Source organism: Eubacterium sp. An11 (genome assembly GCF_002161065.1).
GTDB classification, from domain to species: Bacteria; Bacillota; Clostridia; order Lachnospirales; family Lachnospiraceae; genus Anaerobutyricum; species Anaerobutyricum faecale.
Genome location: NZ_NFLV01000015.1, coordinates 1 through 57,671, shown reverse-complemented (window position 1 = coordinate 57,671; position 57,671 = coordinate 1). Strand labels below are relative to the sequence as shown.

47 protein-coding genes (1 of these 47 running past the window's edge) are annotated in these 57,671 nt (G+C 48.6%); 17 read left to right on the top strand and 30 right to left on the bottom strand.

Annotation, left to right across the window (positions count from 1 at the left end):
- Positions 1-1,944, top strand: the 3' portion of a protein-coding gene (gene htpG, locus B5E53_RS11995) for a molecular chaperone HtpG (protein ID WP_087315352.1). Its footprint begins 75 nt before the window's first position; only the last 1,944 of its 2,019 coding nucleotides appear in the window; its start codon lies beyond the left edge, outside the window; it ends in the stop codon at positions 1,942-1,944.
- 197 nt (positions 1,945-2,141) lie between these two features.
- Here htpG and B5E53_RS11990 read toward each other — a convergent pair whose 3' ends face one another.
- On the bottom strand, positions 2,142-3,920 hold the full coding sequence (locus tag B5E53_RS11990; RefSeq protein ID WP_087315350.1) for a trypsin-like peptidase domain-containing protein: 1,779 nt from the start codon (positions 3,918-3,920) through the stop codon (positions 2,142-2,144).
- A 361-nt stretch (positions 3,921-4,281) separates the two neighbouring features.
- Here B5E53_RS11990 and B5E53_RS11985 point away from each other — a divergent pair, with 361 nt between their 5' ends.
- Together B5E53_RS11985 and B5E53_RS11980 are read left to right on the top strand one after the other, a co-directional pair.
- Entirely contained in the window at positions 4,282-5,709 is a 1,428-nt protein-coding gene (locus tag B5E53_RS11985) for an undecaprenyl-phosphate glucose phosphotransferase (protein ID WP_087315384.1), read from the top strand.
- A gap of 88 nt (positions 5,710-5,797) precedes the next feature.
- Entirely contained in the window at positions 5,798-7,117 is a 1,320-nt protein-coding gene (locus tag B5E53_RS11980; RefSeq protein ID WP_087315348.1) for an LCP family protein, read from the top strand.
- A 185-nt stretch (positions 7,118-7,302) separates the two neighbouring features.
- Here B5E53_RS11980 and B5E53_RS11975 read toward each other — a convergent pair whose 3' ends face one another.
- Entirely contained in the window at positions 7,303-11,238 is a 3,936-nt protein-coding gene (locus B5E53_RS11975) for a hypothetical protein (protein WP_140401490.1), read from the bottom strand.
- A gap of 285 nt (positions 11,239-11,523) precedes the next feature.
- Between B5E53_RS11975 and B5E53_RS11970 the strand changes: the two genes are divergently transcribed.
- Positions 11,524-12,417, top strand: a complete 894-nt coding sequence (locus tag B5E53_RS11970) for a PHP domain-containing protein (RefSeq protein ID WP_162611904.1) — start codon at positions 11,524-11,526, stop codon at positions 12,415-12,417.
- A 158-nt stretch (positions 12,418-12,575) separates the two neighbouring features.
- On the opposite strand, the gene mnmA is transcribed toward B5E53_RS11970, so the two are convergent.
- The 11 genes from mnmA to B5E53_RS11915 form a co-directional block, all read right to left on the bottom strand.
- Positions 12,576-13,640: a tRNA 2-thiouridine(34) synthase MnmA gene (gene mnmA / locus B5E53_RS11965; RefSeq protein WP_087315340.1), complete on the bottom strand. Its 1,065-nt coding sequence runs from the start codon at positions 13,638-13,640 to the stop codon at positions 12,576-12,578.
- Positions 13,640-14,422: a propanediol utilization microcompartment protein PduB gene (gene pduB / locus B5E53_RS11960; RefSeq protein WP_087315338.1), complete on the bottom strand. Its 783-nt coding sequence runs from the start codon at positions 14,420-14,422 to the stop codon at positions 13,640-13,642. Before pduB ends, mnmA begins: the two co-directional genes overlap by 1 nt.
- Positions 14,423-14,573: 151 nt before the next feature.
- Complete coding sequence (locus B5E53_RS11955) at positions 14,574-15,662, bottom strand: helix-turn-helix transcriptional regulator (protein ID WP_087315336.1); 1,089 nt, start codon at positions 15,660-15,662, stop codon at positions 14,574-14,576.
- A gap of 202 nt (positions 15,663-15,864) precedes the next feature.
- On the bottom strand, positions 15,865-18,135 hold the full coding sequence (locus B5E53_RS11950; protein ID WP_087315333.1) for an alpha-amylase family glycosyl hydrolase: 2,271 nt from the start codon (positions 18,133-18,135) through the stop codon (positions 15,865-15,867).
- Positions 18,132-20,054, bottom strand: a complete 1,923-nt coding sequence (locus B5E53_RS11945; protein ID WP_162611903.1) for a diguanylate cyclase — start codon at positions 20,052-20,054, stop codon at positions 18,132-18,134. Before B5E53_RS11945 ends, B5E53_RS11950 begins: the two co-directional genes overlap by 4 nt.
- Positions 20,055-20,389: 335 nt before the next feature.
- Positions 20,390-20,743: a 4Fe-4S dicluster domain-containing protein gene (locus B5E53_RS11940; RefSeq protein ID WP_204245523.1), complete on the bottom strand. Its 354-nt coding sequence runs from the start codon at positions 20,741-20,743 to the stop codon at positions 20,390-20,392.
- Positions 20,744-20,773: 30 nt separating this feature from the next.
- Positions 20,774-21,853: a nickel-dependent hydrogenase large subunit gene (locus tag B5E53_RS11935; protein WP_087315328.1), complete on the bottom strand. Its 1,080-nt coding sequence runs from the start codon at positions 21,851-21,853 to the stop codon at positions 20,774-20,776.
- A 6-nt stretch (positions 21,854-21,859) separates the two neighbouring features.
- Positions 21,860-22,207: an NADH-quinone oxidoreductase subunit C gene (locus tag B5E53_RS11930; RefSeq protein WP_087315326.1), complete on the bottom strand. Its 348-nt coding sequence runs from the start codon at positions 22,205-22,207 to the stop codon at positions 21,860-21,862.
- A gap of 5 nt (positions 22,208-22,212) precedes the next feature.
- Positions 22,213-22,659, bottom strand: coding sequence for an NADH-quinone oxidoreductase subunit NuoB (nuoB, locus tag B5E53_RS11925; protein WP_087315324.1), 447 nt, complete (start codon positions 22,657-22,659; stop codon positions 22,213-22,215).
- Between the two features lie 16 nt (positions 22,660-22,675).
- Positions 22,676-23,539, bottom strand: a complete 864-nt coding sequence (locus B5E53_RS11920) for a complex I subunit 1 family protein (RefSeq protein WP_087315322.1) — start codon at positions 23,537-23,539, stop codon at positions 22,676-22,678.
- Entirely contained in the window at positions 23,533-25,422 is a 1,890-nt protein-coding gene (locus tag B5E53_RS11915; RefSeq protein WP_242963688.1) for a proton-conducting transporter membrane subunit, read from the bottom strand. The genes B5E53_RS11920 and B5E53_RS11915 overlap by 7 nt, the downstream gene beginning before the upstream one ends.
- Positions 25,423-25,689: 267 nt before the next feature.
- On the opposite strand from B5E53_RS11915, the gene hypA reads away from it, so the two are divergent.
- The 6 genes from hypA (at position 25,690) to B5E53_RS11885 (ending at position 30,683) form a co-directional block, all read left to right on the top strand.
- Positions 25,690-26,112, top strand: coding sequence for a hydrogenase maturation nickel metallochaperone HypA (hypA, locus tag B5E53_RS11910; RefSeq protein ID WP_087315320.1), 423 nt, complete (start codon positions 25,690-25,692; stop codon positions 26,110-26,112).
- On the top strand, positions 26,072-26,764 hold the full coding sequence (hypB, locus tag B5E53_RS11905; protein ID WP_087315318.1) for a hydrogenase nickel incorporation protein HypB: 693 nt from the start codon (positions 26,072-26,074) through the stop codon (positions 26,762-26,764). The genes hypA and hypB overlap by 41 nt, the downstream gene beginning before the upstream one ends.
- On the top strand, positions 26,733-26,987 hold the full coding sequence (locus B5E53_RS11900; RefSeq protein ID WP_343215646.1) for a HypC/HybG/HupF family hydrogenase formation chaperone: 255 nt from the start codon (positions 26,733-26,735) through the stop codon (positions 26,985-26,987). Before hypB ends, B5E53_RS11900 begins: the two co-directional genes overlap by 32 nt.
- Complete coding sequence (gene hypD / locus B5E53_RS11895) at positions 26,977-28,068, top strand: hydrogenase formation protein HypD (protein ID WP_087315314.1); 1,092 nt, start codon at positions 26,977-26,979, stop codon at positions 28,066-28,068. Before B5E53_RS11900 ends, hypD begins: the two co-directional genes overlap by 11 nt.
- Positions 28,069-28,239: 171 nt before the next feature.
- On the top strand, positions 28,240-29,364 hold the full coding sequence (locus B5E53_RS11890) for a hydrogenase expression/formation protein HypE (RefSeq protein WP_242963662.1): 1,125 nt from the start codon (positions 28,240-28,242) through the stop codon (positions 29,362-29,364).
- Positions 29,365-29,519: 155 nt separating this feature from the next.
- On the top strand, positions 29,520-30,683 hold the full coding sequence (locus B5E53_RS11885; RefSeq protein WP_087315311.1) for a hypothetical protein: 1,164 nt from the start codon (positions 29,520-29,522) through the stop codon (positions 30,681-30,683).
- Positions 30,684-30,831: 148 nt separating this feature from the next.
- Here B5E53_RS11885 and B5E53_RS11880 read toward each other — a convergent pair whose 3' ends face one another.
- From B5E53_RS11880 to B5E53_RS11810, 15 genes are all read right to left on the bottom strand, one after another.
- Positions 30,832-31,671 (bottom strand): DUF134 domain-containing protein, encoded by an 840-nt coding sequence (locus B5E53_RS11880; RefSeq protein WP_087315309.1) that lies wholly within the window; start codon positions 31,669-31,671, stop codon positions 30,832-30,834.
- A gap of 149 nt (positions 31,672-31,820) precedes the next feature.
- Positions 31,821-32,504: an RloB family protein gene (locus tag B5E53_RS11875; RefSeq protein ID WP_087315307.1), complete on the bottom strand. Its 684-nt coding sequence runs from the start codon at positions 32,502-32,504 to the stop codon at positions 31,821-31,823.
- Positions 32,505-33,695: an ATP-binding protein gene (locus B5E53_RS11870; RefSeq protein WP_087315305.1), complete on the bottom strand. Its 1,191-nt coding sequence runs from the start codon at positions 33,693-33,695 to the stop codon at positions 32,505-32,507.
- A 103-nt stretch (positions 33,696-33,798) separates the two neighbouring features.
- On the bottom strand, positions 33,799-34,467 hold the full coding sequence (locus tag B5E53_RS11865) for a GDSL-type esterase/lipase family protein (protein ID WP_242963660.1): 669 nt from the start codon (positions 34,465-34,467) through the stop codon (positions 33,799-33,801).
- A gap of 125 nt (positions 34,468-34,592) precedes the next feature.
- A complete protein-coding gene (locus B5E53_RS11860) occupies positions 34,593-34,919 on the bottom strand; it encodes a branched-chain amino acid transporter permease (protein WP_087315303.1) in 327 nt (108 codons plus the stop codon).
- Entirely contained in the window at positions 34,916-35,653 is a 738-nt protein-coding gene (gene azlC, locus B5E53_RS11855) for an azaleucine resistance protein AzlC (RefSeq protein WP_087315301.1), read from the bottom strand. Before azlC ends, B5E53_RS11860 begins: the two co-directional genes overlap by 4 nt.
- 10 nt (positions 35,654-35,663) lie before the next feature.
- Positions 35,664-36,887, bottom strand: a complete 1,224-nt coding sequence (gene rlmD / locus B5E53_RS11850; RefSeq protein ID WP_343215647.1) for a 23S rRNA (uracil(1939)-C(5))-methyltransferase RlmD — start codon at positions 36,885-36,887, stop codon at positions 35,664-35,666.
- 90 nt (positions 36,888-36,977) lie between these two features.
- The gene (locus tag B5E53_RS11845; RefSeq protein WP_087315297.1) at positions 36,978-37,643 is read right to left on the bottom strand and encodes a YoaK family protein; all 666 of its coding nucleotides are present in this window, start codon (positions 37,641-37,643) and stop codon (positions 36,978-36,980) included.
- A 310-nt stretch (positions 37,644-37,953) separates the two neighbouring features.
- Positions 37,954-38,379: a Fe-S cluster assembly scaffold protein NifU gene (gene nifU / locus B5E53_RS11840; protein ID WP_087315295.1), complete on the bottom strand. Its 426-nt coding sequence runs from the start codon at positions 38,377-38,379 to the stop codon at positions 37,954-37,956.
- Complete coding sequence (gene nifS, locus B5E53_RS11835) at positions 38,369-39,556, bottom strand: cysteine desulfurase NifS (protein ID WP_087315293.1); 1,188 nt, start codon at positions 39,554-39,556, stop codon at positions 38,369-38,371. Before nifS ends, nifU begins: the two co-directional genes overlap by 11 nt.
- Positions 39,557-39,886: 330 nt before the next feature.
- Positions 39,887-40,297, bottom strand: a complete 411-nt coding sequence (locus tag B5E53_RS11830) for an Rrf2 family transcriptional regulator (protein WP_087315291.1) — start codon at positions 40,295-40,297, stop codon at positions 39,887-39,889.
- 219 nt (positions 40,298-40,516) lie between these two features.
- The gene (locus B5E53_RS11825; RefSeq protein WP_204245524.1) at positions 40,517-41,071 is read right to left on the bottom strand and encodes a phosphatase PAP2 family protein; all 555 of its coding nucleotides are present in this window, start codon (positions 41,069-41,071) and stop codon (positions 40,517-40,519) included.
- Positions 41,072-41,171: 100 nt separating this feature from the next.
- Complete coding sequence (gene carB / locus B5E53_RS11820; RefSeq protein WP_087315288.1) at positions 41,172-44,399, bottom strand: carbamoyl-phosphate synthase large subunit; 3,228 nt, start codon at positions 44,397-44,399, stop codon at positions 41,172-41,174.
- 197 nt (positions 44,400-44,596) lie between these two features.
- Positions 44,597-45,070, bottom strand: a complete 474-nt coding sequence (locus tag B5E53_RS11815; protein ID WP_087315286.1) for a YbaK/EbsC family protein — start codon at positions 45,068-45,070, stop codon at positions 44,597-44,599.
- Between the two features lie 26 nt (positions 45,071-45,096).
- Entirely contained in the window at positions 45,097-46,422 is a 1,326-nt protein-coding gene (locus tag B5E53_RS11810) for an O-antigen ligase family protein (protein ID WP_087315284.1), read from the bottom strand.
- 309 nt (positions 46,423-46,731) lie between these two features.
- Between B5E53_RS11810 and B5E53_RS11805 the strand changes: the two genes are divergently transcribed.
- A complete protein-coding gene (locus tag B5E53_RS11805) occupies positions 46,732-47,820 on the top strand; it encodes an acyltransferase (RefSeq protein WP_087315282.1) in 1,089 nt (362 codons plus the stop codon).
- 147 nt (positions 47,821-47,967) lie between these two features.
- Complete coding sequence (locus B5E53_RS11800) at positions 47,968-49,743, top strand: CDP-glycerol glycerophosphotransferase family protein (protein ID WP_087315280.1); 1,776 nt, start codon at positions 47,968-47,970, stop codon at positions 49,741-49,743.
- A 129-nt stretch (positions 49,744-49,872) separates the two neighbouring features.
- Here the strand turns inward: B5E53_RS11800 and B5E53_RS11795 are convergent, their stop codons facing one another.
- Entirely contained in the window at positions 49,873-50,910 is a 1,038-nt protein-coding gene (locus B5E53_RS11795) for a type II CAAX endopeptidase family protein (RefSeq protein WP_343215645.1), read from the bottom strand.
- Between the two features lie 208 nt (positions 50,911-51,118).
- Between B5E53_RS11795 and nadA the strand changes: the two genes are divergently transcribed.
- From nadA to B5E53_RS11775, 4 genes are read left to right on the top strand one after another with little or no spacing between them, the layout of a single operon-like run.
- On the top strand, positions 51,119-52,048 hold the full coding sequence (nadA, locus tag B5E53_RS11790; RefSeq protein WP_242963656.1) for a quinolinate synthase NadA: 930 nt from the start codon (positions 51,119-51,121) through the stop codon (positions 52,046-52,048).
- A 34-nt stretch (positions 52,049-52,082) separates the two neighbouring features.
- Positions 52,083-53,270: an L-aspartate oxidase gene (locus B5E53_RS11785; protein WP_087315275.1), complete on the top strand. Its 1,188-nt coding sequence runs from the start codon at positions 52,083-52,085 to the stop codon at positions 53,268-53,270.
- Positions 53,271-53,320: 50 nt separating this feature from the next.
- Positions 53,321-54,196, top strand: coding sequence for a carboxylating nicotinate-nucleotide diphosphorylase (nadC, locus tag B5E53_RS11780; protein WP_087315273.1), 876 nt, complete (start codon positions 53,321-53,323; stop codon positions 54,194-54,196).
- A 48-nt stretch (positions 54,197-54,244) separates the two neighbouring features.
- Complete coding sequence (locus B5E53_RS11775) at positions 54,245-54,784, top strand: transcription repressor NadR (RefSeq protein ID WP_087315271.1); 540 nt, start codon at positions 54,245-54,247, stop codon at positions 54,782-54,784.
- Positions 54,785-54,797: 13 nt separating this feature from the next.
- Here B5E53_RS11775 and B5E53_RS11770 read toward each other — a convergent pair whose 3' ends face one another.
- Positions 54,798-56,462: an alpha-glucosidase gene (locus B5E53_RS11770; RefSeq protein ID WP_087315270.1), complete on the bottom strand. Its 1,665-nt coding sequence runs from the start codon at positions 56,460-56,462 to the stop codon at positions 54,798-54,800.
- Between the two features lie 139 nt (positions 56,463-56,601).
- Between B5E53_RS11770 and B5E53_RS11765 the strand changes: the two genes are divergently transcribed.
- The gene (locus B5E53_RS11765; protein WP_087315268.1) at positions 56,602-57,504 is read left to right on the top strand and encodes an AraC family transcriptional regulator; all 903 of its coding nucleotides are present in this window, start codon (positions 56,602-56,604) and stop codon (positions 57,502-57,504) included.
- Positions 57,505-57,671: the final 167 nt, after the last annotated feature.

Here is a 57,671-nt window from a genome sequence, read left to right as displayed (position 1 = left end):
CATGATATTTTCATTCGTGAGCTGGTCAGCAATGGCTGTGATGCCGTAACCAAATTAAAAAAATTATCCGTCATCGGCGAATTTGAAGAACCGGAAGGCAACAAATACAGAGTGGATGTTCTTGTCAGCCCGGAAGATAAAACCATCAAGTTCATTGATAACGGTATCGGTATGACCGAAGATGAGGTGGACGAATACATCAATCAGATTGCCTTTTCCGGCGCAGAAGCCTTTCTTGCTCAATATAAAGATAAAACCAACGAAGAGCAGATTATCGGTCACTTCGGTTTAGGATTTTATTCCGCTTTCATGGTTGCAGATAAAGTTACCATCGACACGCTTTCCTATAAAGAAGGTGCAAAACCGGTACACTGGGAATGTGACGGCGGAACAGAATTTTCCATGGAAGACGGGGACCGGACCGAGCGCGGTACCGAGATCACCCTCTACCTCAATGAAGACAGCTATGAATTTTCCAATGAATACCGTGTTCGCGAAGTTCTTGAGAAATACTGCTCCTTCATGCCGGTGGAAATCTACTTCACCAACGAAGACGCTGAGGAGCCTGAGAAAGAGGAGACACCGGATGTGGTAGACGTTGACGCCAAGGATGAATCCACCGACACAAAGGATGACGCAGCTGAGGGCGAAAACGCAGAAGAAAAGAGTGAAGAGGCCTCCGGCAGCGATGACGAGAGCGGAGACCATGAAGTCACTCTGGACGATGAAGAGGAAGAGGAGGAAGACAAGGGTCCAAAACCAATCAACACGATCCATCCTCTCTGGACCAAACATCCGAATGAATGTACCGAGGAAGAATACAAAGAGTTCTACCGGGATACCTTCCATGACTACAGAGAGCCTCTGTTCTGGATTCACCTGAACATGGATTATCCGTTCAACTTAAAGGGTATTCTTTACTTCCCGAAAATCAACTCCCAGTACGAGAACATTGAGGGAACCATCAAATTGTACAACAATCAGGTATTTATTGCCGACAATATCAAAGAGGTAATTCCGGAATACCTGCTCTTGTTAAAAGGATGTATCGACTGTCCGGACCTGCCGCTGAACGTTTCCAGAAGCGCACTGCAGAATGACGGATTTGTCAAGAAGATTTCAGATTATATCACGAAAAAGGTTGCCGAGAAGCTGTCCGGTATGTGCAAGACCGACCGGGAAGCTTACGAAAAATACTGGGATGACATCAGTCCGTTCATCAAATACGGCTGCATCCGCGATGTCAAATTTAACGAGAAGATGCGGGATTACATCATCTTCAAGAATATGGAAGGTAAATATATTACCCTGCCGGAATATCTGGAAGCAGGCAAAGAATCTTACGAAAACAAAGTCTTCTATATCACCGATGACGTTGCCCAGTCCCAGTACATTAATATGTTCAAAGAAAACAACATGGATGCCGTTTATCTGACCCATCCGATCGACAATACTTTCATCACTCATCTGGAACAGGCCAACCCGGATGTACGTTTCCTGCGTATTGACTCTGACCTGACCGATAACTTCAAAGAAGAAGTATCCGAGGATGAACTGAAAGAGACCACGGAGAAGCTGGCTGAATTATTCAAGAAAGCCACCAGCCAGGAACATCTGATCGTCAAGGTGGAGAAATTGAAAAACCCTGATATCTCTTCCATGATCACTGTTTCTGAACAGACAAGACGTATGGCAGAGATGATGGAAATGTACGGTATGAGCAGAAGTGAAACCGGCCTGGGCGCCCAGGGCGAGACACTGATATTAAATGCCAACAACAATCTGGTTCAGTTCGTTTTAAATAATGAAGAAAACGAAAACACTGATCTGATCTGTCAGCAGATTTATGATCTGGCCCAGCTGGCAAATCATCCACTGGCACCGGAAGAGATGACCAAGTTTGTGGCACGCTCCAACAAGATCCTTGGAATTCTCGCGAAATAATCAAGGCATAAAAGACGTAATCAGACACAAACTTATTGAGGCATGACAAAACCGCCGCCTCACAGATTCGATATTCTGTGAGGCAGCGGTCTTTTTATTTATGGTATATACAAGAAGGATTTCGATTTACTGACGCTTCCGCTGCTGTCAATATGACGGTTCTGCTTTCCGCAGAATCCTCTCTCAATCCGATCACCTTAGTTAAAGAAGTAATCGTATGGATTGCTGTAGTAATCTCCGCCGCCGTTTCCGCCGCCATTGTAGTAATACTCATATGGATCTGTTCCGTACTGCTGAGATTCCTCTTCTGTGGTTGTGGATTCTTCGGTGGCTTCTTCGCTATTTTTCTCATAATCACTCTCTTTGCCAAGAGTTACCTTTACGGTCTGTTCCTCATAGGTACCATTCTGGTTTGCTCTTTGCAGAGTGATCTCTACTTCCGTACCAGCCTTCTGTGCTGAAATTCTGTCTTTCAGTCCATCCATGGTAGAAACGGTATTGCCCTCAAAACCGGTAATGATATCGCCGGCTGCAATACCTGCCTTCTCGGCCGGTGAACCTTCCACTACCTGAGATACATAGACACCGCTCGGCATTCCGAGAGCTTCTGAGTACTGGGAATCGATCGTTCTGCCGAGGATACCCAGATAAGCGGTCTCTCCTTCCGGAATACTTCCGGCATTCATCAGGTTCTCCAGTGTAGTCTGCGCAGTGGAGATCGGGATGGCATATCCCATACCCTCTACAGAAGTATCTTCCAGTTTCGCATTATTGATACCGACCACTTCTCCATTCATGTTGACAAGAACACCGCCGCTGTTACCAGGGTTGATGGCGGCATCTGTCTGCAGAAGAGTCATTGTTCCGTCTGTGAAGGAAACTTCTCTGTCCTTGGCACTGACAACACCAGTTGTTACGGACTGTCCATATCCCAGCGCATTACCGATGGCAATGACCGGTTCTCCCACCTTAAGATCATCGGAGCTTCCCAGTACCGCAATTTTGATCGTCGATAATGTATCATCAGAAAGATCCTTGGCATTGACAGAGATCACTGCCAGATCCGCATCGGAATCAGTTCCAACGATGGCGGCATCTGCTGTGGTTCCGTCAGAAAATCCTACCGTAAGAGCTGTGGCGCCTTCCACTACGTGATTATTTGTGGCAATCATCAGCGTATCGTCGGTCTTTGCCAGAATAAATCCGGAACCGGCGCCCTCGGACTCCTGTGTTCCGAAGAAATAATTGGAAACCTGTGTTTTGCTGGTGATGGAAACCACCGAAGGCATTACTGCATCCACAACATTGGACACATCTTCTGCCGCCGCATCGGAGCTACCTGAGGAACCGTTATCCTGTACAGTGGTCGTCTCCACTCTCTGTGTCGCCGCCGGAATCAGACGGTCTCTCGCGATAGACACTCCCGCAAAACCGACGCCGGCAACCACGCCGAACAGCAGGGCCGCTCCTGCAATCTTTGCGATCTTCTTTCCCACGGCACCTTTCTTTTTATCCGGTTCCTCGGGGATATTGCTGTAGTACTGCTGACCGCCGTCATCATAGGAGCTGCCGTACTGTGCATCCTGCGATCCATTTCCACTGTAGAACCCGCCGGATGTCTGCTGGCCGCCGTCTCCAAAAGAGGCGTTCTGCTGGCCACTCTGCTGACCGTGATACTGATATCTGGGATTCCGGCCATCCTGGCCGGCAGCATTGGTTTCTTCTTTATATGGATCTCCGGCATAATGATAAAGACCATTTTCCACCGGACTATCCTCTTTTGCGGTCTCCTGACCGGCTGCTCCATAAGAAGCGCCGCCGGTTCCCGCAGAAGCCTCCGTTCCGGTTCCGTTATCCGGATGATTTACAGATGCATCTTCATGGAAGCTGCCGCCTGCCTCGTCATTCTTCGGGTCATCCCCGATATTGTTAGTATTCAGACTGTCATTTGTATTGTTATAATCAAATTCGCTCATATCGCAAACCCCTTTCTTTCGATCTGATATGCATATCTTAGCAATGATATGTGAATAAATTGTGTCATTTTTATGTTGAAAGAATGGTCGTTCCCACGACTTTCCACCTTCTCTGCTTTTTTCAGTAAAAAATCACAAAATAAATATTGTGGAATAATTTATTCTATTGTATGATAGATTAGAACAATTTTCCTGTCCGTACAACAGTTTCGATTCTTTACGGAGCAGGTTTGCAATTCACTGTAAATTATCCCAGTGTAAATTGCTGTTAATTTCCCGCAAATTATTATATAATAAGGAAAGGAAACCAGTCACTTTTTGTTTTAAGCCGGCATATGTCCGGATCAGTAAGGGTAACATTATGATTAAAGAGAATCAAAAGTACTTTAACCGGCTTCACGTGGTCATTGATGCCGTAGTTATTTATTGTTCGTTCTGTTTCAGCTATTACATCCGCTTTAAGAATCCATTTACAAAATATTTGTTTGGATTGTTTCTGCCTCCGGTATCTTTTTACCGGCAGTTGTGGCAGTACCAGGGCATGCTTATTGTTCTCGTTCTGGCTTATCTTATTTTATATGCCAAATTTAATCTTTACAAGCCCAAACGCTACCAGAATCAGTCAGCGGAATACAAGAATCTGATCAAGGCCAATACCTGCGGCATCCTGTTTCTGTTCATTTACATTTTCTTTATGAAAATAGAACATGTGCCGAGAAGCCTGATCGCCACCTTCTATATTGTCAGCATGGCTGCCACTCTGCTGGAACGCTTCCTCATCAAAAGTTTCCTGCAGAGAGCCCGCCGGAGCGGTCACAATCTGAAACATATCATCATCATCGGTTTCAGCGCCGCGGCGGAGGCATATATCGACCGGATCAAGGCGAATCCGCAATGGGGCTACATGATACACGGCATTTTTGACGATAACCTCAATGAGAACTTTCAGTACAAAAACATCTTCTGCATCGGCAAGATCAGGGATCTGGAAAAGTACCTGCAGAATACGGCCATGGATGAAGTGGCTATCACACTGAGTCTGAAAGAATACTACAAGCTGGAAGACATTGTTAATATGTGTGAAAAATCCGGCGTTCATACCAAGTTTGTTCCGGATTACTATAAGTTCATCACCACCAATCCGGTCACCGAAGATCTGAACGGGCTTCCCGTCATCAACATAAGAAATGTGCCACTGACCAACACGGTCAACAAGTTTATCAAGAGAGCCATTGACATCGTCGGTTCCCTGGTATGTATCGTTATCTTCTCTCCGGTCATGCTGGTGGTCGCTATTCTGGTGAAGAAAAGCTCGCCGGGACCAATCATTTTCTGTCAGGAACGAGTGGGACTCCACAATAAACCTTTTAAAATGTACAAGTTCCGCTCCATGGGCGTACAGCCTCCTTCCAAAGAAAAGACGGCCTGGACTACCCACAATGATCCCCGGGTTACTCCGGTGGGACGGATCATCCGGAAGACCAGCATCGATGAACTTCCACAGCTTTTTAATGTCATCAAAGGCGATATGAGTCTCATCGGCCCGAGACCGGAGCGCCCGCTTTTTGTAGAAAAGTTCAAAGAAGAAATTCCGAGATACATGATCAAACATCAGGTTCGTCCGGGTATGACCGGCTGGGCGCAGGTCTGCGGTTTCCGCGGCGACACATCCATCGAAGGCCGGATTGAACATGATATTTTCTATATTGAGAACTGGACACTGTCCTTCGACATTAAGATTCTGTTTCTCACAGTATTTAAAGGATTTGTAAACAAAAACGCATATTAATATATCGGCACGCTCCCCATTCTGTTTAACCAGGAAAGGGGAACGTGCCAATATATTAGTCAGACATCACAGAAAAGAGAGGTGCATCATGCAATCATCCTCATCCAATAAACACAGCAAAAAACGTTCCAAAAGCTCACTGAGTTACCGTTCCGCTCAGAACGCCTCATACCGGCAGTTGGACGACGGACACAAAAAGAAAACACGGGCCGACTCTCGGGAAGAAACTTCCTCTCAGACAGGTACCGGCGCCCGGTCCCGGCGGCAGGAATCCGGCACACGGTCACAGGAAGCGTTCCGCAGCCAGCCGGAGAACCGTTCCGGCAGTTCCGGCACTGTTTCTTCCGGAAGCAGTACCAGCAGAAATGGCAGCCGTTCTTCCGGTCCCAAAAAGAAACGGGGGTGTCTCGGCAGGATACTTCTGCCGCTCATCCTTCTGATTCTGATCATTGTTGTCCTGTTCTTTTTATTTCTTCGCTCCTCCTTCGGGCGGATCCAGAAATATGACCTGAACATGGACGATATCGTTGTCAATGATAAGGACAGCAACATGGACGATTATCAGACCATCGCTCTGTTTGGCGTGGACAATCAGGATAACGAGATCAAGGACGTAGGTTCCCGGACAGACAGCATTATCATTGCCAGCATCAATAAATCTACCAAGGCTGTCAAACTGATGTCCATTTACCGAGACACTTACGTTAGCATTGACGGCGACTATGACAAGATTAATGCGGCCTACGCCTACGGCGGTCCGGAACAGGCCATCAACACCATCAACAGGAACCTGGATTTGAATATCACTGACTTCGCCACCGTGAATTTTAAAGCTCTGGCCGACGCTGTGGACATCGTAGGCGGCATTGAACTCACCATCAAGAGTGAGAAAGAGCTGGATAACCTCAACGATTATATCGGAAATATGAACAAGATCAACGGAGGCGATTCTCCGAAATTTGAAAAAACCGGTACTTATACTTTCGACGGCAATCAGGCCGTTGCCTATTCCCGTATCCGCTACATGGAAGGCGGAGATCATGAGAGAGCCAATCATCAGCGGCTTGTGGTGGAAGGCATCGTGAAAAAGGTAAAACAACAGCCATGGAAATTAAAAGCTCTGGCCGACACGGTGATCCCGCAGTGTAAGACCAGCCTGTCCACGGGAGATATGACTTCCCTTGCCATGGGCCTTCTCCGCTACAGCATCGTAGATTCCCAGGCCTATCCTTTTGATTCTGTGGATGAACGTTACGGCGGCATTTACTATGGATTCCCGCTGACAGTTTACTCCAACACAGTCAAAGCCCATGAATATCTCTATGGAACAAAAGACTACGAACCAACAGAGGAACTGGGACGCATCAGTGATAAGGTGGAAGCCGTCACTGACGATCTGGGATATTAGACGGGCATCTTTTTCTTGTCGGGCAGATAACGAACCCCATCAAAAAACTGCCGCAGGTATACCGGCTGTACTGAATATCATGTACTCTTTTTGTACAGCCCGCATATGCCTGCGGCAGTTTCTTATGTTATCATTTTTTCAATTCTGTCTTTGATGCACACATCCATTCAATTCTGTCTTTCTGTTTACTCTTCAAAATAATTGAATTTCGGTGTTCCCTGAATCTGACAGGACGCCCGCAGAGGACGGCGGTTTCTGTGAAGGAGGACATTGATCAACAATGTATCGCCCTCTTCTACCATTTCCTGGATATCCTCTTCCGTGATCTCCACGGAATCTTCTGTGATCATATCTGCATACTGCAGTTCCATATAGACATCACACATATTTCCCAGCAGCGCATGGAATTCACTCTCTTCACTGCTCATTTCCGTCTCGCTTTCCGCCTGGGCGTATCCATAAGACATGATGATCGGAATGCCCAGCTCACCGGCCAGTCTCCGGATACCTTCCATCAGAGGTTTGATATCCTCAGAATCTTCCACAGAAAGAATATTCTCAATATTATCAATGAATACCACCGGTTTATGGACGCCGTCTCTTACAATAGAACGAATCAGTTCAGCCAGGACATCCCCCGCGGAAGCTTCCTCCATGGACTCCGTATATTCTGATACCACTTCCTGATCCAGGATATACAGATGCTCGCTGATTCTTCCCCGGTACCAGTTAAGCTCATCTTTCAGTGATTCCAGATCTGCTCCGTTTTCTCCTGTCATGATGGACATAACAGAAACTGCCTTGTCCAGATCCCCCTGATGGATCTCATAACTCAGCCTTGAAATGGTATCCACCATCAGATCATACCGGGACAGTTCCGTGGAAATGTACAGAACATCCACGCCGCTTTCCGCCGCCCGGTCAGCCATCTGCTGCATAAAGCTGTTCTTTAAATACTGCGGGTCGGAATCAATAAAATATGTTCCCTTATGCAGACCGTACCGCAGCATGGCATCCAGCTTCTTAAAACCGGTACTTAACTTCCGGTTCTCCTGCGTATCTGCAATGTACCGCTCAAACTGATCCATGAAGCTGGCGGAATTCTTCAGGACAAAAGGATGACGGAGAGAGACCTGATATTCTTTCTCTTCCACCGGTCTGTCCTCCTGCATCCAGGTATCCGGTTTCTGATCGGTCTGTGTCTTTGTGCCGCCGTTTTTCTTTTCTCTTCTCTTCACAACTTTCTTTCTGGAAGAGGTTCCTGATTTCTTCACGGAAGCCTTCTTTCTGTCTGCTCCCGGGACCGGCACTGTATCTTCCACTTCCACTTCGGAAATGACATCTTCGTCCATGTCCTCCGGCGCACTCTGTGCTGCCTGATCTATCTGATCTGCGCCAAAAGCTCTGGATTCTGCCTGATCTGCTCCGGACACCGTATTTTCTTCTGTCTGGCCTGCTCCGGACACTGTATTTTCTTCTGTCTGGTCTGCTCCGGACGCCACATCTTCTTCTGCCTGATCTGCTTCTTCGGACGCCGCATTTTCTTCGTCCACAGAAACAGCATCCGATTCCGCATCTTCTTTATCAGGATCCGGAACCCCGGCCTCCTCTTCGGGAGCTTCATCAATGTCTCCCAGGAAATCTTCATCCATGGCAAGCTCCAGTTCTTTTTCCAGCAGATCCTCATCAAAGTCATCCAGATCCAGATTGTCATCGTCCCCGTCCAAGGCTGATACCGATGCTTTCTTTTTCTTTCCTGTTTCCTGTTCTTTCAGCCATGCGTCCAGCTCCGCTTCTGAACCGGCCAGTTCCAGAAGCAGCATCCGTTTAGCCCTCTCATAAACTTCGCCTTCCAGTCCGAGACTGTTCAGATTGGCGATAGCCTCATCAATCTCTGCCTGGGTATGCTCTCCGAGAACCAATTCGTCCGGATCCACATACTCAAACTCTTCCTCCGGCTCCTTCTGAGCTGCTCCGGCATCCGCCTTTTCCCCGGTCTCTGCGGATTCTTCAGCTACCGGCTCCTCCATACCGCTTTCTTCCGGGCCATCCTCTTTTGTCTCCGCCAACGGATTCTCTGCCTCAGACTCTTCCGGAACTTCTTCTCCTGCCTCAGATTTTTCTTCATCTGTTACAGATTTATCCTCGTCCGCTTCAGATTGCTTTTCGTCTGCCGGATGACTGCCTTTTTCGTCACTCTGCTCTGCCTCTTCACTCTGGCTGAGCATTTCCTGTGCAGGAACAGGCTCACTGACGGCTGGTTCCTCTTCAGGTACGCTGGCCTTTATAGATTCCCTTCTTTCCTGCTGTCCTGTCTGTGTATCGGCAGACTCTGCCGCTTCCGCTCTTGCTTTTGCTTCCCGGGCCTTCTCCTGTGCCTCTTTTGCCAGCTCCACTGCGGACACGCCTTCTTTGATTTCCTTTGGTTCCGGTTTTGCCGCTTTCTGTGCAGCCCTGGCCAGCTCTACCGCTGACAGTCCCCGTGGTTCCTCCGTCTCTGCATCGTGACCTTCGGCATGACTGGCGGAAGAGGCAGCATGTTCTTCGTCAGAAACAGCATGTTCTCCTCTGGCTGATGCGGCGGCCTGCTGCAGTAAATCTCCCACATCTTCCTGCGGAACAGCGGCTCCGCTGCCGCTCATCATCGCTCTGATATTATTCATGATAAGATCATTGAGACTTTCCATGTCTTCGTTTTCATTTTCTGACAAAATCATATCAGAATTCTCACGGATCACTTCCTGACTCAGCTGACGAAGCATCTCTTCCGTGAGAACCGGCGCTGCAGAAGAAGCTGCAGGTGCAGACTCTCTTTCGTCCGGTAATGCATCTTCTGAAGGAGCCGCCAAAGACTCTTCCTTTTTTGTCGCTGCGGACGCTGCCACGGCTTTTAATTCTTCCGGAATGAATTCCTCCGGCACCTGATCATCCACCTCGTCCGGATTTACACCGTCAGCCAGCTGTTTTTCAATGTAAATCTGACGCTCGATCTCATATTTTTCTTCCGGAGACAAGTCTTCATAATCCTCAAAAGAAACCAGCTCATCGCTGTTTTTCTCCAAATATCTGAGGATTTCCTGCTGATGGAGCGCAAACTTCATCGGGTCCTGTCCCCGTTTCTTTGCTTCTTCCATAAGCCTCTCCGCCTGCTTTTCAATCTCCAGCTTCTCCCGGTCCTCTTCCTGCGAACGGCGGATTGCCTCCGCCGCCAGCTGAGAGGCGGACTTTGTCGCCGGCGCATCGTCCAGCACCTGCGGAATGTACGGCTCTTTTTCATGGGCCTGCTCATCCCTGTCAATGGCATCCTGTGCCAGCTCCCATGCGGAACGCGGCCTGCTCTCCTCCCGGTCTGCCTGGGCCATGCTGCGGATCTGCTCATCCATGGCCTTCTGTTCCTCTTTCAGCCGCTGTTCTTCTTCCCTCTCTTCCTCCAGCATCTCTGTGACAGACTTCTCTCTGCCATACTGAATCTGAGAAGGATCAAAGGGATATTCCACCTGTGGATTCTGCATTCCCATCATTTCCATAAGATTCTTATAGATCAGATCATTGAGCTCCGCGGTCTGCTGCGCATCAAAGGACTGCTCCAACGGAGAGTTGACCTCTTCCTGCGCGCCGCTGTCAGCAGCTGATGGATATTCTTCTGCCGCCCCTGCCGATGTTTCCTGCGCCGGTCTGCTCTCTGTGTCCCGGTGTTCTTCCTCCGGTCCGTTCTCTGGGTTCCGGTTTTCCCCGCCGGTCTCACTCTGCCCGGCTTCCGCATCCGCTCTTGCAGCGTTCTCCTGTTCCATACCTGCACTCTGAGCTGAAGCTCTGTTTCTGCCGCCCATTCTTCCTCTTCTTAAACTTTCTTCTATCATACTTGCCGCAGAAGCTGCCCTCTCGGCATCATCCATTTCTTCAAAGGTTTTTGGCGGAAAGATATCCGGCGCCAGCGTCTCCACAAGCTTCTGTATGGAGTCCACCATCTCCGCCACTTCCTCGGATTCATCGGGACGGCCCAAAATATTCATGGCCATGTCCACAATATCATTCATATCAAAAGGTTCTTCCTCCGTTCCCTCTGTGGCAGAATGCTGTGCTCTGACTACATCCAACAATGCTTTTATAATGTCTTCCATTTCTGTAAAATCCTCCGTCAATCAGTCATTACGTTTCCTGTGTATTGTAACACTTTTGTACCATTATTACAAATGTCGATTCTATTCTTATGGTCATACTGATGAAGTTTCACAATATTTTTTCCCAACAACGGCACTGGTCCTCCTAAAATCGTTGCTTTTTCTCCTTTTTTCTGCCATAATAAAAGGCGGAATACAGCATAAAATATGCTGATACATACCGTTCACCGGCGGCCGGGATATTCCGGCCCGCATCGCTTACTATTCATTTGGAGGAAATATATTTTGAAAACGTACATTGATTTACACATTCATTCCACTGCCTCAGACGGCACTTTCACCCCGGCAGAGATTGTAACCTCCGCCATGGCCGCCGCCGGAAACAAAAAAGATCCGGTAGTTATCGCGCTGACCGATCATGATACTGTTGCCGGCGTCCCGGAATTTATAAAGGAAGCCAAAAAATATAAGGACCGCCTGACGGCCATTCCGGGCGTGGAGATTTCCACCGATTATCACGGCGTGGAGATTCATATTCTTGGATACAACATTGACATCAACAACGCAGCTCTGCTGGAGCGCCTGAAGGTATGCCGCGAGAGCCGCGACGGAAGAAATGAAAAGATCATCCAGAAACTGCAGGAGCAGGGCATTCAGATTACCATGGAAGATATCCGTCCGGCAGATCCCAACGAGACCATCGCCAGACCACATATCGCCAAACAGCTCCTCAAGAAGAAATACGTTTCTTCCGTCAAAGAGGCCTTTGACAAATATCTTGCCGAGGGACGGAGCTGCTACGTGGAGAGGATCATGCCGACTCCGCAGGAGGCCATCTCTCTCATCCAAAACAGCGGCGGTATCGCCGTGCTGGCTCATCTGATGTATTACAAAAAGCTCAACGCAGAGCAGAAGGCCGAACTGACCGCAGAATTAAAAGAAGCCGGACTGGCCGGCATCGAAACTTACTATAACACCTACACGCCTGTTGAAGAAGAATATGTCAAGAGTCTTGCCAAACAGCACGCTCTTCTTCTCACCGGCGGAACCGATTTCCACGGACAGAATAAACCGCACATTTCCCTTTTCAAGGGACAGGGCGAGATGGACATTCCGGAAGACATTTTACCGGAATTTATGGAAGCCATCGGAAAACTCAAGCAGCCGACCGGAAAATAGTCCTGTCTCCGCCTGCGGCGGGTCGCGAAAGCGACATCTTCCTATCCGCCGCAGTGCGATCCTCGCGGAGCGTTTTTTATTTCATAGGAATGCAATTTCCTATGAAATAAGAGAAATGGCAGACACCATTAGATGGTTCCACATGAAAGAGCGCCGCGTTATCCGATAATTCTTCCGCCGCCGGCCACGGCGTCTCCCCGGTAGAGAACTACGGCCTGGCCTTTTGTGATGGCCCTCTGCGGTTCAAGGAAATCGACTTCCACCCTGTTGTCTTCGAGAACCCGGACAGTGGCTTCTTTCTCCGTCTGATGATAACGGATTCTTGCCTTGATGATCTCATCCGGTCCCACCTGCTCGATCCAGTTAAAATGATCTGCCGTCAGATGGCTGTGGAACAGATCCTCGTTGCTCCCGAGAACCACTTCATTCTTCTCCGGCCGGATCTCCACCACATACAGAGACTGAGGCGCGGAAATGCCCAGTCCCCGGCGCTGGCCGATGGTGTAACAGTAATAACCTTTATGGATGCCCAGCACATTTCCTTCCTGATCTACAAAATTACCCGGCGTACTTTTCTGTCCGGTAGTCTCCTCAATAAATCTCCGGTAATCTCCGTCCGGAATAAAACAGATATCCTGACTGTCCTTTTTGCCGGCATTGAAAAACCCCTGCTCCTCTGCCATCCGGCGAATCTCCTCTTTCGTATATTCACCCAGAGGAAAGCAGGTGTGTGCCAGCTGCTCCTGGGTCAGGGAGTACAGTACATAACTCTGGTCTTTGGCCGCATCTTTGCCTTTCAGCAGATGGTATCCTTGTTCATCTTTTGTAATCCGGGCATAGTGACCGGTGACCACCACATCACACTGGAGCTCTCTGGCTTTCTGATGAAGCTGTGTAAACTTCAGATGCCGGTTGCATTCAATGCACGGATTCGGCGTCATGCCACAGCGATAGCTGTCAATGAACGGATCAATGACTTTCTCTTTAAAATCCGCCTTAAAATTAAACACATAATAAGGGATGCCCAGCTTAACCGCCACGCTGCGGGCATCCTCTATATCACTTAAAGAACAGCAGGTCTTCTCCTGATCCATTCCGATATCTTCATTATCGTAGAGCTTCATCGTCACGCCGATGCAGTCGTACCCGGCCTCTTTCATCAAAAAGGCCGCCACGGAAGAATCCACACCGCCGCTCATGGCAATCAAAGCTTTCTTTTTCATTATCGACTCTCCTTCTTCTCATCCTGGCACACCGCCGGAGACATATTTCGTTTCAGATAATCTTCCCCGCATTCTTCAGCAACATGATGGATGGAGATCGGCTCAATGCCCAAAGCCGTGAGCAGTTCACATCCCGTTGCCTTTCCCACGTCCATGGCCTTCTGCACAGCGGCAATATCCCCGGTCACGCCGGCCACAAATTCATTCATCATCAAAAGATTATGGCTGGGCGTTCCGTACCACACGATATCCACCGGCGCCGCCTTCACAGCCCTGTCCACCGCGGCAATTCCCACTCCTGCCGGAGCAGCTCCCACCACGCCGAAAGCTCTGCCCACCGGCGTGCCGAAAATCTCATGAAGAACTTCTCCCGCCCGGGGCGTCACATGGGACTCCATATGTCCAACTTCGTTAATATAAATGCACTGGGACCAGTAATCAATATTACGCAGCGACTCCTCCACCACTTTCCTGGCATCAGAAATGGTCTCCGCGCCGAGAATAAAAAGGCAGCCCTGTCCACACTGCCTTCCGGCGTCAATGGCCATCTCAAACCGAAGCAGTTTCGCATTGCACTCTTTCACCGCATCATCAATGGCAATGGCCTGGGCTACCGTGCCGGTGCGGGAAGAAAGAATTCCCAAAGCACGATATTTCCCGGGAATATCCAAAATCACCCGTATCAATTCATTAACGCTGCCAATCACCAGCCCGATAGTATGAGCGGCCGCTGTTCCTACAAACTGCTCCGCCTCCGGAATCCATTCATTAGTCATCTGCATATTTTGTCCCCCGCTGTCTGTCCTGAATTTGTCGTTTTCCTATTCATGCATATAATTATATTTGCAACATTTTCATTATACCCTACGAAAACAGATGCGTCAATTCATATTCTCTATATAGGAATTATAAACACCTGCGCATGCCTCCCATTTATTTTCTTTTTCTGATCATTGCTGCAGCTGCCAGTACTGCCGCGTAAAAGACGCCGGCAACCGGCCAGACAATCCAGGTTCTGTGCCACCATCCGGACAGAAAGCTGACAGCCAGATAGGCTGCGGTGATGGTACACCAGTACACCGTTGAAAGATGATCGTTGCGTTTACTCTCCATTTTATTCCGGCGGGCGTAATCCCCTTCCTCCAGCAATTTCTGATAGCTTCCGTAAATCATTCCACTCCATACAAACTGAAAAACGCCAATGGCCACCAGGGTCAAAAGTACTGCCACCGCAAACACATATACCACATCCGAAGCATCAAAGGTAACGCCGATGAAAATCGGGATAACACTCAAAATGCAGAGCACTACGCCGGAAGCCACCACTCCTCTGTAACGAGGTTCAAAACTTTCTTTTTTGTTCTCCACCAGTTGCCGAACACCTTTTTCCAGAGAAAGTAATTCCTTTTCCAGATATTCATAGCGGTCCAGTTTCATGCCCTGCAGTATGAAAATCGCCACAGCTCCTGCAATGATAAGAAGAAGAAAGATCGTTCCAATACCTCCTGCCATATCTTCATTCATAAAAATCATCTTCTGCTCTGCCAGTCCACTCAGAATTATCAGGATAACCGGAGAGAAGATGCATGCAGCGATCCCGAAAGCAATCTTTTTCGCCGTCATTTCCACGGTCTCCATATACTTCCCAGCTTCCTCCATGGCCACTTCTTTCACTTTCTCTGTCTCTGAAAAAATTTCCTGCTCTGGCTTTTGTATTTCAGGAAACTCTTCAGAAAGTTTCTCCAAGGCTCTGTTTTCCGCCACATCATTTCTGCTGTTTCTTTCATTTTGTAACGGCATCACGGATTCCGCAAAAGTTTCCTCTTCCGTCTCTTTCAAAAGATAATCCGTACTCACGTTAAAAATCTCACTGAGCTTCAAAATTTTATCCAGATCCGGAACCGATGCTCCGCTTTCCCATTTGGACACAGACTGACGTGAAATCGCCAACTGTGAAGCCAGCTCTTCCTGAGACCATCCTTTTTTCTTTCTCAGACTCATTATTTTTTCTGCCAAACTCATAATAATCCTCCCTGGCTTATTTATAAATCAATACCATACTCTGGTATCTGCGCCCATTGTAGCAGAAAAGCCGGTTGACAACTACCAAGTACCCTTGGAAATGTGTCAACCGGCGGTTGCATCGCGGCAATTTTCCCCACTCTGCGAATTTTGCGCATTGCCGCCTGCCGGCTGTCTGCCGGCCGCTGGCTGTTATCTGAATTTAGAACTCCCGCACTGTAAAAACAGCCACGGATCTTGGCCGCATGATAAAATGACTGTCTATTCTCGTCTCTTCCCCTTCTTTATAACAGTACCGGCCGGTGCCATCACCGTAAGTGTTGACGGACAGATACCAGGATCCTGTGGTCAGGGCCGGAAGAGCGATCTCCACGTCTTCCCAGAACGTATTCAGTACCATGTAGACAATATCGTCTTTTCCTTTCACCTTATCGTAGCCTGCAAAGCTGACCGCGATGGTTTTGGCATCTCCCGGGAGATTGATTTTATTTCCGTTCACGTCGTGGGCGCGCATGGAATCCATACCGCAGACCGCATCCGGAAGATTCCGGCTGATGACCGTATGTTCTTTTCGATAAGCGATCATATATTTAAAGAATTCGAACAGCTCCCTGTTTTTTTCCAGCATGCTCCAGTCCAGCCAGGAGATCTCATTGTCCTGACAATATCCGTTATTGTTGCCGTACTGGGTATTACCGAACTCATCGCCAGCCAGGAACATCGGCGTTCCGCGGCTGCACATCAGTACCGCGCAGGCGTTTCGGATCATCCGGTAGCGAAGCTTCAGCACTTCTTCATTGTCGGTCTCTCCTTCCACTCCGCAGTTCCAGCTTCTGTTATCATCGCTGCCATCGGTGTTATTCCATCCATTGCTCTCATTATGTTTTGTATTGTAGGAATACAGGTCGTACATCGTAAACCCGTCATGACAGGTAAGAAAATTCACGCAGGAATTATATCCGGCATAGTTGCCCTTATAATCTGAGAAAAATCCTCCATACATATCGCCGGAACCGACGATCCTCCACATGGCGTCATTGGCCAGCCAGGCGTCTCCCTTCAAGTAGCTGCGCATGGTATCCCTGTATTTTCCGTTCCACTCTGCCCAGCGCTGATGAGCCGGAAAGCTTCCCACCTGATACATACCGCCGGCGTCCCATGCCTCGGCGATCAGTTTTACATTGCTCAGCACCGGATCGAAGGCCAGACTGCTCAGAAGAGGCGGCATATTCATTGGAGTTCCGTCTTCATTTCTTCCCAGAATACTGGCCAGATCAAAGCGGAAACCGTCAATGCGGTAATTGACCGTCCAGTAACGAAGACATTCCAAGATCATCTGACGCACGATCGGATGATTGCAGTTCAGCGTATTGCCGCAGCCGCTGAAATTATAATAATTTCCATCCGGTGTCAGCATATAGTACACTTTATTGTCAAATCCCTTGAAACAGAAGACCGGTCCCTTCTCATTCCCTTCCGCCGTGTGATTGAACACCACATCCAGGATGACTTCAATGCCGTTTTCATGGAGATCTTTGATAAGTTCCTTCAGTTCCCAGCCCTCATGATTGAGATTATCCGTTGATGCGTAGCTGGTGTTCGGAGCGAAGAAACAGACGGAATTATATCCCCAGTAGTCCAGGAGCTTCTTTCCATCCACTTCCCGGGCATTGGCCAGCTCGTCAAACTCAAAAATCGGCATCAGCTCCACCGCATTGACTCCCAGCTCTTTTAAATAAGGAATCTTCTCCCGCAGTCCGGCAAAAGTTCCCGGATGCTTTACGCCGGAAGACTCATGCTGTGTGAATCCCCGCACATGAAGTTCATAGATGATCAGATCACACAATTCCTGCTTTGACTGCGGCATATCGCCCCAGTCGAAAATATCCTTGACAACCCGGGCGTGGTAAGCACCCACTTTTCCTTTACCCCAGCGTCTCTGACCGGCCACCGCTCTGGCGTACGGATCCAGAAGAATGTTCTTTTTATCAAAAATCATGCCTTTTTCCGGGTCATAAGGTCCGTCCACCCGGTAAGCATACTCAAACTCTTCAATGTCCAGATTAAATACGATCATGGAATATACATCACCAATCTTGTATTCTTCCGGGAACGGCAGTACAGCGAAGGGTTCTTCCTCTCCTTTCCGGAACAATAACAGTTCACAGGCGGTACCCCTGTTGGTGTGTACTGTAAAGTTCACGCCGTTTTGGAGAGGCATGGCGCCGTTGGTATCAAACAATCCCGGGCGTACCGGAAATCCTGCAATCTCGTCGATAGGTTTTACTGCTTCCTGTGATGTCGCAATATACGTATAATTATGTCCTTTCACGTTTTCCTCCTCTTCGTCTCTTATCTCCCTTGCATTTCTCTTTTGTTCACACTCTGTCTTTGTTCCTGTTCCCTGAGCCCCCTGCTTTTCTTCCGGCCGATGCCTGTGCGGAGCTGCCGCTGTTTCCTCACATCTTCTCATAATTCCTGTTTTTCCGCTTCCGAAGGATCATAGAGCTTCACCGATACCTCCGAATCCCTGGTAATCTGTTTTCTTGCTTCGTTGGCGGCGTCTATGGCAAAAGATGCGCTGGAGCAGCCCGGTTCAATGACATAAACACCGGTGCGCAGCCGGATCTTGGCTCCCGGAAACTTCTCTGACTGTATCTGTTCAAATTCTTTATTCATCTGATCAATGATCTCCAGAAAATCACTCCCCTTTTCATAAGGAAGAAGCATCAGAAATTGATCAGAAACCACCCGGGTAAAATATACGCCTTCTTCGTTTTCCATCTTTTCGATGAAATAATTGCTGAACTCCTTCAACAACTGGTCTCCCACACAGTAGCCAAACTTTTGATTAAAGTACTTAAACCCTATGAAATCACTGTAGAGCATCAGGTGCGAGCTGGCGTAATCGCCCACGATCAAATGTTCCGCCTCTATACGGAACCGGGAGAAAGACATCAGTCCCGTCAGGCTATCATACTCTGTCCAGTAGTTTTCCCGGTATGTCTCTCTTTTGCCTTCCAGATTTCTCGCCAGGTGCGCAGAGATAATCTTGGTAACTTCTCCGAGCTCTTTCCGGTTCTGTTTGGACCAGTACCGCTTTTCCCGGCAGACCACATAAGAGATGGCGCCGGTATATTTTCCTTCCAGATACATGGCAGCGTAGAGCACGGTCTTCGCCTCTCCCTGCATCAGAAGAGCTGCGCCCTCCGGCGAGTACATGCCCATATTATCATATTGAAGTACCGTAGTCTGATATTCATCATAGCTTTGAAACAATGTTAAGAAATCATCTTTTGTAAAACTTCCCGGTTCATCCAATACTTCCGGAGCAGAATCTGAAACCCACTGATACTGCTTTCCTGCGTTCTTTTCCTTGATATCCGTGCGGATCACTGTAATCCTGTCCAGCTGAAAACGGTAGCCGATCACTTCCATCAAAAGCTTCATAGCCGCCGAGAAACTGCTGGTTTTCTCAAAAATCTCAAAAGCTGTGGAAATGATATCATTGTGAAGATACCGGATATCGATATTCTGTTTCGTGGAATTATCTTTTTCCAGCAGCTCAAACCTCTGAAGATTATCGCAGAATACGTAACGGTTCCTTCCGTTTTCTTTGGCGCGGTATAATGCCCAGTCGGCGTTTTCAAAGAGCTGGTTATAAGTATAGCCCGACATATTTTCTTTCAGGAAACAGATGCCCACGCTGCAGGTAATCGCATAATCCTTTCCCTCAAAATGAAGATCTCTCACTGCTTTGACCAGCTGCATCCCTTTTTTCACCAGCGTCGCATGGCTGATGTCTTTCAGGAAAATTACAAATTCATCGCCGCCGGCGCGCATGATCACATCCTTTTCATCAAACATCTGGACCAGCAGATGTGCCAGCTCCACCAGCACCTGATCCCCAAAGAGATGCCCGTATATATCATTGGCGTGTTTGAAATAATCCACATCCAGCACCATCATGCCGCAGGTGGCATACGGATCCTTATTCTTCAAATATTCATTGATCAGTTCTTTTCCAAAAAAATGATTATAGAGCGAGGTCAGGGAATCCTTCATGGCCTGCTGTTCCAGCAGCGCCTCCCGGTCTTTCTCTCTGGTAATATCTTTTGCGAGAATGGGAAGACAGACCGACGGATCCGTTCCCTCCATGGGAAGAACCTGAAACAATAATTTCGTCATCTTTTTTCCCATCAGAATACGGACTATGGCCTCTCCTCGTATTTTCCCCTGATAAAAATCTTTTATTATCCATCGGTCTTCCGGATGAACGGAAGAATTATCCTGTAAATATTTCATGTAGTGTGGAATCTCTCTTTCCACTGTCAGCGTGTCATCATAAAATATAAGCCGGTCTTCTTTCATCATATACTCGCAGAATTTCATTCCGCAGCTTTTCAAAATTGCGCTTAAAACTTCTGCATTTCGTTCATATTTATTCCTTTGCATATATCTCACTTCCGATGCCTGGTGTCAATTTATTGCTGTTAATTTCTCATTATTTACATTTTATTAAAACGTATCTATTCTATCATATATGTTTTCTGTTTTCCATGAAAAATACAAGCATATTTCTACCATTTCCGATGGTATTTTTTGTTTTACCTGCCAAAAAAGGCTGCCGCAAAATGTATGATTCATACAAAACAGAATCTGTTTGCCGCGGAATATCCGTCATCCCGCGGCAGCTTTTGCAGCAGCCTCCTTGTTACTGTCTTCAATTATTCCTCTGGCTTCGTAAAGGTCTCGCTCCTTTTTATACTGTCCGGTTCTGTGTAGCCTTTTTCAATAAACAGACATTTCTTCGGGCAGGCTGACACACAGCTTCCGCACTGTACACAGTCAAACCGGTCAATGGTCCATGTTCCGGCCTTCCTGTCCACCGCGATAGCACCGGAAGGGCAGGAACGCATACAAAGGCCGCAGGAAATGCAGTCTTTAATCTCAATGCGCACATGCCCCCGCATCCGTTCCGGATAATCCGCCGGTTCAAAGGGATACTGTGTTGTGGCCGGTTTCCGGAACAGATTCTTTAACATTCTTCCCGCCAGGGTAAACGCTCTTGTTTTCTCCATATGCCTTCTCCTTTCCCGCAAGCAGTCTTTCTACCGCTCCGTACAGCTGATGCACGGATCAATGGTCAGAATCAGCACCGGCACATCCGCCAGCTGACATCCTTTTAATGTCTCCACCAGCGGCGGAATATTGCTGGTAGTCGGAGTCCGCAGACGGAAGCGGTCCAGAAACTTCGTTCCATTTCCCTTGACATAGTAGATAGCCTCCCCGCGGGGCTGTTCAATACGAAGGAAATATTCTCCCGAAGGATTGCCCTTTACCGGCACCCGGATATCTCCCTCCGGTATCTTTCCTATGGCCTCGCGGATCAGTGCAAAGGACTGGAACAGTTCCTTAAGCCGCACCTCGCAGCGTCCATAGCAGTCTCCGTCAGCGGATATGATCGGTTCCACTGACAGGTGTTTGTATGCGCCGTACCCCAGCACTCTGGCGTCATATTCCACGCCGCTGGCCCGGAGCATCGGTCCCACCGCGCCGAGAAGAATGGCGTCATCTTTTTTCAGGATTCCGGTTCCCTTCAGACGGCTCTGCACAGTGTAATCTTTCAGGAAAGTGTCCACCAGAGGTTTGAGATCTCTCTCTATATCCCTGATGGTTTCCAGCAGATGCTTTAGCATGGCGCTGTCCATATCTCTCTGAACGCCGCCCACCTGATTGACCGAATGAATAATTCTTCCTCCCGTCGTCTCATCAAACATATCAAGGATCTTCTCACGCACCCTCCAGCTCTCCATGAACAGGCTCTCAAATCCCAGGGCATCCGCCAGCAGTCCCAGCCACAGAAGATGGCTGTGGATCCGGCTCATCTCCACCCAGATCACCCGCAGATACTGCGCGCGCTCCGGCACCTCGATGCCCATGACATTTTCCACTGCCATGCAGTAACCCAGTCCATGTCCGCAGCTGCAGATGCCGCAGATTCTCTCTGCGATATATACATATTGTTTAAAATCTTTCTTTTTGACCAGCGTCTCCAGTCCCCGATGGACATATCCGATGCTCGGAACCGCGCCCACCACTGTCTCATCCTCCAGCACCAGATCCAGATGGATCGGTTCCGGCAGTACAGGATGCTGGGGACCAAAAGGTACTATGCTTCTCTTTGCCATCTTTCCCTACTCCTTTTCCTTAAACGGTGTCTCCTCCTCGATCCGGTACAGTTTGTCTTTGTAATCCGGCTTGATATGGGTAATATTTACTCCAAAAAGCTCCTTTGCCTCATTTTCCTGTAGAAATGCACAGGGATAAATCTGGGTGATGCTGGCCACCTCTTCATCTCCATAGGCTGTAAAACGATATGTCCGCATCTCATAATCTTTACAGAACGAGTAGCTCATCTCACAGCCTCCTTCCACCGATGTGGCGCAGATCTGCACCAGCCGCCATTTCTCCGTTCGCATCTTCACGATGGCCGGGAAGAACTGCCCTGCGGTAATCTCTCTGATGTCATTTTTTTCTTCCATCCCTGTCACCTCTCTTTCTCTTCCGGTGTTTTCATGGCCGCCTGCTTTTCATCCAGTATTTTCAGGGCCTTTACCACACCATCTATGATCGCTTCCGGGCGGGCGGCGCATCCCGGCACATACACATCCACCGGGATGACCGTGTCAATTCCTCCCCGGATATTATAACATTCCTTAAATACACCGCCGGTACAAGCGCAGATTCCCACCGCCACCACGACCTTCGGCTCCGGCATCTGGCTGTAAATCTGCTTTACCACACTCTCCGTCTGGCTGTTGACACCGCCGGTGATCAGCAGGATATCCGCCTGAAAGGGATCTCCCGTATTGATGATGCCAAACCGCTCAATATCATACCTGGGCGTCAGGCAGTCCAGCACCTCTATGTCACATCCGTTGCAGCTGCTGGCATCATAATGAAGCAGCCACGGTGATTTTGATACTTTACCCATGTTCTCTCCCTCCTGCTTACTTATCCAGCATCAGAATCAATATATTTACGCCTCCTGCCACCAGGGTGACCACCCAGCAGCTGTAAAGCAGTGTTTTCCATTTGACGCGGGCGCTGACATTATCCCACAGGGTCTCCAGAAAGAAGATCACCCCGCAGAGCACGACCGCCACGATCCAGCTCCACCAGGTACTGTTCACAAAGAACAGGCAGAAAATCCCAAGCAGCAGCACCATCTCATAATATTCCGCAATATTCATAATGGCCAGCGTGGTTCCGGACATCTCTGTGGTCAGTCCCTTTACCATTTCCTGATGGGCATGATGACTGGTGGACAAATCAAAGGGCGATTTACGAAACTTGATGGCAGTCGTAAACATAAAACCTGCCAGCAGTCCCGGCATCCACAGTACCGCACTCACATCCTCGTGAATGATGTCCGACACCAGAAAAGAATCTGTGGTCAGATAAAATCCCACCGCCACCAGAAGGGTCAGCGGCTCATAGGCCATCATCTGCAGCATTTCTCTGCTGGAACCCATGTTGGAATACGGAGAGGAATCGCTGGAAGCCGCCATGATCAGAAACATGTCCGCAGTACTTAAAATAAAGAGCACCATCAAAAGATCTGCTCCCGCAAAGAGCATACTTCCGGCAATCATGAGGATCACCAGATAACTCATATTCAGAAAAAGCTGTACGTCGTTCACACCGATCCTTTCCTTGGAAAAAAGTTTTCCCAGATCATAAAACGGCTGTAAAAGTTTCGGTCCTTTTCTCCGCTGCATTCTCGCACTGATGATACGATCAACGCCATCCAGAAGTGCGCCGAGAAAAGGCGCAAAGATCAGATACGCCAGAACAAAAATCACTTTTACCATGACACACCTCCAACGACAAGACAAAATCCGATGACCAGCACTGCCGCCGCAATGATGATCGACGGGATCCTCAGATGTCTCCGTCCAAACTCAAAACGCAGATACCAGTTGCTCAGATATAAATGTTCCTTTCCCCCATAGCTGTTGGTAAAAAACCGGTTGTCCCCCTCGTTGATACCGTTCATATAAATCGGCACCAGTTCTGTGTGCGACCGGCGGCTGATAAAGAACATGGCTGCCGGAACCACAAAGATGGAAACCAGCATGATTGCCATGGTGGTCAGTACGCTCATGGACAGCACGTCTGTGGCGTTGCCGAAAAGCTGCCGTACGATCGGATTGACCAGCCATCTGGCCACCAGAGGCAGCAGCAGACACAGGAGCAGCATGACACCGGCGTGAAACAGCATGGACAGGTATTCGTCTTTTCTTGTCACATCTTTGACCGTATCCCGCGGAATGTGCCGGCAGAGCAGCTTGGACAGCCACTTGGTCCAGTAAAACATGGTGGTGGCACTGCCGTAGGCGATACACAGCACCAGGATCACGTTGCCGGAATCCACGAAGGCCTTTAAAGCCACCCACTTGGAGATCAGCATGCCAAACGGCGCCAGATACATGCCCGCAATACCGATACCCATGATATAGGCAAGCCGCGGCACCCGTATAATGAGGCCGTGCATATCCTCAATATCCCGGGAACCCAGCGTATTCTCCGTGGCCCCCACGGACTGAAACAGCATGGATTTGCTCACTGCGTGGAACACCATCAGGAAGATGGCCGCCCACACCGTTTCTTCCACTCCGATACCGGAACAGGCTACGATCAGTCCCAGGTTGGAGATGGTAGAGAAGGCCAGTACTTTTTTGGCGTCATTCTGCGCAATGGCCATCATACTTGCCATAATAAAGGTCAGTCCTCCGATACTTGATACGATCAGTCCCACCAGATTACCGGACAACGCCGGAGAGATACGGATGAGCAGATAAACGCCTGCCTTCACCATGGTTGCGCTGTGAAGAAGCGCGCTGGACGGCGTCGGAGCGACCATGGCTCCCAGCAGCCAGGTGGAGAACGGCAGCTGCGCCGATTTGGTCAGGCCCGCCAGCGACAGACACATCAGCGGCAGCAGAGCTCCCGTGTTCACCACATCGACCAGCTGCAATGATCCCTGTCCCATTGCCATGAGAACAATGGCCACGGCAAAGCCCAGACCACCCAGAAGATTCATCCACAATGCACAGAAACTGTTATTCACCGCTTCTTCCGTGCGGGTATAGCCGATCATCAAAAATGAGATCACGCTGGTGATCTCCCAGAAAAAATAAATCCAGATCAGATTCTCAGAGAGTACCAGTCCGAACATGGCAGCCAGAAACAAAAACAGCATGGAAAAGAAAAACGGCTGTCTGTCTTTCACATCTTTATGATGATGGTGATACCCTTTCATATAACCAACTGTATAAATACAGATAAAACCTCCGATAAAAGCAATGATGATACACATCAATATAGTGAGCCAGTCCACCATCATGTGCGGCCCCCTCGTCACCTCTGTGGTAAATTCCACATAGAGCACCAGCACTGTCTGCAGCACAGACAAAATAACAGGAACCACTCTCCGGTATCTGACACTCAGCCAGATGATCAGACACATGAGAAAAATATCTCCCACTGTCATCAGATGATCAATGATCTCTGTCTGCGGATAGAAGGTCCACGTCTGCGCTCCGCTGCCAATCCAGTCCGCGATAAACAGAACCGTCATGGCCATAATGACACCGGCGCCCGCATAGACGATATATCCCCGCATCTTTTCATTTCGAATGATCTGAAATACCACCGCAAGTACTGCCGGAATTCCAATCAGGAATGGTATCATTGATGTTGTCCTCCTTTCATTTCTCTCTTCTTTCAGCAGTCGGAAACTGCTCTTTTTCTTTTTTATTATCACCCTGATTTTAATCCTCATTTACTAATTTTACAAGACTTCTGCTCGATTTTATGTTTATTTTAACTAAGAATACTGAAAAATGTCTGCCGGAGGCACAACATTTACACAAATTTCACTGTTTATTTTGTATTTATTTTCACAGAAAATGTGTTAGAATGTCTCTGGAACAAATCACAAAGTTACAGGAGAACTGCCATGCATGAATTCAGCATAACCGAGCATCTTCTCAAAGACTGTATCCGCGAAGCGCAGGCGCAGAACGCATCAAAAATCCGGGTCATCCGGCTTTGCATCGGTGCTCTCCGGGGCATCGTGCCCGACTGCATCCAGATCTATCTGGACATGCTGGCGGAAGGCACCATCGCCGAGGGAGCGCGCATCGAATCCGAGACGCTGCCCGTCAGAGTCCGCTGCCTGGACTGCGGCAGGGAAGGAGAGATCACTCCGCATCATCTGGAATGTCCCCATTGCCAAAGTCTGCACCTTAAGCTCCTGTCCGGAAAAGAATTCTATATAAAAAGTCTTGAGATCGATATAAAACAAAACACAAGCGAAATCACACAGGAGGCGAATATTCATGGAAATAAAAGTACTGCACCAGGTCATGGACTGGAATGAAGATGTCAGTGAGGAAGTCAAAAATACCCTGGCCGGCCACCACATCTGCATGATCAACCTCATGGGAAGTCCCGGCGCCGGAAAGACCAGCCTCATTTCCGCGCTGATCGGCAAACTGAAATCCACCTTCCGCATCGGCGTCATCGAAGGAGACATCGCAGGACAGGTGGACGCCGAACGCATCGCAGATCTTGGCATCCCCGCCGTTCAGCTGAATACCGACGGTGCCTGCCACATCGAGGCCATGAGCATCCAGCACATTTTACCTGAACTTCCTCTCGAAGATCTGGATGTCATTTTTGTGGAAAATATCGGCAATCTGGTATGTCCTGCTGAGTTCCGCATCGGTGAATCTTTGCGCATCACCATCTTAAGCATCCCGGAGGGGGATGACAAAGTCGAAAAGTATCCCCTCATGTTCACAGATACAGATTGTCTGGTTCTTAACAAGTATGACATGCTGCCATATTTTGATTTTGATGAATCCAGGGTGCGTGCTAATTACGAAACAGTAAATCCCGGCGCGCCTCTCTTCTGTATCAGCAGCAGAACCGGAGACGGGCTGGACGGCCTCACAGATTTTCTCACGGAACAGATCCGCAAAGCGCAGTCTGCCGGAAATGTCACCGGAGAATATACGAAGGAGGGATAGAAACATGTGTCTGGCAATGCCTATGAAAATTGATCAGATAGACGGCACCCTGGCCCGCTGCGAAGCCGGGGGGCTTTCCCAGAATATCCGCATCGACTTTATCACGGACCCGAAACCCGGGGATTACGTCATGGTCCATGCGGGATTCGCCATTGAAAAAATGTCAGAAAAAGAAGCCCTTGAAAATATAGAGCTTCTCGAGGAAATCAAAAATGCTTTATGAAAACTGGTTTAAAAATCCCGGGGATGTGCCGCTTCTCCTTGAAAAAATTGCCGGTTACAGCCAAAAGACAGGTCCCATCCGGCTGATGGAGGTCTGCGGAACCCACACCATGTCCATTGCCCGCAGCGGGATCAAGAGTATTCTGCCGGAAAATGTACAGCTGCTCTCGGGTCCCGGCTGCCCGGTCTGCGTCACCCCCGCCAATATCATTGATATGATCCTCTCTCTGTCCAAAAGAAAAGAGATCCTGATCGCCAGTTACGGGGATCTTTTGCGGGTTCCCGGCTCTATTCAGGGAGAGAGTCTTTTAAAACGACGCGCCGGGGGAGCAAACGTGGAATCCGTCTACTCACCGATGGACGCGCTCCAGCTGGCTGAGGACCATCCGGAAAAAGAGGTGGTCTTCCTGGGCGTGGGCTTTGAAACCACTGCTCCCGGGACGGCCGCCTGTATTCTGGAAGCAGCTGCCCGCCGTCTTACGAACTTTTCCGTACTCTGCCTGCTGAAACAGACGGAACCGGCCCTGCGCTCTCTCATCGAAGCCCCGGATTTTGCCGTCGACGGCTTCTTATGTCCGGGCCATGTAGCTACCATCATCGGCGCAGACCGTTTTTCTTTTCTGCCCGACGACTACCGGCTGCCCGGCGTCGTAGCCGGCTTTGAGGCGGCTGATCTGCTTTATTCCATTCTGGAGCTGACCCGGATGCTCGCCGAAAACCATCCGGCCCTGAAAAATGAATATACCCGCCTTGTCCGTCCTGAAGGGAATCCGGCAGCCCTTGCCCTCATGGATAAAGTGCTTTGTCCCGCTCCCTCTGACTGGCGCGGGCTCGGACACATCGAGGACAGCGGATACGCCATCCGCGAGGCATATGCTCCCTGGGACGCCATGAAAAAGTTCTCTCTGGATCCGCCGGAAGCCACCCGGATTCCGGGCTGTCAGTGCGCTCAGGTCATCCGGGGTGTCATCCGCCCTGCAGACTGTCCGCTGTTCCGGAACGTCTGCTCACCGTCCAATCCGGTGGGGCCCTGCATGGTATCCGGCGAGGGTGCCTGCGCCGCAGCGTATCAATACGAATAGGGATGATAAGAAATAACAACACTGGTCCTATCCGGCGGATAGCACATGATTCATCATGCTGCTATATACTGGCAGAGATAATTATGCCCATAAGCATAATCGTCATTTGAAGAGTAGTTATCAACTGAACATTTATTATATAGACATTCAAAAAATTGACATTTAAAAATTATGGAAAATAAAACGATTGAACATACAACAATAAATAATCACACAGAAACTATGAATGAACGCATCACCCTGGATTACGGCAGCGGCGGCCTGAAAACGGCGGAGCTGATCGATAACATCCTGCTGCCCGCCTTTGACAACCCCGCCCTGTCTTCCTTGGGCGACGGCGCCCTCCTGGCAGGAAACCGGCAGCTGGTTTTCTCCACCGACAGCTTCGTGGTCACTCCCTGGAAGTTTCCCGGCGGCGACATCGGAAAGCTCTCCGTCTGCGGCACCGTCAATGACGTCTGCATGGCAGGCGGAGATCCAAAATATTTAAGCCTTTCCTTCATTCTGGAAGAAGGCTTTCTTTTCTCTGATTTCCGGGATATCGTCTCTTCCATTGCCCGGGAAGCAAAAAAAGCCGGTGTCTCCATCGTCACCGGTGACACCAAGGTGGTGGAGGCCGGCAAATGCGACGGCATCTATATCAACACCGCCGGCATCGGCTTTCAGCGGGCAGCTCTGCCCGGCAGAACCGGTATCCGTCCCGGCGACGCAGTGCTCATCAGCGGCACCATAGGCTGCCACGGAGCCGCCGTCATGATGGCTCGTTCCGGTTTACTTCCGGCAGACAGCCCTCTGGTTTCCGACTGCCGTCTTCTGCACGAGATCAGTGCGGCGGCGCTCACCGCCGCCGGTGCCATGGAATATGATTCTCCGGCGCCTGGCCCTGTGCCTTCTGATCCCGCGCTCCCTCACGAGTCCGGCGCCATCCGTATCCTGCGCGATCCCACCAGAGGAGGCGTCGCCACCACCCTCAACGAATTTACCGAGCAGATGCCTTTCTCCATTGAGCTGGATGAAGCCGCCCTGCCTGTGGATTCCGCGGTGGAAGCGGCCTGCCACATGCTGGGACTTGATCCTCTCTATTGTGCCTGCGAGGGACGAATGCTGGTGGTCTGCGCCCCGGCAGCCGCTGCACAGATTCTAGCCGCCATGCGCCAGGTTCCCGGCGGAGAACACGCTGCGCAGATCGGCACTGTCACTGAAGATATGCCTGGCAGGGTTCTTCTGAAAACCTCCATCGGAGGCCGGCGCATTCTGTCCCGGCTGACCGGCATCCAGCTGCCGAGAATCTGCTGAGCCAGCTGCCCTGCCGAATGAATGCCTTCATGATCACAGATTCATTATATTTTTGCGGTACTATACAGTAAATCTCCGTAAGGAAGAAGCATTTACAGATGTGACGGGACAATATATAATAGACGGGATTTTTGCACAAGAAATGGAGGATATATATGAATATCAAAAGAAGCACAGCTGTTCTTTTAGGGGCGCTGACCGCTGTCATCGTCTTTCTTAATTTTTATCTGGCCATATACAGGATACATTTTTTTGATCTGTTTTATGATTTTTCCAGCGATATCTCTGAACCGAGAGCCGTTCTCAGCGCGGCAATCCTGATCGGAGGGCTTACCTATATCGTTCTGGCCATTCTTCGTCTCCGAAACGGAAACATTCCTGTGGTTATGATCGTACTTCCTCTGCTTTCCGTTTTGCTGTACCGTTTTATCTTTGAATATAATACCTTGGGATTGGTTCTGCCCCTTATCACCATGGTCATCCAATTTGTGCTGGGCATTGTTCCGACTATTCTCTGGGTGATCGTGAACTGGGTACTGCGGCTGCTGCCTTTCCCGTCCATCATCCACACAGCGCTTTCTGTGGCGGCGGCTGTCGTTCTGGCCGTGGGCAGCGCCTTTCTTTTAAACCGCAAAGCAAAATACAAAAGAAAGGCCATCGTCAAGACCAAAACCAGGACCAAAAGGGGAAAACACAAACATTCTTCCACTCACACAGAAGTTACCTCCGGGCCGGAACAGACTTTATATCAGCAGGATTCTGACAGTGTCTCCGGTACAGGCGCAGACAATGCCGCCTCAGGCGGAGCCGGCCAGACGGCGGCCACTCAGGGAAACAGCCAAGGAAACAGTCAGAGCCTGAGCAACGATCTGAGCAGCAATATTTATGAAAAGCACGGCTATACTCTTGACGGTCAGGTCCTCTGGAGCGGAAGCATGCAGGCCGGTTCCTGCACCGCTGACCTTTCTCTCCGGAGCCGCGCATTCCCGGATCATGCTTACCGGATCACCGGCAGTGGATGGGAAAGTTCCGATTCCCTCACCGGCGTTCTTCAAGTCAACGCCTCTGTGGAATCCGTCAGCGGAACAGACAGATATGACATCAGCGGAACCGTCCAATATGATGAATCCGACTTTGCCAGAGTGGCGCTGCAATTATCTGACAGCGCACGGACGGTATCTTATTCCATCAAAGGAGAAATCAGCAATTTCTCCTCCACCCAGTCCGGTTTCCGCCACGTACATCTGATTTTTGAAGACCTGCAGGGCCAAAATGATTTCTATGTGGAAGGCTCCTATGAGACCAGCGGCCTCCACTAAAAAACAGCCTTGTTCCGGATATAATGTCCGAAACAAGGCTGTTTTTTTGTCTGCCATTTTATCGCAATCCGCTGTATCAGTCGGCTATGTCAGTCCGCCATGTCTATCCGCCGTATGCGTTGCCGCATCTTTTTAAGCACCGGCAGTCTTATCCCTGATGGTGACCGCAGCCGCTGTGTCCATGACAATGTCCTTCTCCTCCATGATGACCGCCTTCGCCGTGATGATGACCGCAGCCGCCTTCGCCATGCTCATGTTCATGATGGGCGCACCGGGTATCCGGATCATAATCAAGATTGCCATTGAGGAACGCCTCCACAGCCGCATCGGCAGCGCCGTTTACTCCCGGATACAGTTTGATGCCTGCCTCATCGAGGGCCATCCGGGCACCGCCGCCAATACCTCCGCAGATGAGCATATCCACCTTCAGTCCCGCCAGGAAACCTGCCAGAGCTCCGTGGCCGTTGCCCGCGGTATCCACCACTTCCTCTTTGACAACCTTTCCGTCTTCCACATCATAAATCTTCATCTGACTGGTATGTCCAAAATGCTGGTACACATTTCCATCCTCGTAAGTTACTGCAATTCTCATGATATGCGCTCCTTTCTTTTTCCTCGCTATTTCCATCTGTTCATCCGGCAACTCCGGCTGCATCCACCGACAATGCCGTCCACAGCCCCGTCCTCCGGCAGCCCGCCCCCGGCAGATCTGGTAATTTCCCCCGGCAATCCGTAGCAGCTTTCCATTGACCAGACAGTCCGCAATCTTATAACGGGCCTTCTCGTAAATCTCCGTTACTGTTGTCCGTGAAATATCCATCTGTTCTGCACACTGAGCATGTGTCTTTTTCTCATAATCCACCAGACGAATCACTTCATATTCATCCACCGTCAGAGAAACTTCTTCCACTCCATCTCTGCCGCATGGGGCAAAACGATCAAACGCCGGTTCCTCGCACACACGCCGGCATCGGCTGGGTCTTGCCATCCGGTCACCTCCAGTCTCCTTTATTTACGACATATGTCGATAATATTATGGCACAGATGGGAAAAATAATCAAGGGCAGAAGGCAGATTTTCTGATCCGCATATGAAAAAGCAAAAGAAAAACGGGCGGCAAAGCCGCCCGAAAGGGGATTACTCATCTATATATTTTTTCAGTTGTTCCACCAATTTATATACCTCTGTTCCAGGATCGTATTCTGATGGTTTATTGTTCGCGGGATCAAAATCCGCCATACGACGTTTTGCATGTTTAATCGCAGTATTTACCCCACCATAAACATTGACCAGATTATAAATATCTTTATAATTTTTGCGATACGTACCATCGCCCAGATTATACTGCTGGAATATCTCATTCAGTTTCTGATTCCAGTCCTCCCTGTGAAGCGCAGAATCTGAATAATAAAAATGCAGATATAACCAATATTCAAAAGACTGATTGCTCCATGCCACCTGATACCCTCGTCTGATACCTTCTTCAATAGCTGAATCAAAATCTTCAAAGTCATCTTTATCAAAAAGAATCCATATATTTTGATAAATAATTTTCGCTTCTTTTACTATCTGATCTGTCTTCTCAATTAATCTTCCGGTCGAACGCCCCTCTCCCCGAACATCAATATGCGGAATCTCCACAACATTGACTGTTCCTCCCACTTTTTCAAGAATTAATTTTTTTAATCCCTGAAAATATAGTGGCTCCGTTCGTTCTCCCTCGGTAACAATCAGAAAAGAATTGGCTTTAGGTGTTTTGTATTCATATTTACGCTGCTTTCTTGCCGCTCTTCGTTTTTTAAAAAGATCATCCGTTCCCATTTATTCGCCCCCGATTTCAAATTCCTTAAGAAGTGGTATTCCACCGTACACCCCGGCCAGATAATCTTTTTCAAAAGAAGCATCCGATCTTACTTTAAAATCAGATAAAGCAAATAATTCTGAGTATCCAAATTCATCTTTTTGAACAAACCAGATTTGATCTCTACGGAAGAACTTTTTATCCATCAATGTTGTATCGTGGGTTGTATAAATCAACTGAGACGCCGATTCTTTCTCATAAAACAAGTCAATAATAAACTTCAAAAGTAATGGGTGCAGTTTGATATTGAGTTCATCTACAAACATACATTTATTCAGCAAAACCGCACTTCTGGCATTAATATAAATTAAAATGCTTCGAAGGGTCCCTTCTGACTCTGCAAATAAATCCAGAGAATACTTTTTCCCATCTTTGCCCAAATGTATCGTATCAAAAAATACATGATCACCTTCTTTAAAATAACCAATATCCACAATACCCGTGTCGATGGCGTTTAAGAAGGTTACCAGCTTCTCCTTATCCACATCAATCGTACCTGGTAAAAGCCTTTTTAAAACATTCCTGTCTTCATAAAAATCACCCGGTGCAACCATAATATCCATAATTGACTGATATACTATTTCAAAAATATCCGTTTTCAACTTCAATCTGTTAAAAAAGGATAAGGCCAGAGCCTCATGAGGAATCTGTTCTTTATAAATATCACATTCTTTTCTGACAGAAGACCCCAGACTGATTTCTTCTTCTGTCCTCTCAAGAATTATCGTATTTCGATTGGTTTCCAGACTCTTTCTGTACAGCCACTCACTGACAATCCTTTTGTCATTATACTCAAAACCATATTTATACTCAAAACCATCGACAATTTCGATAATTTCAAATTCTGAATTTTCTTTTTCTCCATCAAAAGCAAACGGAACATAATATTCAACAATGGCAGTCTCATGATTCTCGTCAACATTGTTCATGGATTCCGCAACAATTCTTTGAAAATAATACATCGCCAAATGCAAATTTGACTTTCCACTGGCATTGGCACCATAAATCGCTGCCACTTTAACAAATTTCTCTTTTGTCCCTATATCAATTAGATTCTCCTGATGCTCTTTATAAGCATTGATGGCTGTCATATCCAATCTTGTTTCCTCTTTAAAAGACAAAACATTTTTCAGCATAAATTGCACTAGCATAAATATGGCACCTCCTTATATATAATATACTCATTTTTGTATATTATATCAATTTTTTTACGGATTTTCCACTATTTTATGGATTTAATCTTTCTATTTTAAATTACAGATACCTCTCCATATTCTCAAAAATCACATAATACGCATTGGCGTACATGTGAATCCCCTCCACGGTGAACTCCGCTTTCAGTTTCCCCTGCGCGTCCCGGAGGCCCTCGCTGACATCGATAAAGTGCATCCCCATTTCCGCTGCCAGCCCGGCGATCCGCCGGTTTGCCGCATCAATGTTTCGGTTATTCCGATTGGCAAAGGTGCTCTCCCCCTGGGCACACCGGGACAGCTTATCCGTCTCGTTGACCGGATAGTAGGCCATGACATAAACTTCCGCCTCAGGCAGCTGCTCTTTGATCTGAGCGAGAATCCTTCTGTAATTAGATAACAGCGCATCTTCCGAATAGTCGGGTGCTCCGATATCATTGGTTCCGATATTTATAAAAATCCGGGATGGCTCCAGGTCAAACACCATGGTATCCATATGGTTCAGCATATCCGCTGTGGTGAAACCGCTCACACCCCGATTATATATCTTATAGAAAAGTCCCTTTGTCATGAGGATCTCATTGACGGGAAACTGCTCCATGAGTGAGGAGCCGACAAAAAGAATCTGTCCTTTCTCCGCATACCGATTGAGTATATGTAATTTTTCGATGCGTTCCTGCTGTTCTCTTTGAACGCGGAGCATTTCCTGTTCTTCCATCTGTTCTTTGTTCATTTTCTATCATCCTTTCCTGGCGACGCACCGATACCAATTATAACACACTTTGCTATTTTCCGGTCAACTCCACGCAATTGTTTTCTTCTACCATTACACCGCTCTCCCGCTCTGCTATAAATATATCAGAACACAAGCTGCACCAGCAGCATATAGCAGATCGTCCCTCCGGCGATGGACAAAAGCATCTGGCGTTTCCATAGATGAAGCCCAATCACCAGAAGAATGGAGATCAGCTCCGGTAAACCGTGACTTCCGGTAAATATACTCACATTCCGCAGACAATAGATGACCAGCAGGCCGAAGACGGCAGACGGCAGCACCTTTCCCAGATACTGCACATATTTTGGCACCGGCTTGTCAGCCGGAAAGATAATAAATGGAAGAAACCTTGTGATGGCGGTTCCGAGCACGACCATGGCGATGGTGATGATTTGCTGTAAAAGGGTCATACTGTACCTCCTTCTTTTTCTATGGTACCGCGCAGAAGAGTCAGCACACCGAGCATGGCGAACATAGAAGGAATGATAAAATTATCAGCGCCAAAAGCCAGCAGGCAGAGAACAGAAATTCCGATCCCCACAAAGGCGCTGGTATGTCTCTTTTCCTTCAGCCACTGCTCCAGGAAGATCACTACAAACATGGCGGTCATGACAAAATCCAGTCCTTCTGTATTGAAATGAATCAGAGAACCGAAGATACCGCCCAGGGTTGCCCCAAAGAACCAGTAAAAATGATTCAGCAGCGTCACAAAAAACATGAACCATCCCCGGTCCACATCCTCCGGTATGTCGGCTGTATAATTGATAGAAAAACTCTCATCGCACATTCCAAATATCAGATAGAACTTCTTCCAGCCGGTTCCCCGGAACTTTTCCAGCATGGAAATACCATAAAACAGATGCCGGGCATTGATCATAAGGGTCATAGCCAGCACCTGCAGAGGATTGAAAGCCCCTAGAAGCATATTGACGGTCACAAACTCCACAGATCCCGCAAAAATAGTAACGCTCATGAGCATAGGGTACCAGAAGCTGAAACCCGAAACATTCATATAGATGCCGTAAGTAAGCCCCAGAAACCAGAATCCGGCAAAAATAGGTATCGTATAAGGAAATGCGGTTATAAACGCTTTTTTTATCACGCCTGTTTTTTTCTCTGATTGTATACAAGTCTCTGTTTGCATCGCGGTCCTCCTATTTTCTGCTCAGCAGGCACACATTTTCTATCTCTTCTGTCATCGGAAACATGTCTACCGGCTGGATTTTTTTCACCCGGTATCCATTCCCGGTCAGGTAGCCGAGGTCTCTTTTGAGCGTCTCCGGATTACAGGAAATGTATACCACTTTCCGGGGTTTCAGACGAAGCAGAGAATCCAGAAACTTCCGGTCACTGCCGGCCCGGGGAGGATCCATGAATACCACGTCGGCTTTCTGGCCGGCCGCCGCCATTTTCACCATGAACCTGCCGGCGTCCTCCCTGTAAAAACGGATATTTTTTATTTTATTCATCCGGGCGTTAGCGATGGCGTCGCGGACCGCCTCTCCGTTGAGCTCCACGCTGATCACTTGTTTCGCTTTATCGCTGGCCACCATACCGATGGTTCCGATACCGCTGTAAGCGTCAATGACCGTCTCTTTCCCGGTGAGCTCCGCATATTCCATAGCCTTATTGTAGAGGATTTCCGTCTGCACCGGATTGACCTGATAGAAAGATTTCGGCGAGATCCGAAAATGTTTGCCGCACAGTACATCCTCGATATATCCCTTCCCGTAGAGCACCTGCTGTTTATCGCCAAGAATCATGCTGGTATTGCGGTCATTGACATTGGCGACAATGGTGGTGATCTCCGGGTGCAGTTTCCGGAGTGCCTTCACAAAATTATTTTTTGACGGAAATACCGGGGAGGCTGTGACCAGCACCACCATAACCTGTCCGGTATGATATCCTGTCCGGATCAGAATGTGTCTGAGAAATCCATACCCGGTATCTTCGTTATAAGCTTTCATCTTAAAAGACTTCATAAGACCTACCACAGACTGCATAATGGCGTCGGCAGTTTCATTTTCAATGAGGCAGGCATCCACCCGGACGATCCTGTGACTTTTCTCCTCATAGATTCCCGTATAGCCGTTTCCTTTCCGGTCCGCAGCCACCACCCCATGTACCTTGTTGCGGTAATGATACGGATCTTTCATGCCGATAATCGGCTGTACTTTGCCAAAAGGAGCAAACAGGCTCTGTTCCCGCTGCTGCTTTCTCTCCAGCTGTTTTTTATATGGAAGATGCACATACTGGCAGCCGCCGCATTTCTTCTCGTAAGGACAGGCGGCCCGCCCGGCTTTGCTCTGTTCTCTTTTATTTTTCATATTCTTTGCTGTTTCCATCTTACTCTCCACTTCTGTAAACTGTCCCCTTATGCTCTCTGTATGCAGTCTCGTCCTTTGTCCTTTCCCATTTCTGTGCTATTCTCAAACTCGTTCTGCGCCTCACTGTTCCTTTCCGCTGCCTCACTGCTCCTTGCTTCCGTCCGTAAACATCAGGAGAAAGGCGATGACCAGCAGAAAAGAGGATACTACAATGGCTGTTTTGCCCTGCCACTGAATCATTTGATTGCCGATAATGGCGCCAATGACAAAGAAAACGATGATGCCATAATACAGAAAACTCTTTTTCAGATGTTTCCATTCACGTTTTTCCACAAACTCACAGAAATTCTGGGTGCCGGTGCGCAGGTTTCCGATGCACATGGTTGTGGCAATGCCGTTGCCGTGAATTTTCCGGAAACTCTCCACCTGCATGCCGCAGGCAAAAGACGTCAGAGCGTTGGCGGCAAAATTCTGGCTGAGAGGTATAAACGCCACCAGCAAAAGAATAACCGCCTCCAGAAAAACAGTAATCTGCCGCCAGTGAAGCAGATTCTTATCCACCATCCCAAAGCGGATAAATTCCGCTATGGCAATTCCCATGGCAAAGGCAAAGACCGGCAGCGCATACCGGGCGGCCATATGCCACTGACCGGAGGATAAATTTACTCCCAGGAGAAGCATATTACCGGTCTGGGCATTGGCAAAAACGCCTCCCCGGCAGATATAAGAATAGGCGTCCATAAAGCCGCCGCTCAACGCCAGAAGAATACCGATTTTTAAAGTTTCCGATGTCTGTATCTCCTTCATATCCCGCGTATTTCCTTTCCTCTTTTGCAAATGATATTTATCTTTGACTATAAACCCTTCCTATTATAATACGCTCCGAAAAAATGTAAAGAAAAAACTGACCTGCAAAAATCAGATTTTTCGTAACGTTCCGGCCATGCACGGGTAAGCTGCGTCAGCAGCGGGTTCCCGAGATGTCATGGCTGAACTGTTACGATTTTCCAGTTCTGACTTCTGAGATCAGTTTGTTCGTGTACCTCATTGGATCGTTTGTTCTTTTATTTATTAAAAATATTTTTTTATTTATTTCAGACTTCCTCTGGCATGAAATTTACTCATGGCAGTGCGGACATTCCCCTTCTGCAAAAAGTGCAGGATCATAAGAAATGTTATTTTTATCATAATAATCTTTCACTGCCGCCTTCACAGCTTCCTCCGCCAGCACGGAACAGTGAATCTTGTGCGTCGGCAGTCCGTCCAGGGCTTCCACCACCGCTTTGTTGGACAGTTCCAGCGCATCCTCCACAGACTTTCCTTTGATCATCTCCGTTGCCATGGAACTGGTGGCAATGGCAGAACCGCAGCCGAAAGTGTTAAACTTTACATCCGTGATGATACCGTCGTCTACCTTGATATACATTTTCATGATATCGCCACATTTGGCGTTACCTACTTCACCGATACCATCGGCATTTTCCATCTTGCCCAGATTTCTCGGATTCTGAAAATGATCCATGACTTTTTCACTATATAACATGCTCTTTTTCTCCTTTCTCCAGACTCTCCCAGACCGGGGATATATCCCTCAGATATTCCACGACCTCCCGGACAGCATCTACAATATATCGCATCTCTTCTTCCGTATTTTCTTCACTTATGGATAAACGCAGGGAACCATGGGCCACCTCGTGGGGCAGTCCCAGCGCCAGGAGCACATGGCTCGGATCCAGAGATCCGGACGTACAGGCGCTTCCTGAGGAAGCTGCAATGCCCTTGTTATCAAGAAGCAGCAGCAAAGACTCTCCCTCGATTCCCTCAAAACAGAAATTCACATTGCCCGGCAGCCTCTTTCTGGCGTCGCCATTTAACCGGGCATGAGGGATTTTTGACAATCCTTCTATGAGAATATCCCGCAGCGCCGCTGTTTTCTCCCCGGCTGCTTCCATATCAGAGACAGCTTCCTTTAATGCCGCTGCCATGCCCACGATGGCCGGAAGATTCTCCGTGCCAGGTCTTCGTCCTCTCTCCTGAGCTCCTCCTTCAATGAGATTGAACAGAGGCACCCCTTTTCTCACGTACAGAACGCCGATTCCCCGCGGTCCGTGGAACTTGTGAGCTGACAGGGACAGCATATCGATTTTTTCTTCTGCCACATTGATCGGTACATGGCCCGCCGCCTGCACGGCGTCTGTATGGAAAATCACTTTTTTCTCCCGGCAGATTTCCGCGATTTCACGGATTGGCTGCAAAGTACCAATCTCATTATTGGCGTACATGATGGTTACCAACGCCGTATCCTCCCGGATGGCCTTTCGCACATCTTCCGGATCAACAATTCCTTTTTCTCCCACATCCAGGAGAGTGATCTCAAACCCCTCTTTTTCCAGCCGGTTTAACATATGCAGCACCGCATGATGCTCGATGGCGGAAGAAATGATATGCTTCCTGCCCTTTTTCGCTCCAAATACTGCCGCAGAATAAATGGCCTGATTATCTGCCTCCGTCCCTCCGGAAGTGAAATAAATCTCCCGGAAATCCGCTCCGAGAATCTCCGCGATATCTTCTCTCGCCTTCTGCAGCACCTCCGCTGCCTTCTGGCCGACGCTGTGGAGACTGGACGGATTACCGTAAGCCTCCTCCATACATTTCGTCATGGCCTCCCTGGCCGCCGGACTGATCTTTGTCGTTGCTGCGTTATCTGCGTAAATATACATCATATCACCCTCTTTTTCTTTCCAAATGTATTGGCACCTCCACCAGTCAAATGATCTGCCTGAAAATGAACCGGTTCAGCACCTGATGTTCTGTCATTCATCATGAAAATGAATGATACATGAATTAGTATGTCAAATAAATCAATTTTTAATTCCTATCTTTATGATATGGATTATAAACACTAATTCCTATTTTGTCAATAGGATTTTAAATATAATTTTCCACAAAAGAAAAAAGCCGCTTTCTCTCCCGAAAACGACTCTTCCATCAGCAAACACTTTTTATTTTTTACAGGAAACGTCATAATGTTTGTCATTCATTATAAATCTCTATACATTTCCTTCCAACAGATCCTTAAGGGTTATCCCGTCCAGATACTCTTCGATCATCGCGTCCAGCTTCCGCCAGAGAGGCAGAGTGATGCATCTTTCCGCCCGCTCGCAGCAGGCGTTCCCGATTTCCGGACAATTCACCGGAGCCAGCGTTTTTTCTGTCAGTTTCAGGATGGAACCGACCGTATATTCCTCCGTACGATACTTCAGCCGGTATCCGCCCTTTTTCCCTCTGCCGCTTATGAGCATACCTCCCCGGTTCAGGATACCGACGATGATTTCCAGATATTTCATGGAAATCTCCTGCCGTTTGGCAATGTCTTTCAGAGAGATCAGCTCCCCATTATCATGCTGCGCCAGATCGATCATGACTCTCAGGGCATATCTTCCTTTGGATGATACAATCATTTCTATCACCTCTTCTTCTAATCTTTTTCTTCACATTTCTTTACTGAACATCCCATCTCCCCACATACATCCGATTATAAAACAATCTTTCCATTCTGTCACATCCTAAAATGTCTGCGCCTGCAGAAAAATATCCACCTCATACCCACATCCCGCCGCAGACTCAGTATCCGCAGAAACTCTCACATTCCGCGGCAAATTCCGCATTCTCATCCATCCTCACATCAGACCGCCATGCATAAAGTGCATGACCAGCCGATACCATCCGTAGACAGTGAGACTGCTGAAGGTTCCCACCAGAAAACCGCCCAGTACATCACTTGGATAATGAACGCCCAGATAAAGCCGGGAAAATCCGATCAATGCGGCAAGGATTACAAAAGGAATCCCCTGACCGCGGGGCAGCATCCAGAGAAGGATCAGCGCACAGGCAAAGGCGGCGCAGGTGTGTCCTGACGGGAAGGAAAAATCTGAGGGTCTGCTTATGAGAAGAACCATATCCGTCCAGGTCTCATATGGCCGCGGCCTTGCCACCATGGGCTTCAGCCACAGATTCGTGATGATCGCCCCGAGACCCAGTGACAGAAGACTCAGCACACCTGTCATCCGGGTCTGCCGTGGCAGCAGCAAAAGCACCGACGTGGCAATCCAGAACCAGCCTCCATTTCCAAGAAATGTGATAGCCTTCCAAAATGGCGTCCACATCTCGGAACGGAGATTTTCCTGTATCCATAATAAAATTGAAATGTCCATATCCTGAAACCAGCCTGTCATCTGTTTCACTCTCCTTTCACCGCAGTCCATGCGGAACTTCCGGGAAACAAAACAGGGACGCCATACGAAAGATTTCTCTCTCGTATGACATCCCCTTTACCTATTCTTTATCCCGAATCTCGCTGTGAAGCTCCTGAATGGACTGTACCTCACTGCTTCCGTGATTCTTAATGTAATGAATGCCTTCCGCCGCAGCTTTAGCCGCCGCGATGGTTGTATAATATGGAATTCTTGCCTTTATGGCAGCTTTACGTAAATAACTGTCATCGTGTACACTGTCTTTACCTACCGGAGAGTTGACGACTATATCAATCTTTCCGTTGGTGATCAGATCCAGTATATTCGGACGACCTTCATAAAGCTTCTTGACCAGTTCCGCCTCAATGCCGGCTTCCTGGATCAACTGGCAGGTATGCTTCGTGGCCATGATGTGGAATCCGTTTTCCGCAAAGGTCCTCGCCACATCGACCACTTCATCCTTATCTTTCCGGTTGACGGAAATCAGGACGGTGCCCGACAGCGGCGGCTTCGCCTGCACGGCTTCCTGCGCCTTGAAGAACGCCTCGCCGTAGGAGTGGGATAATCCAAGCACCTCTCCGGTGGAACGCATCTCCGGTCCGAGAACCGGATCCACTTCCTGGAACATGTTGAACGGGAAGGCAGCTTCCTTCACTCCGTAATACGGGATCACTTTTTCTTTCAGTTCCGGGATTGGAGACGGCCGTCCGGTAATCTCGGAAGTGATGATCTCCGTTGCCAGCGGCACCATACGGATATTGCATACTTTTGATACCAGAGGCACGGTACGGGACGCCCTCGGATTGGCTTCCAGCACATACACTCTGTCATTTTCGATGGCATACTGCATGTTCATGAGACCACGCACATGCATTTCTTCCGCGATCTTTCTTGTGTATTCCTTGATAATCTCCACATTTTTCTCAGAAATGTGTACCGACGGCAGGATACATGCCGAGTCCCCGGAGTGTACGCCGGCCAGCTCGATATGCTCCATCACCGCAGGAACAAACGCATGGGTGCCGTCGCTGATCGCATCGGCCTCACATTCCATGGCATGATTTAAGAAACGGTCAATGAGAATCGGACGATCCGGCGTCACACCGACCGCCGCCTTCATATAGCCGGCCATGGCCTCTTTATCGTAGACCACTTCCATACCACGGCCGCCCAGCACGTAAGAAGGACGCACCATAACCGGATAACCGATCTTTTCCGCCACTGCAAGGGCTTCCTCCACGGTGGAAGCCATGCCGGATTCCGGCATCGGAATCTCCAGCTTTTCCATCATGGCGCGGAACTGATCTCTGTCCTCTGCCAGATCGATGACAGACGGAGAAGTACCGAGAATCTTCACGCCGTTTTTCTCCAGATCTGCCGCCAGATTCAGCGGAGTCTGGCCGCCAAACTGAGCGATGACGCCCAGAGGCTTCTCCTTCTTGTAAATGCTCAGCACATCCTCCAGCGTCAGCGGCTCAAAATACAGCTTATCGGAGGTATCGTAGTCCGTAGACACAGTCTCCGGGTTACAGTTGACGATGATGGTCTCAAAGCCCATCTTCTTCAGCGCCTGGGACGCGTGTACACAGCAGTAATCAAACTCGATACCCTGGCCGATCCGGTTCGGACCGCCGCCGAGGATCATGATCTTCGGCTTATCATTGGAAACCGGATTCTTATCCGGCGCATTGTAGGTGGAATAATAATAGGCGCTGTCCGGAGTTCCGCTCACATGAACGCCCTCCCAGGCTTCCTCCACGCCAATGGCAATCCTTCTGTTCCGGATATCCTCCTCCGGAATCTCCAGCAGCTGGCTCAAATATTTATCGGAGAATCCGTCTTTCTTTGCCGTAGTCAGCATCTCATCGGACGGAAGGCTTCCCTTGCAGGCAAGCAGCGATTCCTCTTCCTCCACCAGTTCTTTCATCTGCTCAATGAAGTATGCTTTTACTTTGGTAAGCTCAAAGATTTCTTCCACTGTGGCTCCCTTGCGCAGCGCTTCGTACATCACAAAATATCTCTCGCTGGAAGGAGAAACAAGCTTCTGCAGAAGCTGTTCCTTCGTCATGGAGTCAAAGTTTTTCGCATGTCCGAGGCCGTACTGTCCGATCTCCAGACTGCGGATCGCTTTCTGGAAAGCCTCCTTGAAATTCTTTCCGATGCTCATCACTTCACCCACAGCGCGCATCTGTGTTCCCAGTTTATCTTCCACACCTTTGAACTTCTCAAAGGCCCAGCGGGCGAACTTGATTACCACATAATCTCCGTCCGGCACATATTTATCCAGAGTACCGTACTTGCCGCACGGGATATCTTTGAGAGTAAGTCCCGTTGCCAGCATGGCAGAAACCAGAGCGATCGGGAAACCGGTAGCCTTGGAAGCCAGCGCGGAGGAACGGGAAGTACGGGGATTGATCTCGATGACCACAATACGGTCAGATACCGGATCATGAGCAAACTGTACGTTCGTTCCGCCGATCACCTGCACAGATTCCACAATCTTATATGCCTGTTCCTGCATGCGCTTCTGACATTCCTCGGAAATGGTCAGCATCGGCGCAGAGCAGAAGGAATCGCCGGTGTGCACGCCCAGCGGATCGATATTCTCGATAAAGCAGACAGTGATCATATTGCCTTCCATATCGCGGACAACTTCCAGCTCCAGCTCTTCCCAGCCGAGAATGGATTCTTCCACCAGCACCTGACCTACCAGACTGGCCTGCAATCCTCTGGCCATGACTGTCTTTAACTCCTCTTTGTTATACACAAGACCGCCGCCGGCGCCGCCCATGGTGTAAGCAGGACGAAGCACCACCGGATAACCCAGCTTCTCCGCGATGGCAAGACCGTCCTCCACGCTGTAGGCCACCTCACTTCTGGCCATCTCAATGCCCAGCTTGTTCATGGTTTTCTTGAATTCGATCCGGTCCTCGCCGCGCTCGATGGCATCCACCTGCACGCCGATCACCTGTACATTGTATTTATCCAGAATTCCCTTTTTGTATAACTCCTCACAAAGATTCAGCCCGGACTGGCCGCCCAGATTCGGCAGAAGGGCATCCGGACGCTCCTTTTGGATGATCTGTTCCAGGCGATCCGCATTGAGCGGCTCAATATAGGTGACATCTGCAGTCTCCGGGTCCGTCATGATGGTGGCCGGATTCGAATTCACCAGCACGATCTCATAGCCCAGTCTGCGCAGCGCCTTACACGCCTGGGTACCGGAATAATCAAACTCGCAGGCCTGCCCGATCACGATAGGACCTGAGCCGATGATCAACACCTTATGGATATCTGTTCTCTTTGGCATAAATTCACCCTCCTCTTAACTTTATAAATAATTATATCCGAAAATGGGAAAATCACAAGCCATTTTGCCTGATTGCTTTATTTTGTGACATTTTATACAAAAGAAAATTATTTCTGTCCCCAAATTTTATTTACTGCCGCCACCGCCGGCGGCAGCACCGGCAGCGAGCTTCCGGACTGCCATGGCTGCACTGTCCGTCACGCTTCCGGCAGCTTGCACACATCCACCCACTGTTCATATCCGGAATACTTCTCCAGATCATCCATGGTCATCTCGATGGCGCTGTTGCTGCTTCCGCAGGCCGGGAACACCGTCTCGAACCGTTTTAAAGACTCATCCAGGTATACCTTTACGCCTTCCTTCACACCAAAAGGACACACACCGCCCACTGCATGGCCCACCATCGTCTCCACCTCATCAGGTGACAACATCTTCGCCTTGGTGCCAAACTGTGCTTTATACTTGCCGTTATTCACCTTGGCATCGCCCGCCGCCACGATGAGAATCGGCTGATCATCCACCTTAAAAGACAGCGTCTTGGCAATGCGCTTCGGCTCACAGTGAAGAGCCTTGGCCGCCAGCTCCACCGTAGCGCTGGACACATCAAATTCCAGGATCTTATCTTCCATATTATATTGTCTGAAATACTCTTTTACACGTTCTATGGACATAATTTACACTCCTCTTTCCTGTTCGTCTATTTTTTTACAGCGTTTGTTTCGGTACCTGCCGGCGAACCCACATCCAGGAAGAAGATGGTGTAGAAGAAAAATACCATCAGCGTCCAGCCGGAATTCATCACCGCATAGTCCATGCACATGGACATCAAAAGCGCGCCCCAGATACCCAGCGTGAAGATCGAGAACTTCTTCTCCAGGGAATACACGATGATCAGTACAAAGAAAATGATAAAGCAGATACCCACGGGGATGGACAGACGCAGCATCTCATTGAGAAAAATGTTGTGTCCGTTGTTGGTGGCGACCATTCCTCCCAGCGCGTCCAGATGCAGCTTCTTAAAGGAGAAACGCAGTCCCAGTCCCTCCGGTCTTTTTAAGAGCAGGTCGATGGCACTCTTCCAAATGTAGGTCCGGGAACCCAGCGTCAGAACAGAACGCTCCGCCGCGATCTTATGAAACGCCATGACGCAGGCGCCCACAACGCCCGCTCCAAACAGCGGAATTACCACAATTTTAATCCAGAGCTTTATTTTCTTAAAATTCCTGATAAACCAGTCCACACAGAAACTGACCAGAATGAGTCCGCCGCCTACCATGGCCGTATTCACATGGGAAATGTACAGACAGACCACCATCACCGCCAGACTCAATCCCAGGGTAACTTTATTGAGAAACTTCTTCCGGTGCACCAGCATAAACGCTATACTGAGCAGCAGCATCAGCGCATACTGGGATTTGTGATAATAAATCCACTCAAACCGCTTTTCCCCGTAAAAGGACTGCGGCAGCATCAGCTGAAATTTAAAATCATACCAGTACACAGAGGCATATCCCTGCAGATACACCACAATGCCGATCAAATTCGAGATCACAATACTCCGGTTGGCAAATTCAATGATGTGATGTTTATCAAACCATTCCTGATTCTTTCCACACATCAGCAGCAGGAAAAATCCAAAACTGATGACACAGTTCACTCCCTGCCACTTCCACTGGATGGAATCCATCATTATATAATAGAAAAACACATAACAGCACATCACAAACAAAAACTTGATGCAGAAGACTAGATTCTCCCTGTTCCACCGCTTCTGCCAGATGGTCGCGATTCCATAAAAAATCAAAAATAAAACAGCCACCGCATTTACCAGCAGAAACTCCTGATAATACTGCGGATGTTTGCTGCCCTCCATGGTGGTGCTGATGGGACAGAACAGGGCCACGATCAGCATCAGCTTCATGACCACAGAGGCCGCTGTGTCCAGATAATCCACTCTGGTGCCGTTATGGCTGTTCTTTTCCCGAACGCTTCTGCCCGGAGCCTTCAGATTAAGAGCTTTCATTTCTATCCTCCTGATTCCTTTATTCCTCTTTTTACTATTGCTGATTATAGCCTATCTTCTCTCAAATGTCTAATACAGATGTCATTTCCCATTCCTCTCATTTTTTACCTGCTACTCTCTGGATTTTCACAATTTACTCCCCTTTTCCACAGAAATCCTCTTGTAAAATCATTTTTTCGTATGCTAAACTACAACTGAATCTTTTACTTTTTTCACACTCATTTTTTACAAAAGATTTTATATCCGGAGATGGCAGTGCCAACAATGCCTCCCTTTCCGGACATTTCCACATCAAAGGAGAACTGAATTATGAATCTTTCTAAAAATGATTCCCTGGCGCTGAAGGGTATCGCCATTCTGATGATGTATGTACATCACTTTTATCTGAGCCCTGAACGCTGGGCCGGTTACACCGTTGACTTTTTCCCTCTGACCCAGAACATGACCGTATACATCGCAGAGTTTCTAAAGACCTGCGTCTGCGTGTTCGTCTTTATCACCGGCTATGGCATGACCCAGTCCATAAGAAGGAATCATCCGGATCTGAACGTTCCGTCCCGGGATATGTTTTCCTACACGAAACACCGGCTGATTTCCCTGCTTTCCAATTTTATCTTCGTTTACCTGCTGGTGATCATTGTCAGCTTTCCCACAGGACGTTTTTTTGAGATCTACGGACGCTTCGACTCCTCCGTTCTCTACGTACTGACCGATATGTTCGGACTGGCCAAGCTTTTTAAAACTCCGTCCTACGTGGGTACCTGGTGGTACATGAGCCTTGCCGTCGTTCTGGTGGTACTCTTCCCGCTGTTTGTCAAATTGTACCGGGAATACCGCTGGGTCTTCGTGTTTGCTGTGATGCTGCTGCCGCGGTTCCTGAACTTAAAGGTGGTGAACACAAACCTGCTTCACTACACTTTTGCCATGGCCGTCGGCATGTACTGCGCTCAGAGTGACCTGTTCACCCGCTGGAAAGGCTTCGAGGACAGGCATTTTCGCAGGATACCGGCGCCTGTGCTCTTTCTGTTCCATCTGCTGATTCTCGCCCTTTTAGTGATGTTCCGGCAGAGTACGGCAGGGCAGGAACTTCTGGAAGTTTTTGACGGCATCATTCCGGTCTACATCGCCTATTTCGGACGCCTCTATCTGTTCCGGCTCCGGGGTCTGAGTCCTGTGCTCCGGTTCCTGGGGAAACATTCCATGAACATGTTCCTCACCCACACGCTCATAAGGACCACCTTTTTCCAGGACTTTTCCTACAGCTTTGGAAACGCCTGGCTCAATGTGCTGGTGCTTTTAGTGATCACCGTTCTGATCTCCATGGTCATTGAAGCTTTAAAGAAACTTGTTCACTTTTCAGATTTTGTTCATCTCATCAGTCAGAAAGCAAATGGATAAAAACAACATACCGAAACACTGGCAAATGCAGTTCAAAGGAGAAAATATATGAATTTTTCAGTAAAAATTGAAGACAACTGTCTCCTCATCGAACAGGAGACAAAGGAGAATGAAAGAAATCTTTGATCCAGGAATTTAGACGATTTTGTGCTGCGCCAGACAGTAGATACCCATTTAAACACCGATGAAAAGAATCACTATACCCTTTTCTTCTGGCAGCCCATGGGCGAAAACATTCTGATGGTATATTCCAAATCATCAACGGTAAAATGCGCCCTCGCCACTGCCAGTGGTGCGCCTCTCCGTCTTGTCGACCGGGTCAACGAGACCCTTTCCGCCTCTCTTTCCAGAGGCGGCCTGGATATCCAGTGGTTCGGCGGCATCATCAATCGAATGAATTCCGAGATTTCCGATGTATATATCCAGATTGGCAGCCGGATGAGACAACCCTTTGACATTCCCATCACCAGTGAGAATATCTCACTGAAAAAGAAAGATCCGAAATACATCCGGAATATCCACTTTGATCTGTCCGAATTAATAAAGAATCACGGGGAAATCAATTCGCGCATCTGCATTTCCTTAAAGATCAACGGGCAGATGACAGAATTTCCGGTCAAAACATTTTCTTTGATCGATGAGAAGAACAGATACAGCCATGTGCCGATCACCTGCTTTTATGCCGATGATCACGCCGTTCAGCTGCGTTTTTCCACCAAAGGAAATCTCGTTTTCGTCTGCCGGCCCATGGAAAAAGTGGAATACAGCAGATGGTTCCGCTTCTGGGAAAGCCCTCTGGTTTCCGGATTTTTATACCGCATCGGACGATTTATCAAGAGCCATTCTTCCAGAAAAGTGGCGGTGTTTTACGAGAAATTCTGTGAAAAAGCGGAAGAAGGCGCTTACGATATCTTCCTGGAAGCCCGGAAGGATCATCCGGGAAATGTTTATTTTCTCATCAATCAGCATGCACCGGATTACCTGAAAATAAAGCACACGCCCCATGTGGTCCGCCAGTACTCCATCAAATATTACTGGCTGCTCTTCCGGGCAACTACATATATCGCTACGGAGACCCCCGGACACATGAACCTGCTGCGCTCCAACAATAAGTATTTCAGAAAAACTATCCGCGATAACCAGTTCGTCTTTCTGCAGCACGGCATCACCTACATGAAGTTTCACGGCAAAAACTCGCCGTTTGTGGCCGGCAAGGAAATGGAACCTTCTTATATTATCGTAAACAGCGACAAAGAACAGCAGGTCATCCACAATATGCTGGGCATCCATAACAGCCATATTTTAAAAACCGGCATGGCCATTTTCAGTAAGATTCCATACAAACATCTCACCCAGGATTCCGATGACATCGCGGTGATCATGCTCACCTGGAAGCCTTACGAAGAGATGGAAGAAGATTTCACCAAAACCAGTTATTACAAAAACACTGTCGGCATCTACGAGATTCTCCGCCGGTATCTCTCTGCCGATCAGATTAAGATCGTCATCCATCCAAAAACCAACGGACATCTGGAGAACACTCCTCTGGCTTCCTCCATCTGGACACGTCCGATTTCCGAGGTTCTCAGCATCGCCAAACTGCTGATCACAGACTATTCTTCCGTCTGCTACAACAGCTTTTACCAGGGCGGCGGCGTGGTCTTCTTCCAGGAAGATCTGGATCTCTATGAATCAGAAAACGGCAAACTGATCCCCGCAGATGATGAGTACATCGGCCAGCGGGCCTTCTCTTTTGAGAAACTGGAAACCATTCTGGAAGACGGTCTTGACCATGGACGGATTCTTCTGGATCACTTCCGCACTCCGGAGTTTGAGCGGCGGTACCAGACCATCAATGAATTTTCTGACGGCAGAAACATTGAGAAAATCTGCGACAGTCTTCGGGAACTGAAAGTATTGTAAAGCTGACCGTACTATAAAATGATATAAACGCGAAATGAAAAAAGAGCTGCCCTGATGTGTGATTGAACTGCTCCCCGTCAAGTAGACAGGGGGCATATCACAATGGCAGCTCTTTTTTATATGTCTTATTTACATTTGCTCTTCTTCATTCCTTTGCTTAAATTGCTTCGACAGCAGGAACCAGCCAAAGCAGAGGGCGTTGAGAATCAGGCTGAAAAATACGCCCGCCCAGGTCACCTGCTGATTTTTCAGCACATCGGCGGAATAGTTGGCGGAAACCACCGGAATCAGGTTATTATTCAGGAAATGGATAATAACCGGCACCCAGATGTTGTTGGTCTTCATGTAGGCGTAGGCCAGGAAAATTCCCAGGAAGATGCATGTCACCTGCTGGGACACCGCCATGATCAGTCCCATATCCGGCGTAGTGTAATAGAAGAAATCCACCGGCAGATGCCACAGGCCCCACACAACCCCCAGAAAAATCACGCCGCCCCGCAGGCCGAACTTTCTCTGAAGGTATGGCTGCATATAATATCTCCAGCCATACTCCTCACCAAAAAAGGCCACAAATACCAGAAAGAAGTTCGGGATCAGCGCTGCCAGGTTGATCCAGGTGTACGGCTGTGCAAAGGTCTGCATGATGTCGGAAAGCTGTCCGCCCAGAGCATAGGAAATCACATTTCTGAGCATATAGATAACAAAAAATAAAACCACGCAGAAGATGGACGCACCGGTCTTTTTCCAGCGCAGACCACCGTTTTCCCGTCTCTCCCTGCCGGAAGCAATGAGAGCGATCCAGCAGATGATGCTTCCGACGATGAGCACCATCTGTATGAGAAGAGTCCATGCGGAAACGGATGCTTCCGCCGTACCCAGAGACGGCAGCTCCACAAATACAGAAATCACAGCCATGACTGCCATGATCACCGTCAATATAATAAATACGACATAAAATGCTTTTGGCAGTTTCTGCTCTTTTTTACCTGTAATGAGATAAGCCAGCGCCACTCCCGCCGCCGGGTACATCATCTGTGCATTGGGAAAGGCGCTGACATCCACGCCGGATGCATTACCATACCACATCAGAAGTCCCAGCACATAGGTAAGGCCGTAAGCCATCAGCAGAAAGATGATAAACTGCCTTTTTTCTGTTTGCGTATACATAATATCCTCCTTTTTCCGGACGCCGTTTACCGGCAACCGCTTTGCTCCTTCAGTTTATAGTATAAAAATATTTCCGTCAATCATTAAATTCTTCTTCACTTTTCTTTACATATGTCTTGTCACCTGCAAAAACACGTGATATACTCTTAAAGATTCAAAGCATTCATCTCATGTACTGACAAGAAATGCTGCTGTACATGAAACTATTATGGAGAAGAGAGATATGAATACCAAAAAAGAAATCATTCAGCAATTAAAAGAAGAAAAAAATGCTGTCATTCTGGCGCATTACTACGCGCCTCCTGAAGTCCAGGAAATCGCCGACTACATTGGGGATTCCTTCTATTTAAGTAAGCTGGCGGTCAATCTTGACAATCCGGTTCTGGTCTTTTGCGGCGTGTCCTTCATGGGCGAGAGCGCCAAAATTTTAAACCCGGACAAAACCGTTCTCATGCCGGACGCCTCCGCCGACTGCCCGATGGCGCACATGGTGGACAGATCCGTGGTTGACGCCGCCAGAGAACAGTATGAAGACCTGGCCGTGGTCTGTTATATCAATTCCACTGCGGAAATCAAATCCTGGTCTGATGTGTGCGTGACTTCCGCCAACGCTGTGAAGATCGTCCGCAATCTTCCGAACAAGAACATTCTTTTTATCCCGGACCGAAACCTGGGACATTTCGTGGCAAAGCAGGCGCCGGAGAAACATTTTATTTATAACGAAGGCTACTGCCCGAGACACGAATTTATGTCCGCCGACGAGGTCCGCCAATTAAAAGAAGCACATCCACAGGCGCAGGTTCTCGTACATCCGGAATGTAATGCGCAGATTCTCGCCCTGGCCGATTACATCGGTTCCACCAGCGGCATCATAAAATACGCCGCAGAACACACAGAGTGCGAAGAATTTATCATCGGCACCGTGTCCGGCGTGGTCTATAAGCTCAACGAGAGCCGTCCGGACGCCCGGTTCTACTTCCCGGCCACACGGCCATCCTGCCCGGATATGGAGCAGATGACTTTAGACCAGGTGATCCACGTGTTAAAAACAGGAGACAATGCCGTTGCAATGCCTCCGGAAGAACTGACCAGACAGGCCGGGCAGGCGCTGTCCCGGATGCTGGAACTGGCCAGATAAACAGCCCAAAATACTTACAATGGAGAACATACCTATGAAACATTTATACTATGACGCAGCCATCGCCGGCTGCGGCGTTGCCGGGCTTTACACCGCCCTGCATCTGCCTTCCGATAAAAAAATACTGCTTTTATCCAAGGGAAGTCTTGACACCTGCGATTCCATGCTGGCCCAGGGCGGCATCTGCGTCCTCCGGGATGACGATGATTACGATTCCTATTTTGAGGATACCATGCGTGCCGGCCATTACGAGAACCGTCGGGAGAGTGTCGATATCATGATCCGGGGCAGCCGGGCCGTCATTGACCACCTGCTGCGCCTGGGTGTCCGCTTCGCTAAGAATCCGGACGGTTCCCTGCTTTACACAAAAGAGGGCGCCCACTCCCGTCCACGCATCTGTTTTCATGAAGATGTGACCGGCAAGGAAATCACCACTGTGCTTCTTCGCACCGTGCAGGCGCTCCCCAACGTCACCATCATGGAATACACCACCATGACTGACATTCTGGAAGAAAATGGACAGTGCACCGGCATGATCGCCGAGACCGCTGACGGCGAAGTGCTGCAGATTCACAGCAAAGATACCATTTTTGCCACCGGAGGCATCGGCGGACTGTACAAACATTCCACCAACTATCCGATCCTCACCGGGGACGGCTGCCGCATCGCCGAGAAGCACGGAGTTGCCCTGGAACACATGGATTATGTGCAGATCCATCCCACCAGCTTCTACAGCGAGGAACCGGGACGACAGTTTCTCATTTCAGAATCCGCCCGGGGCGAAGGCGCCATCCTCTTAAATCACAAAGGGGAACGCTTCACCAACGAGCTGGAACCCCGGGATGTGGTCTCCGCCGCCATCGAGAAAGAAATGAAAAAAGAACATGTGGACCACGAGTTTCTTTCCTTCGAAAATGTACCGAGGGAAACCATCCTGGAACACTTTCCTCACATTCGCGAATTCTGTCTGGAACACGGCTATGATATCCTGAAAGAGCCGATTCCCATTGTCCCGGCACAGCATTACTTCATGGGCGGCATCCACGTGGACAGCAACTCTGCCACCACCATGCCGCACCTCTACGCTGTGGGAGAGACCAGCTGCAACGGCGTTCACGGCAGAAACCGCCTGGCCAGCAACAGCCTGCTGGAAAGCCTGGTGTTTGCCAAACGGGTGGCGCAGCATATCGCAGGTGAAGGATCTGCCAATATACAGTCCTGAATTTTCATTCAGACATACCATACATATTTATTGCAGAAAGGAACAATCACATGAATCCAATTACCCTTCGGCTGGTTGCCGATAAATATATCAAAATCGCACTGGAAGAAGACATCAACAGCGAGGACGTATCCACCAACGCTGTGATGCCGGAATATAAAAAAGGCGAAGTTTACCTCTTCGCCAAGGAAGACGGTATCATCGCCGGCCTGCAGATTTTTGAGCGGGTATTTAAACTGTTAGACGAAAATACAGAGGTCACTTTCATTGAAATCAACGGAAGGACCATCCAGGACGGCGATCGGGTGGAGGCCGGCCAGGCGCTGGCTGTGGTCACCGGTGATGTCCGCGTTCTGTTATCCGGCGAACGCACGGCCCTCAACTATTTACAGCGTTTAAGCGGTATCGCCACCTACACCCGACATCTGGCCGACATGTTAAAGGGCAGTAAGACCAAGCTTCTGGACACCCGCAAAACTTCCCCGGGCATGCGCATTTTTGAAAAATACGCCGTCCGCATCGGCGGCGGCTGCAACCACCGCTACAATCTGTCCGACGGCGTTCTTTTAAAAGACAATCACATCGACGCGGCCGGCGGTGTCCGAGAAGCCATCGAGGCCGCCAGAGCTTACGCTCCTTTTGTCCGTAAAATCGAGGTGGAAACCGAAAATCTTGATATGGTAAGGGAAGCCGTGGACGCCGGCGCCGACATTATCATGCTCGACAACATGAGCCCGGAAATGATGGCGGAGGCCATCCGAATCATCGACGGCAGAGCGGAGACCGAATGTTCCGGCAACATCACAAAAGAGAACATCGCGACCATCACTTCCCTGGGCGTCGATTACATTTCCAGCGGCGCACTGACTCACTCTGCGCCGATACTGGATATCAGCCTGAAACATCTGAAAGTTCTGGACGAATAAAGATTCCGGACGTGCAATTTATGCCTGTCAGAAAAGGAGGCAGATTTCATGAAAAAAGAATTAGACGGAAACAGCAGAAGGCAGACCCTCCTGTCCCTTCTCTCCCAGTCCGACGTTCCTCTGTCGGGAACCCGGCTGGGAAGGGAAACCGGCGTCAGCCGCCAGGTGGTGGTCCAGGACATCGCTCTCCTGCGTACCGCCGGCTATCCCATTCTCTCCACAGGGCGGGGATACATTTTAAATGACAAATCCGGCGGCTGCACAAGAGTATTCAAGGTCTGCCACAGCGATGAGCAGGTGGAAGACGAACTGCAGACCATTGTGGACCTGGGCGGCTGCATCGTGGACGTGAGCATCAATCACCGGGTCTACGGCAAAGTTTCCGCCCCTTTAAATATCAAAAGCCGCCGGGACACCCACAACTTTCAGACGGAACTGGCCTCCAGCAAATCCACTCTGCTGTCAAGCGCCACCTCCGGCTACCATTATCATACCATCCGCGCCGACAGCGAAGAGATCCTCAATGAGATTGAGGAAGCGCTGCGGGCAAAAGGTTATCTGGCGGAATACATGGAATATGAGATTTAGATTCGTCTGAATCTCATATTTCATACAATACCACTCTGGCTTCATATGGTTTTAATACACCGTCTTTATGAAAACGATAATTGGAAATCAGTTCTTCTCCGTTCTGCTGTTCAAACAGATCGCAGGCAACCTCTTTTGCACTGAAATTGCAGGCAACGATCAGTTTCTGATCCCCCAGCGTTCTCTGGTACGCATAAATATTTTCATCATCGTTCAGCAGCCCTTTAAAGACTCCCTCCACGATGATCTCCTGTTCTTTCCGAAGCCGGATCAGCTTCTGATAATAGTAAAAAATACTGTCGGGATCTTCCATGGCCTGTTTTGCATTTATCATCAGATAATTTGGATTTACCTTGATCCACGGGGTTCCTGTGGTAAATCCGGCGTTGGCGCTGTCATCCCACTGCATCGGAGTTCTGGCGTTATCTCTGCTGACCGCCTTGAGCGCGTCCATCATTTCTTCCTCATTCATGATTCCATTTTCTGTGTACTCATAAAAGGCATTGATGGACTCGATATCCCGGTAATCCTCAATCTTCTTAAAATAAGCATTGGTCATACCGATTTCTTCGCCCTGATAAATATAAGGCGTTCCTTTCATCATATGCAGACAGGTTGCGATCATTTTGGCGGATACTTCCCGGTACATCGGGCCGTCGTTTCCAAACCTGGAAACCGCTCTCGGCTGATCGTGATTATCCCAGTACAGGCTGTTCCAGGCAACGCCTTCCAGCTCTTCCTGCCATTTATTCATTACCTCTCTGAGCTTTTTCATCGGGATTCTGTCCGTGGTCCATTTTCCATGTTCGCCTGCGGCGATATCCATATGTTCAAACTGGAATACCATATTTAATTCCCTGCCGTCCAGATTGGCGTACTTCTTCGCCTCCTCAATGGTAACGCCGGCGGTCTCGCCCACTGTCACCAGATCATATTTGGACAGTACTTTCTGATTCATCTCCTGCAGATATTCATGCACTCTCGGTCCGTTGCAGACATATGGATCCTTGTTCCCGTACAATCCGTTCACGACTTCTCCATCCGGATATGCCGGATCTTTGGAGATCATGCTGATCACGTCCATACGGAAACCATCCACACCTTTCTCACACCACCAGGTCATCATATCAAAGACTTCTTTCCGAACGGTTTCATTCTCCCAGTTCAGATCCGGCTGCTTCGGAGAAAAGCAGTGGAGATAGTACATATCTGTCGCCTCGTCATACTGCCAGGCAGGGCCGCCGAAAGAGCTGCCCCAGTTATTGGGTTCTTTTCCATCTTTTGCATCTTTCCAAATGTAATAGTCCCTGTAAGGATTGTCTTTTGATTTTCTGCTCTCCACAAACCAGCGGTGTTCATCGCTGGTATGATTGACAACCAGATCCATCACCAGCTTCAAGCCTCTTTTATGCATTTCTGAAAGCATCCGGTCAAAATCTTCCATGGTTCCGAATTCTTTCATGATATCCTGATAATCCGAAATATCATATCCATTATCATCGTTAGGAGACTGGTAAACCGGAGACAGCCAGATCACATCCACTCCCAGCTCTTTCAGATAATCCAGATGTTCAGTAATACCATTCAGATCTCCAATACCATCCCCGTTGCTGTCCGCAAAACTTCTCGGATATATCTGATAAATCACGCTTTTTTTCCACCACAAATCGTTATTCATGTTACTTCCTCCCATTTATTATGCATTTCATGTAAATTCAGTATAAAAAATTTCTTTTGTTCTTTCTTGCAATATGTTATTCTAAACATGTACAATATTCACTTATTATCTCATCACTCAAAAGAAAGAGCAGAAAAACATGAACAAAATTCACCTCCAAAAAGAAGCACAACACGGAACCCCTCAATTTCGCTTCCAGGCATTTTCCCAGCGGGATACCTGCGGCCAGTATTTTGCTCCCTATCACTGGCACGATGAAGCGGAATTTTTATATGTGACGGAAGGAAGCATCACTCTCCGCACAGAAACCAGCACCAAAATCCTGTCTGCCGGCCAGGTTTCTTTTATTAATCCGGGAACCGCCCACGCTTTATTCGGCAACAGCGTCATTTCCCATCACTATGCACTGGTTTTTGGCCTGGAACTGCTCAGCTTCGCCCAATATGACGTCTGCCAGAACCGATATCTGGAACCTCTCTTTTCCGGCAAACTCATGTTTCCTCCTGGAGATTCCTTTGATCCGGACACTTCCGCGAAAATCGGGCAGTTCATCGCTCAGGCAGAACAGCTGTATCAAAACACCGATCCTGCGGTTCCTGCTCCCCTTTCCATTAAAATCATTCTGCTGCAGATTCTGGAGATTCTGTTTTCAAAACAGGCGTTTCTGTCCTCCGGTGACAATGCCCGCTGGAAATCTTCCGAGGAATATTCTCTCCGCCCGGTATTTGAATATATAAAGCAGCACTATCAGGAGCGAATCACCCTGGAGCAGCTTTCTTCCAGGCTTCATATGAATAAAAATTATTTTTGCAAATTTTTCAAACAAAAAGTAGGAAAAACATCGTTTTCCTACTTAAATGAATACCGTATCAATCAGGCAGCCGCCCTCCTGCTCACAACCAACGCCCCGATCACAGAAATCGCCATGGACACCGGCTTTGATAATATGAGCTATTTCATCCGCCAGTTTAAACACTGCAAAGGCTGCACCCCTTCTGCATTCCGCAAGATGGAACACCCGGGGGCAGTGCCTATTGTGTGAACATCCTCGTGAAGTATGTTTTGTTTCATAGAAACACAGTTTCCCATAAAAATCGAGTAGGGGAGATTTTCTCTCCCCTCTCACACCACCGTACATGCCGTTCGGCATACGGCGGTTCAACATAACTTCAAAGCATGACGCTCATTGTAATAGTCAAGGCAGCTTAT

Coding starts and splice junctions, on each gene's coding strand:
- B5E53_RS11990 (WP_087315350.1), bottom strand. CDS start 3,920: ATGAGCGAATTTGATTATAACAATACAAATGACAGTCTGAATACTAAC.
- B5E53_RS11985 (WP_087315384.1), top strand. CDS start 4,282: ATGATTAAAGAGAATCAAAAGTACTTTAACCGGCTTCACGTGGTCATT.
- B5E53_RS11980 (WP_087315348.1), top strand. CDS start 5,798: ATGCAATCATCCTCATCCAATAAACACAGCAAAAAACGTTCCAAAAGC.
- B5E53_RS11975 (WP_140401490.1), bottom strand. CDS start 11,238: ATGGAAGACATTATAAAAGCATTGTTGGATGTAGTCAGAGCACAGCAT.
- mnmA (WP_087315340.1), bottom strand. CDS start 13,640: ATGAAAAAGAAAGCTTTGATTGCCATGAGCGGCGGTGTGGATTCTTCC.
- pduB (WP_087315338.1), bottom strand. CDS start 14,422: ATGCAGATGACTAATGAATGGATTCCGGAGGCGGAGCAGTTTGTAGGA.
- B5E53_RS11955 (WP_087315336.1), bottom strand. CDS start 15,662: ATGAGTTTGGCAGAAAAAATAATGAGTCTGAGAAAGAAAAAAGGATGG.
- B5E53_RS11950 (WP_087315333.1), bottom strand. CDS start 18,135: ATGAGAAGATGTGAGGAAACAGCGGCAGCTCCGCACAGGCATCGGCCG.
- B5E53_RS11945 (WP_162611903.1), bottom strand. CDS start 20,054: ATGAAATTCTGCGAGTATATGATGAAAGAAGACCGGCTTATATTTTAT.
- B5E53_RS11940 (WP_204245523.1), bottom strand. CDS start 20,743: ATGGAGAAAACAAGAGCGTTTACCCTGGCGGGAAGAATGTTAAAGAAT.
- B5E53_RS11935 (WP_087315328.1), bottom strand. CDS start 21,853: ATGGCAAAGAGAAGCATAGTACCTTTTGGTCCCCAGCATCCTGTACTG.
- B5E53_RS11930 (WP_087315326.1), bottom strand. CDS start 22,207: ATGGAAGAAAAAAATGACATCAGAGAGATTACCGCAGGGCAGTTCTTC.
- nuoB (WP_087315324.1), bottom strand. CDS start 22,659: ATGGGTAAAGTATCAAAATCACCGTGGCTGCTTCATTATGATGCCAGC.
- B5E53_RS11920 (WP_087315322.1), bottom strand. CDS start 23,539: ATGGTAAAAGTGATTTTTGTTCTGGCGTATCTGATCTTTGCGCCTTTT.
- B5E53_RS11915 (WP_242963688.1), bottom strand. CDS start 25,422: ATGATACCATTCCTGATTGGAATTCCGGCAGTACTTGCGGTGGTATTT.
- hypA (WP_087315320.1), top strand. CDS start 25,690: ATGCATGAATTCAGCATAACCGAGCATCTTCTCAAAGACTGTATCCGC.
- hypB (WP_087315318.1), top strand. CDS start 26,072: ATGGAAATAAAAGTACTGCACCAGGTCATGGACTGGAATGAAGATGTC.
- B5E53_RS11900 (WP_343215646.1), top strand. CDS start 26,733: ATGTCACCGGAGAATATACGAAGGAGGGATAGAAACATGTGTCTGGCA.
- hypD (WP_087315314.1), top strand. CDS start 26,977: ATGCTTTATGAAAACTGGTTTAAAAATCCCGGGGATGTGCCGCTTCTC.
- B5E53_RS11890 (WP_242963662.1), top strand. CDS start 28,240: ATGGAAAATAAAACGATTGAACATACAACAATAAATAATCACACAGAA.
- B5E53_RS11885 (WP_087315311.1), top strand. CDS start 29,520: ATGAATATCAAAAGAAGCACAGCTGTTCTTTTAGGGGCGCTGACCGCT.
- B5E53_RS11880 (WP_087315309.1), bottom strand. CDS start 31,671: ATGGCAAGACCCAGCCGATGCCGGCGTGTGTGCGAGGAACCGGCGTTT.
- B5E53_RS11875 (WP_087315307.1), bottom strand. CDS start 32,504: ATGGGAACGGATGATCTTTTTAAAAAACGAAGAGCGGCAAGAAAGCAG.
- B5E53_RS11870 (WP_087315305.1), bottom strand. CDS start 33,695: ATGCTAGTGCAATTTATGCTGAAAAATGTTTTGTCTTTTAAAGAGGAA.
- B5E53_RS11865 (WP_242963660.1), bottom strand. CDS start 34,467: ATGAACAAAGAACAGATGGAAGAACAGGAAATGCTCCGCGTTCAAAGA.
- B5E53_RS11860 (WP_087315303.1), bottom strand. CDS start 34,919: ATGACCCTTTTACAGCAAATCATCACCATCGCCATGGTCGTGCTCGGA.
- azlC (WP_087315301.1), bottom strand. CDS start 35,653: ATGCAAACAGAGACTTGTATACAATCAGAGAAAAAAACAGGCGTGATA.
- B5E53_RS11845 (WP_087315297.1), bottom strand. CDS start 37,643: ATGAAGGAGATACAGACATCGGAAACTTTAAAAATCGGTATTCTTCTG.
- nifU (WP_087315295.1), bottom strand. CDS start 38,379: ATGTTATATAGTGAAAAAGTCATGGATCATTTTCAGAATCCGAGAAAT.
- nifS (WP_087315293.1), bottom strand. CDS start 39,556: ATGTATATTTACGCAGATAACGCAGCAACGACAAAGATCAGTCCGGCG.
- B5E53_RS11830 (WP_087315291.1), bottom strand. CDS start 40,297: ATGATTGTATCATCCAAAGGAAGATATGCCCTGAGAGTCATGATCGAT.
- B5E53_RS11825 (WP_204245524.1), bottom strand. CDS start 41,071: ATGACAGGCTGGTTTCAGGATATGGACATTTCAATTTTATTATGGATA.
- carB (WP_087315288.1), bottom strand. CDS start 44,399: ATGCCAAAGAGAACAGATATCCATAAGGTGTTGATCATCGGCTCAGGT.
- B5E53_RS11815 (WP_087315286.1), bottom strand. CDS start 45,070: ATGTCCATAGAACGTGTAAAAGAGTATTTCAGACAATATAATATGGAA.
- B5E53_RS11810 (WP_087315284.1), bottom strand. CDS start 46,422: ATGAAAGCTCTTAATCTGAAGGCTCCGGGCAGAAGCGTTCGGGAAAAG.
- B5E53_RS11805 (WP_087315282.1), top strand. CDS start 46,732: ATGAATCTTTCTAAAAATGATTCCCTGGCGCTGAAGGGTATCGCCATT.
- B5E53_RS11795 (WP_343215645.1), bottom strand. CDS start 50,910: ATGTATACGCAAACAGAAAAAAGGCAGTTTATCATCTTTCTGCTGATG.
- nadA (WP_242963656.1), top strand. CDS start 51,119: ATGGAGAAGAGAGATATGAATACCAAAAAAGAAATCATTCAGCAATTA.
- B5E53_RS11785 (WP_087315275.1), top strand. CDS start 52,083: ATGAAACATTTATACTATGACGCAGCCATCGCCGGCTGCGGCGTTGCC.
- nadC (WP_087315273.1), top strand. CDS start 53,321: ATGAATCCAATTACCCTTCGGCTGGTTGCCGATAAATATATCAAAATC.
- B5E53_RS11775 (WP_087315271.1), top strand. CDS start 54,245: ATGAAAAAAGAATTAGACGGAAACAGCAGAAGGCAGACCCTCCTGTCC.
- B5E53_RS11770 (WP_087315270.1), bottom strand. CDS start 56,462: ATGAATAACGATTTGTGGTGGAAAAAAAGCGTGATTTATCAGATATAT.
- B5E53_RS11765 (WP_087315268.1), top strand. CDS start 56,602: ATGAACAAAATTCACCTCCAAAAAGAAGCACAACACGGAACCCCTCAA.